At 45.7% G+C, this 57,671-nt stretch carries 46 protein-coding genes (2 of these 46 cut by a window edge); 27 read left to right on the plus strand and 19 right to left on the minus strand.

Annotated features, from left to right (window positions below; all coding sequences use genetic code 11):
- Positions 1-674, plus strand: partial view of an outer membrane protein assembly factor BamB family protein gene (locus DK846_RS12290; protein ID WP_181391759.1) — the 3' portion only. The gene continues 1,975 nt to the left of window position 1, outside the view; 674 of the gene's 2,649 nt are visible here — the last part of the coding sequence; its start codon lies off the left edge, out of view; the stop codon is at positions 672-674.
- A 68-nt stretch (positions 675-742) separates the two neighbouring features.
- Here the strand turns inward: DK846_RS12290 and DK846_RS12295 are convergent, their stop codons facing one another.
- Both DK846_RS12295 and DK846_RS12300 read right to left on the minus strand, forming a co-directional pair.
- On the minus strand, positions 743-2,326 hold the full coding sequence (locus DK846_RS12295) for a phosphoadenosine phosphosulfate reductase domain-containing protein (protein ID WP_109969247.1): 1,584 nt from the start codon (positions 2,324-2,326) through the stop codon (positions 743-745).
- 141 nt (positions 2,327-2,467) lie between these two features.
- Complete coding sequence (locus DK846_RS12300; RefSeq protein WP_245926541.1) at positions 2,468-4,375, minus strand: thiamine pyrophosphate-dependent enzyme; 1,908 nt, start codon at positions 4,373-4,375, stop codon at positions 2,468-2,470.
- Positions 4,376-4,462: 87 nt separating this feature from the next.
- Here DK846_RS12300 and DK846_RS17715 point away from each other — a divergent pair, with 87 nt between their 5' ends.
- Entirely contained in the window at positions 4,463-4,615 is a 153-nt protein-coding gene (locus tag DK846_RS17715; RefSeq protein WP_181391760.1) for a hypothetical protein, read from the plus strand.
- Positions 4,616-4,627: 12 nt separating this feature from the next.
- Here DK846_RS17715 and DK846_RS12305 read toward each other — a convergent pair whose 3' ends face one another.
- The 6 genes from DK846_RS12305 to DK846_RS12330 all read right to left on the minus strand — a co-directional run bounded on the left by DK846_RS12305 (position 4,628) and on the right by DK846_RS12330 (position 13,404).
- Positions 4,628-5,719, minus strand: coding sequence for an ATP-NAD kinase family protein (locus DK846_RS12305; protein ID WP_109969248.1), 1,092 nt, complete (start codon positions 5,717-5,719; stop codon positions 4,628-4,630).
- A complete protein-coding gene (locus tag DK846_RS12310) occupies positions 5,716-7,071 on the minus strand; it encodes a TrpB-like pyridoxal phosphate-dependent enzyme (RefSeq protein WP_109969351.1) in 1,356 nt (451 codons plus the stop codon). The genes DK846_RS12305 and DK846_RS12310 overlap by 4 nt, the downstream gene beginning before the upstream one ends.
- Positions 7,072-7,293: 222 nt before the next feature.
- On the minus strand, positions 7,294-8,265 hold the full coding sequence (pfkA, locus tag DK846_RS12315; RefSeq protein WP_109969352.1) for a 6-phosphofructokinase: 972 nt from the start codon (positions 8,263-8,265) through the stop codon (positions 7,294-7,296).
- A gap of 80 nt (positions 8,266-8,345) precedes the next feature.
- Positions 8,346-11,804 carry a LytS/YhcK type 5TM receptor domain-containing protein gene (locus DK846_RS12320; RefSeq protein ID WP_109969249.1) on the minus strand — a complete coding sequence of 1,153 codons (3,459 nt, stop codon included), beginning with the start codon at positions 11,802-11,804 and terminating at the stop codon, positions 8,346-8,348.
- Between the two features lie 145 nt (positions 11,805-11,949).
- Positions 11,950-12,468, minus strand: coding sequence for a DUF6790 family protein (locus tag DK846_RS12325; protein WP_109969250.1), 519 nt, complete (start codon positions 12,466-12,468; stop codon positions 11,950-11,952).
- A gap of 90 nt (positions 12,469-12,558) precedes the next feature.
- Positions 12,559-13,404 (minus strand): pirin family protein, encoded by an 846-nt coding sequence (locus DK846_RS12330; protein ID WP_109969251.1) that lies wholly within the window; start codon positions 13,402-13,404, stop codon positions 12,559-12,561.
- 52 nt (positions 13,405-13,456) lie between these two features.
- Between DK846_RS12330 and DK846_RS12335 the strand changes: the two genes are divergently transcribed.
- From DK846_RS12335 to DK846_RS12395, 13 genes are all read left to right on the plus strand, one after another.
- Positions 13,457-14,206 (plus strand): C39 family peptidase, encoded by a 750-nt coding sequence (locus DK846_RS12335; protein WP_109969252.1) that lies wholly within the window; start codon positions 13,457-13,459, stop codon positions 14,204-14,206.
- Between the two features lie 185 nt (positions 14,207-14,391).
- Positions 14,392-16,425, plus strand: a complete 2,034-nt coding sequence (locus DK846_RS12340; RefSeq protein WP_109969253.1) for a PocR ligand-binding domain-containing protein — start codon at positions 14,392-14,394, stop codon at positions 16,423-16,425.
- Complete coding sequence (locus tag DK846_RS12345; RefSeq protein WP_181391761.1) at positions 16,412-17,929, plus strand: response regulator; 1,518 nt, start codon at positions 16,412-16,414, stop codon at positions 17,927-17,929. The genes DK846_RS12340 and DK846_RS12345 overlap by 14 nt, the downstream gene beginning before the upstream one ends.
- A gap of 59 nt (positions 17,930-17,988) precedes the next feature.
- Positions 17,989-18,312 carry a hypothetical protein gene (locus tag DK846_RS12350; RefSeq protein ID WP_109969255.1) on the plus strand — a complete coding sequence of 108 codons (324 nt, stop codon included), beginning with the start codon at positions 17,989-17,991 and terminating at the stop codon, positions 18,310-18,312.
- Positions 18,313-18,610: 298 nt separating this feature from the next.
- Positions 18,611-20,389, plus strand: coding sequence for a PEGA domain-containing protein (locus DK846_RS12355; RefSeq protein WP_181391762.1), 1,779 nt, complete (start codon positions 18,611-18,613; stop codon positions 20,387-20,389).
- A gap of 145 nt (positions 20,390-20,534) precedes the next feature.
- Positions 20,535-20,912 carry a fluoride efflux transporter CrcB gene (crcB, locus tag DK846_RS12360; protein ID WP_109969257.1) on the plus strand — a complete coding sequence of 126 codons (378 nt, stop codon included), beginning with the start codon at positions 20,535-20,537 and terminating at the stop codon, positions 20,910-20,912.
- Positions 20,900-21,262, plus strand: a complete 363-nt coding sequence (locus DK846_RS12365; protein WP_109969258.1) for a fluoride efflux transporter FluC — start codon at positions 20,900-20,902, stop codon at positions 21,260-21,262. Before crcB ends, DK846_RS12365 begins: the two co-directional genes overlap by 13 nt.
- On the plus strand, positions 21,259-21,582 hold the full coding sequence (locus DK846_RS12370) for a DUF190 domain-containing protein (RefSeq protein ID WP_245926542.1): 324 nt from the start codon (positions 21,259-21,261) through the stop codon (positions 21,580-21,582). Before DK846_RS12365 ends, DK846_RS12370 begins: the two co-directional genes overlap by 4 nt.
- A gap of 102 nt (positions 21,583-21,684) precedes the next feature.
- Positions 21,685-24,795 (plus strand): DEAD/DEAH box helicase, encoded by a 3,111-nt coding sequence (locus tag DK846_RS12375; protein ID WP_109969259.1) that lies wholly within the window; start codon positions 21,685-21,687, stop codon positions 24,793-24,795.
- Complete coding sequence (locus DK846_RS12380) at positions 24,795-25,640, plus strand: SWIM zinc finger family protein (protein ID WP_109969260.1); 846 nt, start codon at positions 24,795-24,797, stop codon at positions 25,638-25,640. The genes DK846_RS12375 and DK846_RS12380 overlap by 1 nt, the downstream gene beginning before the upstream one ends.
- Before the next feature lie 100 nt (positions 25,641-25,740).
- Positions 25,741-26,736, plus strand: coding sequence for a hypothetical protein (locus tag DK846_RS12385; RefSeq protein ID WP_109969261.1), 996 nt, complete (start codon positions 25,741-25,743; stop codon positions 26,734-26,736).
- Entirely contained in the window at positions 26,733-27,965 is a 1,233-nt protein-coding gene (locus DK846_RS12390; protein ID WP_109969262.1) for an exonuclease SbcCD subunit D C-terminal domain-containing protein, read from the plus strand. The genes DK846_RS12385 and DK846_RS12390 overlap by 4 nt, the downstream gene beginning before the upstream one ends.
- A 27-nt stretch (positions 27,966-27,992) precedes the next feature.
- Complete coding sequence (locus DK846_RS12395) at positions 27,993-31,673, plus strand: AAA family ATPase (RefSeq protein ID WP_109969263.1); 3,681 nt, start codon at positions 27,993-27,995, stop codon at positions 31,671-31,673.
- Between the two features lie 12 nt (positions 31,674-31,685).
- On the opposite strand, the gene DK846_RS12400 is transcribed toward DK846_RS12395, so the two are convergent.
- The 4 genes from DK846_RS12400 to DK846_RS12410 all read right to left on the minus strand — a co-directional run bounded on the left by DK846_RS12400 (position 31,686) and on the right by DK846_RS12410 (position 34,362).
- Complete coding sequence (locus tag DK846_RS12400; protein WP_109969264.1) at positions 31,686-32,960, minus strand: magnesium transporter MgtE N-terminal domain-containing protein; 1,275 nt, start codon at positions 32,958-32,960, stop codon at positions 31,686-31,688.
- 83 nt (positions 32,961-33,043) lie between these two features.
- The gene (locus DK846_RS12405) at positions 33,044-33,376 is read right to left on the minus strand and encodes a P-II family nitrogen regulator (RefSeq protein WP_109969265.1); all 333 of its coding nucleotides are present in this window, start codon (positions 33,374-33,376) and stop codon (positions 33,044-33,046) included.
- 188 nt (positions 33,377-33,564) lie between these two features.
- A complete protein-coding gene (locus DK846_RS17720) occupies positions 33,565-33,720 on the minus strand; it encodes a hypothetical protein (RefSeq protein WP_181391763.1) in 156 nt (51 codons plus the stop codon).
- Between the two features lie 39 nt (positions 33,721-33,759).
- Positions 33,760-34,362 carry a TetR/AcrR family transcriptional regulator gene (locus DK846_RS12410; protein WP_109969266.1) on the minus strand — a complete coding sequence of 201 codons (603 nt, stop codon included), beginning with the start codon at positions 34,360-34,362 and terminating at the stop codon, positions 33,760-33,762.
- Between the two features lie 158 nt (positions 34,363-34,520).
- Here DK846_RS12410 and DK846_RS12415 point away from each other — a divergent pair, with 158 nt between their 5' ends.
- From DK846_RS12415 to DK846_RS12430, 4 genes are read left to right on the plus strand one after another with little or no spacing between them, the layout of a single operon-like run.
- On the plus strand, positions 34,521-35,996 hold the full coding sequence (locus DK846_RS12415) for an MDR family MFS transporter (RefSeq protein WP_109969267.1): 1,476 nt from the start codon (positions 34,521-34,523) through the stop codon (positions 35,994-35,996).
- Positions 35,993-36,442, plus strand: a complete 450-nt coding sequence (locus DK846_RS12420) for a hypothetical protein (protein WP_109969268.1) — start codon at positions 35,993-35,995, stop codon at positions 36,440-36,442. Before DK846_RS12415 ends, DK846_RS12420 begins: the two co-directional genes overlap by 4 nt.
- Positions 36,408-36,941 (plus strand): protein-tyrosine phosphatase family protein, encoded by a 534-nt coding sequence (locus DK846_RS12425; protein ID WP_146201216.1) that lies wholly within the window; start codon positions 36,408-36,410, stop codon positions 36,939-36,941. The genes DK846_RS12420 and DK846_RS12425 overlap by 35 nt, the downstream gene beginning before the upstream one ends.
- Positions 36,941-37,561: an NAD(P)H-dependent oxidoreductase gene (locus DK846_RS12430; protein WP_109969270.1), complete on the plus strand. Its 621-nt coding sequence runs from the start codon at positions 36,941-36,943 to the stop codon at positions 37,559-37,561. The genes DK846_RS12425 and DK846_RS12430 overlap by 1 nt, the downstream gene beginning before the upstream one ends.
- A 51-nt stretch (positions 37,562-37,612) precedes the next feature.
- On the opposite strand, the gene DK846_RS12435 is transcribed toward DK846_RS12430, so the two are convergent.
- Together DK846_RS12435 and DK846_RS12440 are read right to left on the minus strand one after the other, a co-directional pair.
- Positions 37,613-38,038, minus strand: a complete 426-nt coding sequence (locus DK846_RS12435; protein WP_109969271.1) for an NUDIX domain-containing protein — start codon at positions 38,036-38,038, stop codon at positions 37,613-37,615.
- A 101-nt stretch (positions 38,039-38,139) separates the two neighbouring features.
- Positions 38,140-38,709 carry a hypothetical protein gene (locus DK846_RS12440; protein ID WP_109969272.1) on the minus strand — a complete coding sequence of 190 codons (570 nt, stop codon included), beginning with the start codon at positions 38,707-38,709 and terminating at the stop codon, positions 38,140-38,142.
- 336 nt (positions 38,710-39,045) lie between these two features.
- On the opposite strand from DK846_RS12440, the gene DK846_RS12445 reads away from it, so the two are divergent.
- From DK846_RS12445 to DK846_RS12460, 4 genes are all read left to right on the plus strand, one after another.
- Complete coding sequence (locus DK846_RS12445) at positions 39,046-39,990, plus strand: hypothetical protein (protein WP_146201217.1); 945 nt, start codon at positions 39,046-39,048, stop codon at positions 39,988-39,990.
- Between the two features lie 97 nt (positions 39,991-40,087).
- Positions 40,088-41,572, plus strand: coding sequence for a flippase (locus tag DK846_RS12450; RefSeq protein WP_109969274.1), 1,485 nt, complete (start codon positions 40,088-40,090; stop codon positions 41,570-41,572).
- A 74-nt stretch (positions 41,573-41,646) separates the two neighbouring features.
- Positions 41,647-42,312: a hypothetical protein gene (locus DK846_RS12455; RefSeq protein WP_181391764.1), complete on the plus strand. Its 666-nt coding sequence runs from the start codon at positions 41,647-41,649 to the stop codon at positions 42,310-42,312.
- Positions 42,313-42,429: 117 nt separating this feature from the next.
- A complete protein-coding gene (locus DK846_RS12460; protein WP_109969276.1) occupies positions 42,430-42,936 on the plus strand; it encodes a HEPN domain-containing protein in 507 nt (168 codons plus the stop codon).
- On the opposite strand, the gene DK846_RS12465 is transcribed toward DK846_RS12460, so the two are convergent.
- The gene (locus DK846_RS12465) at positions 42,933-43,787 is read right to left on the minus strand and encodes a PAS domain-containing protein (RefSeq protein ID WP_181391765.1); all 855 of its coding nucleotides are present in this window, start codon (positions 43,785-43,787) and stop codon (positions 42,933-42,935) included. The genes DK846_RS12460 and DK846_RS12465 overlap by 4 nt on opposite strands.
- A complete protein-coding gene (gene ercA / locus DK846_RS12470) occupies positions 43,771-44,934 on the minus strand; it encodes an alcohol dehydrogenase-like regulatory protein ErcA (protein WP_109969278.1) in 1,164 nt (387 codons plus the stop codon). Before ercA ends, DK846_RS12465 begins: the two co-directional genes overlap by 17 nt.
- A gap of 173 nt (positions 44,935-45,107) precedes the next feature.
- Between ercA and DK846_RS17725 the strand changes: the two genes are divergently transcribed.
- The 4 genes from DK846_RS17725 (at position 45,108) to DK846_RS12505 (ending at position 52,242) form a co-directional block, all read left to right on the plus strand.
- Positions 45,108-48,455: a methyl-accepting chemotaxis protein gene (locus DK846_RS17725; RefSeq protein WP_181391766.1), complete on the plus strand. Its 3,348-nt coding sequence runs from the start codon at positions 45,108-45,110 to the stop codon at positions 48,453-48,455.
- Positions 48,456-48,533: 78 nt separating this feature from the next.
- Complete coding sequence (locus DK846_RS12495; protein WP_109969279.1) at positions 48,534-50,828, plus strand: S9 family peptidase; 2,295 nt, start codon at positions 48,534-48,536, stop codon at positions 50,826-50,828.
- A gap of 12 nt (positions 50,829-50,840) precedes the next feature.
- Entirely contained in the window at positions 50,841-51,296 is a 456-nt protein-coding gene (locus tag DK846_RS12500; RefSeq protein ID WP_109969280.1) for an META domain-containing protein, read from the plus strand.
- Between the two features lie 61 nt (positions 51,297-51,357).
- The gene (locus DK846_RS12505; protein WP_109969281.1) at positions 51,358-52,242 is read left to right on the plus strand and encodes a VOC family protein; all 885 of its coding nucleotides are present in this window, start codon (positions 51,358-51,360) and stop codon (positions 52,240-52,242) included.
- Here DK846_RS12505 and DK846_RS12510 read toward each other — a convergent pair.
- From DK846_RS12510 to acsC, 3 genes are all read right to left on the minus strand, one after another.
- The gene (locus DK846_RS12510) at positions 52,232-54,742 is read right to left on the minus strand and encodes a methyl-accepting chemotaxis protein (protein ID WP_109969282.1); all 2,511 of its coding nucleotides are present in this window, start codon (positions 54,740-54,742) and stop codon (positions 52,232-52,234) included. The genes DK846_RS12505 and DK846_RS12510 overlap by 11 nt on opposite strands.
- Positions 54,743-54,982: 240 nt before the next feature.
- Positions 54,983-56,830: an ASKHA domain-containing protein gene (locus DK846_RS12515; RefSeq protein ID WP_245926543.1), complete on the minus strand. Its 1,848-nt coding sequence runs from the start codon at positions 56,828-56,830 to the stop codon at positions 54,983-54,985.
- A 36-nt stretch (positions 56,831-56,866) separates the two neighbouring features.
- A protein-coding gene (gene acsC, locus DK846_RS12520) for an acetyl-CoA decarbonylase/synthase complex subunit gamma (protein ID WP_109969283.1) crosses the window boundary here: on the minus strand, positions 56,867-57,671 show its 3' portion. Its footprint extends 623 nt past the window's final position; only the last 805 of its 1,428 coding nucleotides appear in the window; its start codon lies off the right edge, out of view; it ends in the stop codon at positions 56,867-56,869.

Here is a 57,671-nt window from a genome sequence, read left to right on the forward strand (position 1 = left end):
TAGGAAGTGAGGACAACAATTTATACGCGTTTGATGCATTGGATGGTCAAGAAATCTGGAGACATGAAATTCAAGGTCCAACCAGTCCTGTTATAGCACACAATATGATTTATATCGGAAGTATAGATGGCAGGATTTATGCCCTCAATGCAACTGACGGCGAAGAGATCTGGCATATGCAGACCGGTGATCTGATTCGTTCCAGTCCGGCAATCGGGTACGGATTGGTGTACATAGGAAGTTTTGACAATAAGGTCCATGCAATCGATGCCATAACCGGTATTGAGAGATGGACATTTCACACCGGAAATAATATCTGGTCTAGTCCGGCTGTTGCAAATGGTCTGGTGTATATCGGGAGTGATGATACCTGGATATATGCGATTGATGCCATTTCCGGAACCCGAAAGTGGATGTTTGAGACTGGAAAGGAGGTCAGGTCCAGTCCGGTAGTTGCACAGGGAATAGTGTATGTCGGAGGGTATGACTCCTATATATACGCGATTAATGCATTAACCGGTGGCCGTGAAAAATGGATGAGTCCGACAGGGGGATCAATGCGTTCAAGCCCTGCTGTGGTGAATGGAATGTTGTACGTCGGAAATAATGATTCCAATGTATACGCATTTGGAAATTCCCGAACACTCCGTGTTCAGATCCCTAAATCCCGGTAATTGGTGGGCTTCTCAAGGGAAAAATAATAATTCTATGGGAAACTCAAAAATAACTACTTTTCTTAATTTTATGTTTTCTTTTCTTTTCTGGTGCGGTACCGGTCTGATGCCCTGTCATCTGTGTTATTTGAGGCCTGTTTCCGTGAACTCCAGGTTTTAAGTGGCGTCCGCTCCTCGGTGGATGGTTTCATCTTTCCTAACTGACCGGTTGATGTCCGTCGATCGCGTCTCTCAAATCCTGTTCCATCTCTCCGCTCCCTGCGTTCGGGTAGATGTTCTATCTCTGATACCCGGGGAAGAGGAATGCCCATCTCTTTTGCAAGTTCACGCATCTTTGGTGGTGGCGATTTCCAGCGCCACATCCCACACCGGTTATATTCAATAGGGAGCCCGTGGTCTAGAGCCCACTTGTCAAGGAATGCATCCCACCGGTCAGAGAGTTCGGGATGAGTCTCCCGCAATATTTCGTACTCAGCCTCCAGCATGGCAGGACAAAGCCAGCACCCAATCCGCTCGATTCCCATATCATAGAGCGGGTTGTATGGTATGTTTCTCCATTTCAGATAGAGAAAGACCTCAAATGCCCTCCAGGATCGTATCGGTGAGCAGTTTGTCTGGTTTGGGTTGTGCGGATTATTACTGAGCAGATCAAGTTCTGCCCTGTTGAATGACTCGTACCACCTGTTTCCCTGTATAGTCAGGACCGGACCGAGGGTATCCATCCATCGCCTTACTGGTGCCATCTTCACAACCTTACAGCACCATCTGTTGTCTTTTCCCGGTGGCCCAATCTTCTCAACACCGGTCCAGAAGTCTCCTCCGTCCAGTTTTATCTGAACCTGCTGCTGGTCGATGAATGCATAGGTCTCGGGGAATTCAAGGTGGGTGTCAACAAAGTAGGCCTCCTCTACACCTGCTTTTCTGGCCAGGGCGAGGGCTACCGTGCTGTCCTTTCCGCCAGAAAAAGAGACGTTGACATGCTTGAAGTTCTTCATCTCCGCCTTGATAGATCGGACAGCAGAGCGTTCAAGATCCTTGAGCCTGTCATAGTTACGCCTGATAACCTCCCCCCAGTCCGAATCAGTCACCTCACAGGGGTCCACTTTGACGAGCTCCTTGATCCTGACCGAGCCGTCAGTAAGAATGCCGGTACCGTACCTGTTCCCGTACCTGACGATAACTGATCCATCAGCCTCGGTTGTATTGACACTGACCTTCTTTCCGCCGATACGTCTGGACTTTCCGTCTTCATCGTCTCCGCTTCCCGGTGGGATCTCGATGATTCCCTTCTCTGCAAACGGAACGATGAAGGGCAGTGCTTCAGGAAGAAGGGTGAGTTCGTGTATGCGGGTGGCAGGATTAAAGGCTATCCAGCCAAAACGTCCACCATTTGCGATAAGCATTTCATAGCGATCAAGCCCTCCGGTTTTGTTGAGGAGGATGACGTTCGGGACCGGGATCTGGCCGAATCGTTCACGGAGGAGCCGGGTGATCAGTTCCTGATCTGCATGTAAAGCTGGTCGAAGGTCATATGGTTTATTGAGTGGTATGGCTTCGCCAGATGCACCACATCCGCAGGTTCTCCCGATAAGGGGAACATTGCAGGTTTTGCACCAGTATAATGTATTTTTAACAGCCGGCTCCTGTTGCACAGATATATATGCTGCCCGAAAGGAGATAATAGTCGAGGATACCTACCTAGCCCCTTAAACCCTGAAAATTATTCAAGAGTATCTGGATACCAAAAACAAGTATTTTCTCTATGAATTGTTGCAAAAAAATATAGCGACCTCTCAAACAGTCTCTTCATGTATCTCTTGTTTTTTCAAAGGTGAAAACCGGTTAGGATCTGTATTCACATCAATGATGACCGGTTTGTTCAGTTGCATTGCCCATCTGACTGCCCTTCCAAGGTCATCAGGCTCGAACACGTGCTTTCCTTCTCCGCCACATGCCTTGGCATACATGGCAAAGTCAGGATTTTTCAGATCAGTTGCAAAGTTTTCGTAATTCTCGACCTTCTGTTCGACCCTGATCATCCCGAGCTGATGGTTATTCAGGACGACGACAACCATTGGCAGGTTATACTTTACAGCAGTGACGAAATCTGCCATCGCCATTGCAAACCCGCCATCACCGGTGATACAGAAGACCTGGCTTTCAGGATACGCCAGTTTGGCTGCGATGGCTCCGGGAAGACCAAAGCCCATGGTTGCAAGGTATCCTGACATTGCAAACCGCTGTTTCTTCATCTTGAAATTCCTGCCAAACCACCAGGCATTCTCCCCGATATCAATCGAGATTAGGGCATCATCTGGAATAACCTCTGAAAGTACTTTCATGATGTAAGGTGGCCGGATTGGTTTTGCATTCGGGTCTGCCTCTTTCTCCAGTTGTGCATCCCAGGATTCTACAATCTCCTTCACTCTTCTCGGTGAGTTTGGCCTGCCACGCTGTCTGACTATCGGGATAAGCCGCGAAAGCACCTCACCCACATCACCGTAAACCGGTAATGTCTTATCGCCCTTTCCGAGCATGAGCGGTTCCCTGTCTATCTGCAGTATCTGTACCTGTTCAGGAACCATGGTCTTCTTTGAGAATCCTACGCCGAGAGTTATGAGAAGGTCTGCCTGTTCTACCAGTTCACGGGCCTGTGGTGAGCCGACTGATCCAAGTATACCAACATACTGCGGGTGTCCGTCAGGCAGGATACCTTTTGCCCTGAATGTTGAGAGGATGGGGGCATCAATTGCTTTTGAGAATGAAGAAAGGATATCTGCGTAGGAGAATGCCCCCCATCCGGCCAGGATCACCGGGTTTTCTGCCATATCGAGCATCGCTGCAGCCCGGGAGAGGGTGTCTGAGTCAGGTACAATTTTCAGGGATGGAATAGATCCCTGAAGTGAGTAGACCTTTCCATCTAGTTGCTGTTTCTGAACATCATTTGGGACAGATATCTGCGCGACTCCTGACCTGACGATGGCATGCTGAAGGGCGAGGATCAGGATCTTTTGTGTCATCTTCCGGTCATAGATGGTGTTATTATATACTGTAATTGGCCTGAAAAATGCATCCTGATCGATCTCCTGAAATCCTCCTGGTCCTGCATATTGCATAGATACCTGCCCGTTCAGGGATAGAACCGGAGTTTTGTCCTCTTTGGCATCGTACAGCCCGGTTGCAAGATTCGTAGCACCTGGTCCTGCGATAGTAACACAGACAGCTATCTTTCCCGTGAACTTGTGATATGCTGATGCCGCGAGTGCCGCGTTCTCTTCGTGGCGGAATAGTGTAAACCTTGCATCTTTGTTCTTCCTGATAGCCTCAATGATGCCGAGTGAACTGGTTCCCGGGATTCCAAAGAACTCGTGAATTCCGAACGATGTTAACTGACGTATCAGCACATCCGAAACTGTAGTCTTCTTATCACCTTTTGTTTCACTCACCTTTTCTTCCTCAATCCGGGCAAAAGAACTCTTTCCAGCATTGCATATCGGGCATTTCCAGTCCTCCGGAAGATCCTCAAACCGCGTTCCCGGGGCTGTGTGGGTTTGCTCTTCTCCTGTTTCTTCGCGGTAGATATATGAACAGATGGCACAGCGCCAGGAATGATACGGTTCTTTCTTTCGTGCCCGTGTAATAGGTTTCAGAGGGTCAGGAAGGTTTTGAGGCATTGTTATACAATTGATGCGATCTTTCATCTCAAAAAGAGCTCGACGAGTCAGCAGACCTGATTTGGATCCAGCTTGCTGGATACTCTGAAGTGTAATCAGGTAAAAATGAGAATCATGGCAGTCGATCCTTCAAGTGTCTTCTTCAAGGATAAAGTAGTCTGCTCTGAATGCAAAAGACCGCTTATGGGGGAGGTCCTGATTGCATTTGGTGACAAGACTCTGTGTCCTGAGTGTTTTCAAAAACTAAACGGTGGTGGTAGAGGCTAAAGAATTTCAGGGTTATGAAAGTTTGACCCGTTGTGCCATCTCCATCCCACAGATGACCAGCAGAGTCTCACCAAACTGCGTGTTCATTTCTGGATCTCCGGTGTCGATATACAGAACCGGAGTATGCTGTAATTTAGCAGGAGTAGCAACCACGATCAATGCACCTGTACCGGTTTTTTTAAGGACTCTCCTGCTAATCTGCTGGTTCCCCCGCCCTAAAACGAAACCTTGTGCTCCGATAGGGCTCAGAATTATTCTGACATTCTCATACTGATCGACAAGCCTGAGGATCGCCTCTTCATTGAGATCTTGTGCCACAAGGGTTCCCTGATATACGGCGTCAACGCCAAGCAGGGTTGAATTGAGACCGAGCCTGTTTGCGATAGCCCCGGTTGTTGAACCTGCACCAAGGAGGTAGAGTGTATCAGGTCGCATGATGCCTGTAATAAACCTGGCAATATCATCCTGCATACGGGTTTCATCGCCGAATGAGACCTCCTTGCAGGACTGACATAAACCAGAAATATATGGCATGGACGCAATCCCGAAAAGACGGGTGGTGAGAATACCAGCACGATACTGTTCTTCATCTACATCCATGACCTCGGCTTCAGTCAGACTTGCCTCGTCAAGTTTGTTGAGTACTTCTGCTCCTGTTTCTGGAGTTGTGGAAAAGACACCTGAGTAAATCTTTACTCCTGCCGGGATACCAAGGATTGGAATATCTTTTCCGGTTACTGAAAATACATCCCGTGCTGTCCCGTCACCGCCACAGAAGACAATCAATCTGACACCTTCTCTGACCATGAGTTCACATGCTGCTCTAGTATCTTCTGCCCCAGTTTCCGGAGATGACGGAGTAAATATAACCTGAGACGAGGAAATTCCTGCGTCCCGGAGCTCATTCTCTCCCATGTCTCCGGCAGCCGTCAGAAAATAGAATCCGTGTGGGTTAAGCCCGGAGAGGAACTTGACAGCCCGGGACGGGGAGAGTGGTTCTGCCCCGAGAGAGCGTGCTGCCTTTACACACCCGTCTGTACCTTTCAGTCCGACTGCCCCTCCCATCCCCGCATACGGGTTTACTACAAACCCGATTCTATTCATGCAACGTGTGGAAGATTCTTGAGCGATTCTGCGATGAGATCTGCCGGATATTCGTAATCCGGGAGTGTTCCTGCAAAGTATGCCTCATAACTGGAGAGATCAAAGTGCCCGTGTCCGGTGTTGTTGAAGAGGATTGTCTTCTCTTCTCCGGTCTGTTTGCACTCAAGAGCCTTGTCGATGACAACCCTAATGGCATGTGCTGCTTCTGGTGCCGGGATGATGCCTTCAGCTCTTGCAAAGGTAGCTGCTGCTTCAAAGACCCTGTTCTGGTGAACCGATGTTGCAGTGATCAGATTGTCTGCATGGAGCTTTGAGACAAGGGGTGCCATCCCGTGGTATCTGAGCCCACCTGCATGGATGGATGGTGGTATGAAATCATGACCGAGGGTGAACATCTTCAACATTGGCGTGAGACCGGCAACATCACCAAAGTCGTAGACATAGAGTCCTTTGGTAAGAGATGGACAGGCTGCCGGCTCAACTGCTATGATCTCGGTTTCTGTCTTTTTATCGATGTTGTCTTTTACGAATGGGAATGCAATGCCTGCAAAGTTGGATCCGCCTCCCGCTGATCCGATTACGATGTCAGCAGTGGCCTCGTCCATTGCAAGCTGCTTTTGTGCTTCCTGCCCAATGATGGTCTGGTGAAGACAGACATGATTGAGCACACTGCCGAGTGCGTAGTTCGTGTTGTCGTGGGTTGCTGCATCTTCAACAGCTTCTGATATTGCGATCCCAAGACTTCCCGGTGTGTTTGGATCTTTTGCAAGGATGGCCCGGCCTGAATTTGTGTCCGGTGATGGTGAAGGTACACATTCTGCACCCCAGACTTGCATCATCATCTTTCTGTATGGTTTCTGGTCATAACTGCCTCTGACCATGTAGACTTTGCATTCAAGGCCGAAGAGCTGGGTTGCAAATGCAAGTGATGAACCCCACTGACCTGCACCGGTCTCGGTTGCAATCCGTTCAATCCCTTCCTTCATATTGTAATAGGTCTGGGCTATTGCAGTGTTGGGCTTGTGAGATCCCGGCGGGCTGACACCCTCATACTTGTAGTAGATCTTTGCCGGTGTCTTCAGGACTCGTTCTAGATTGTGAGCACGAAAAAGCGGACTTGGTCTCCAGAGTGTCAGGATATCACGGACCTCTCCCGGAATGTCGACGTATCGATCCTGACACATCTCCTGTCTGATCAGTTCTTTTGGAAAGATTGGTTCAAGATCAGAAGGTCCGACCGGTTTGCCAGTCTGGGGGTGCATTGGGGGAGAAAGGGGGGTCTCAAAATCGGCTTGTATATTATACCATTTCTTGGGAATTTCGTTTTCATCAAGGATTATCTTTGTCTTCATGAACATTATTGTATTATGATGAACATATTTATACATATTTGAACACGCCCAATTTCAGGGCAACAGGTAATGTTCTCCATATAATAGAGACCTCGTCCTTTCAGGCTTAAATTTCCAGGTTCATCCTGATGTATTTATCAGGATAATATTTCTGAAAAAACCGGATATTTCCTTCGTAATGGGATTCTGGTGGTGGTCCGGGAAATAAAAAAATAAGAGAAATTAGAACCCCGTGAGAATCCGGGAGAGAGCATCCATTCGTGGATCTGTTTTTTGTTGTTTTCCGATTACATCGCTGAACGGCTGGAACACAATTTCTCTCTTTATCTCACCCACCATCACGCCTCCCTGACCATTCAGAAGGGCATTTACTGCAGATACACCGAGCTTTGCAGCAAGCACCCTATCACGAGATGTTGGGCTCCCACCTCGTTGAGTGTGACCGAGAACACAGACCCTCGATTCCATCTTAATCCTAGATGACACCTGCTTAGCGATACTGAAACTACATCCGGGGTGGTCTCCTTCTGCAACCACAACGATGGCATGGTGTTTTCCTTTTGTGAAGAGTGATTCGAGATGTGAGCAGAGTGCCTCAACCTCCTGATGACCGTTATGAAGAACCAGATATGCAGCTCCCCCTGCAATACCTGCCTCAAGAGCAATGAAACTGCTTGTGTGTCCCATCACCTCGACAAAGAAGAGACGACCGTGGGAGATTGCGGTGTCACGAATCCTGTCGATTGATTCAAGCGCAATATTAACAGCAGTGTCAAAACCGATAGAAAAGTCAGTTCCTGCAATATCGTTATCGATGGTTCCGGGAATTGCGATGATCGGGATCCCTGTCTCCTCAGAGAGATAATTACCTCCTTTGAATGATCCATCACCACCGATCAGTATCAGACCGTCGATCCCTTTCTCAAATAGTTGATCTGCAGCTTTCTGCCTACCTTCAGGTGTCTTAAACTCTTCGCTTCTGGAGGTTCCGAGAATTGTTCCTCCCTGGTGAATGATATTTCCCACGTCATGACGCTGAATCTTGTAGATATCACCGTCGATCATGCCGGTGTATCCACGTCGGATTCCGTATATTTCCACACCTGCATAAACACCTGCCCGGTATACTGCCCTGATACAGGCATTCATCCCGGGAGCGTCGCCTCCTGATGTAACAACGGCAATCCGCTGCATCTTCACTCCCATGGATATCCAGTTCTGTTAATCACCTATATAGTGATATTCTAGATCTGGTAGATTGGTCAGTGTCTGAATCAGCCCTGCCAGGGTGTCAGACTGATGTGGATCAGAAGATTACTCTCGTTATGGGTCTGGCTGATTTTTCCTCCACTGATTCGGCACTCTTCAAAGAAGGATACCAGACTTTCCTGGGCTGGTGGCCATCCCGGCCCTGATCCCCGGCAGTCAAGTGTGAGCAGGATATCTGTCTCTTGCTTTAGACATGATAGTCTGATACTCTCTGCTCCTGCTACTCCAAGGTGTTCAAGAAGAGATATGATAAAGTCCTCGAATCGATCCCTGGCTATGCAAACTTTTGGTATGTTTTCACCTTGATCAAACGAGATTGAAACAGTTTCAAATATGGGAATATGGGCAAGACGGGTTACGAGAAGTCTGATGTACTGTTCTGGATCATCGCTGGCTTCAAGAAACTCTTCGTCAGTGACCTGTTGACGCGTCAGATTGTCAAGAATGGACCTGATAAAACCTGATAGTTCAACATGGTCTTCTCTTGGGACCGGTTCCTCTCCTTCAAGCAGAGAGAGATAATCCTGGTACAGCCGGTCAGCACGTCTTATCAGTGATGGATGGATAATACGGTCCAGTCCTTCCTTTTTGATCATCCGGTCTAATTTTTTTGTTATCTGCCCTGCCTTGAGTGCAAGTTCAAGATCATCACGGGTCCCTTCCTTGTGAAGATTTGAGAACTGGCTAAAGTCTTCGAGGAGATCATCTATGAGATCGGTGCTGATAAGAGTTCGAACCTTTCGGGCAATCTCTTCTTCACCGATCTGGCTCATGATAAACTCAAGTGAGAGGAGTCTGCCCGATATAATGGTGAACAGGTTACTCAAGCGTTCCATCGTCTCACTCGAAAGGATGGCGAGTTTCTTTTCCTGAATACGATCCTCTGCAGCATTTCCTGTTCGATTAATTGTGAGGAATGATACTGTCTCTTCCCTGATGATAAACTGAAAGAGTATCAGTCCGAAGATTGGAAGCAGAACATTGAGAAGAAATGTTGCCAGAACTTTTCCATCATATACCTCACCGGTTGTATAGAGGAGAAGAAACCTAAGTGAACCGATAAGAAATCCGATAAAGATAACCCGCTGGTATGTAAGATTCCGACGCCATAAAAGAGCAAAAAGACCAGCGACCACACCTGAAAGGATGGTGATCAGAGCACTGGCAGCCATATCTGGCCCACCTGTAACGAGTGCATATCCACCACCCAGGACTCCTGCAGCTGCTCCGATGATGGGACCGCCCAGGATACCTGCGATAGCAGGACCAAGATCTGGGAACTGGATTGCGATTCCCCACCGGGATTTGAATTCCATGTACCCATATGCAGAGAAGAGACCGAAGATGACAGTCAACCAGACCCGTTCGGTCATGGTAGTCGCACTGATGAGGATATCCTGAAATGTTCGAGACCTTGTGAGAAGAAAAATGATGGCACCAAGAACTGCAATCCTGTTCAGGAGAGGAACGCCTGTCTCACTCATCCGGCCAGTTAAGAACACACTGATCAGGGCAAACCCGATGATCAGGATTACTACCACCTGTTTCAGGATTGGTGTTGATCCCAAGAACTGAGACAAAGATTGCCTGATGCCAGCCGGGAGAGGAAGTGAACCAGGCTCTGAATGCGTTTTTGTTCTCCTGGTCTTCTTCTCTTCTTCGATCAGGTAAAACACGATTACAAGACCAATCAGCAATGTTCCTAGTGTCGGGATAGTTATCTGGTGGAGTTCTTCTATAGCATCTCCGACTACAGCCGGTTTAACAGCCCAGAGTAGAATAACCTGAATAAGTCCTGTAAATACAGTGATTAATCCAAGAATAAGTGTCCTGCGAGATGCAAATGCATCCCTGTACCTGGATATTACACCAGCAAGACATCCGGCAACGAGTGGAGGGATAATTTCAGCGTACCAGGGAAGTGTTTCAAAACCAGGGGAACCATACCCTCCGATTCCTGAAACTGCTCCTACAATTATTCCTGCGACTGGACCGCCAAGGAAAGCTGCAATGATGGGGATAAGGGTGCCAAAACTGATCGGGAGAGTGTCAATCAAGATACTTGACCTGGTTCCGTATATCCCAAGGATAGAGAATATGCATATGAAAAGCAGGAGATCTCCCCTCCCGGGTTTATGGTCAAGTACCGGGGTAATTACTCCTGACCTGATGACAAGGTAGAGGAGTATGAGAAGTCCGAGCAGGTTTTGCACAAGTGGAAGGCCGACATCATAAAAAACCTCTTCTCTAAAGAGGGCCATGAGCAGGTAGGCAAAAGTGCCTGCCGTCATGATAACAAACCAGAGGCGTGATCCACGTGCATACCGGGGAAGATGGGCATCGAGGTAAAGCAACATGATCCCGGTGAATGCAAACATGAATGCACCAAACGCAGAAGTGTAACTGATAAGAGTTTTGGGATTACCTGACCAGACGATGAAGAGCATAAGTCCAATGAACCCGGTGATGATAATCTGATAGGTTAGTTTTTCATTCCATCCCGAAACACCTGTTGAACAGAGGATTGAAGCGACTGCACGTGCCCGTCCGTCTGCCCCGGTTATGAGCACACCAAAGAGGATGACATACCCGGTAAAGAAGAATATCACTGCCCCGTGCGGAAGTGTGTTGAGTCCGGCAACCGCACCAGCAAAGAGATCTTCTCCTCCTTTTGTGTAATACCCCATTGTGAAGAACGCAAGGGTCATTAGTCCAGTGATGAGAAATGCAATTCCCTGGGTAATCCTGACATTTCGTATCTGTTCTGCATAAAATGAAGCACCGTGGCGAAGACCGATCTTTTCCCTGAGCCATATTGAGAAGATGAGAAGGTTCAGACCCGAACCAACCGCACCCATAATCGGGATGATCTCGGTTACCTGCCCACGGGAAGCTGATGGGATGAGCCCGGCAGCCATGGCCTCGAATGGGATGGTGATTCCGAGGAATGTATAGATGACCCCGCCGATCATCACTGCTGCAAAGAAGAAGACCAGTTTTTCAAAAAGTGTGAAGTTCTTTTTGATTAAGAGTGGCAGGATAATAAACAGGGTTATTGTGGCGAGTATCTCTCTAGAACAACTAATCGGTATGAGTTCCTGAAGAAACTGTGCCGAGAAGAGGGCAAGACCGCCGTATCCGATCATCTCGAGCACGTAGATAAGGACCATGAAGAAGACTTCCCAGTTTTCAGGACCGGGAAAGCCATGCATACCATCAAAGATGTGTTCACCCTTGGCAAGTGTGTACCTGGCCAGTCCCTCGACAAGGACATACTTATAGATAAGAACCAGGATAGCAAGCCAGAGAAATGAAAAACCTGTAAGGGTGCCAGCATTTACTGCCTCAGGAAATCCTCTGCCGCTGATAGAAACGGCAAGCATGATACAGGGGCCGAGGAAGAAGATGAGGTCAGTAAGAATGGGAAGGGAGAATTGGGTGAGTGAGTGGAATTTTGTGGTCATAGGGGATTTTCGTTCCCGGTATGGTATTTGGAGCAGTAATAAGAGTCAATGTCTCCGGGTAAAAATTATGCCAGTCTGGTTTGTCCAGATAATATTTGCCTGACCTTTCTGGCATCCGGATGTGGTCCCGGGTTCTGTCTTCTCGTCATCTGCGCAAAGAGGGCTGTGTCTTGTGTTTTTGCAACCATTCGGAGAGCAGATAAAGACCAATGAGAATCATCGGCATGCAAAGGTCAAGCCAGAGTACCAGGCCTGCGTTGTTTTCCGAGAGGTTCTGATTTGATATGATCTGCCAGATATGGCCTATCCCTGCTCCCATCATGAATATGGCATATGCTATCAGGGGTGCTATCCTGAATGTTCCCGGGATTAAAAGAGCGAGGATTCCAAGTACTCCTATAGCCAGGTTGGCAAGGGCAACCTCCTGCTGGAATGGGTTTCCGACTGGCCATCCGATACTCTCTGCCACGAGGTCTGCAAAGAGGGTATGACCGATAAATGCCCAGATTCCTCCGATACCAATAATTAACAAAAAAGCCCAGTTCAAAAAAATTTCTGCTCTCCGGGCATTATCAGATCGTGGCCATTCCCTTAATATCTGAGCGAGAGCACCGATTATGGTGATGACGATAAAAATGATAGGAATGAACTCTGACACAGACATGAACAGGAGGTCGGCAGGATGATTAATAATGATGTCTGGTGGTTTACATGAAAATTCAAACTCAGTTCATGCCCAGCCTTAATGGACACCTTATGTTTTTATAAATGTACCTTCTTCGTACTCTCTGAATGCCTGCTGTAGTTCCTCCTGTGTGTTCATCACAATCGGACCTCCCCATGCAATTGGTTCTTTTATAGGTTTTCCAGAGAGAAGGAGCAGGCGGCATGGTCCGTTTACTGCCTTGAACTGTACGTGATCACCATCGCCAAACAGGACCAGATCCCTGTTTTTAAGTACCTGTCCACCTTGTCCACAGGTTCCTGTTCCCGCAAACATGTAACAGAAAACAGTGTAACCACGGGGAACCTGGTGCAGGAATGTTCTCCCTTCTTCGAGTGAGATATCAAGATAATCGGGATCTGCAACAATATCCTTTACTGGTCCCTTTATTCCACCATATGATCCTGCTATTACCTTTATAGAAACTCCCCGTTCAGGTGATATTGCCGGAATATCCTCTGCTACTATCTCCTGGTACCTGGGATGTATGAGTTTCTCTGACCTGGGGAGGTTTACCCAGAGTTGAAATCCTCCCATCTTCCCGTTTACGGGTTTTGGCATCTCCTGATGAATAATACCAGACCCAGCTGTCATCCATTGGACTGCACCTGCTCCTATTGTTCCGGAATTGCCCATACTGTCACCGTGTTCAACTTTTCCTTCAAGCATGTACGTGACGGTTTCAATCCCCCGGTGAGGATGCCAGGGAAACCCTCTGATATAGTCATCAGGGTTATCACCTCTGAAATCATCGAGCATCAGGAAGGGATCAAACATGGGAATCTGGTGATATCCAAAGGCCCGGTGAAGTCTGACTCCTGCCCCTTCTATCGTCTCTTGAGCATGCAAAATATGTTGAGCAGTACGGATCAGCATGAACTTAGACACCTCTGTATGATACCTTAATGGTTCTTATCCAGGTACCTGTATGATTATCTGCCAGGTGATCAATGGTAAATACATGCTAAAAACCCGGGCTCTTCTCTTTCTCATTTTATTAGGTGCTGGTGTGGCAACAGTTCAGGCGTATTCTCTGAATATCAGTGATCTTATGGGTGGGGCAGCTGCATACAAAGGACTTGGCGATCATCCTGATTCAGAATGGTATACTCCGTTTTCAATCAATGAATCATCTGATGAGAATCTTACGTTAATTAAGGTACCTTCAGTGCAGCAATCTACCGAGATTACATGTGGCTCAGCAGCTGCTTTAGATAATCTCCTCTATTACGGCAGTACCGGTGATGAGATGAGCATGGCTGAAGAGATGGGGACTGTCCCAGTGTACGGGGCCAATGTTGTCCAGATGGCAAAATTATTTACTGACCGGGGATGGACAGTCCATTCCAGTACAACTGATGGTGATGGTGATCTTGCCATGCTTCAGAATAATCTCAAAGTGGGTGTGCCAACACTTGTAGCCTGGGCTGACTGGGGAGGACACTGGATGGTGGTCACTGGGTATGACACTATGGGGACTGATACAGTTGTTGATGATGTGATCATCTTTGCAGATCCGTATGATGTTACTGACCACAATCAGGATGGATATTATCGATTCCCTGCAGCTCGGTTTTATTCACTCTGGTTTGTTCCTCACTGGTATCCTGACAAAGATGCAGTGAGGCCCTGGCTTACTGCAACTCCTTCTTCCCCTATTTCCCAAAATCGTGGGTAATCAGAATCTTTGTGACCGGAAGATGAGGCTTGAACACCCTCTCTTCGTTTATTCTGACATATTTACAATACCTTAAATAGCAGGATGCTCCTCTTTCTCTTCATTGACTCATATCCTGCCATCTGTGGATATGAATTAATCCCGGTCAAACGGTTAGCAGGAAAGTAAGGACCCGGTTTTATCAAATGGACTATCAACTCAGTGATCTGATCAACATTGACGAACTTCAGGGCTTGATGGATCTTCTCTACTCAATCAGCAGATTTGCAACAGGCGTCATAGACAACAACTCGGTTATTCTCACAGGAAATGGCTGGGTGGATCTCTGCACCAAGTTTCACCGTGTTCATCCAACGACCCTGAAACGATGCCTGGAGAGTGACATAAAGATTCTCGGGCACATGGAAGAGGCAAATCCTTCCTATATGTACAAATGTAACAACGGGCTCGTGGACGTTGCAACCCCAATTATCATTGATGGTAAACACCTAGCCAATATCTTTATCGGACAGTTTTTCTTAGAGCCCCCTGATATGGAGTTTTTCCGGGAACAGGCGCGGGAATTCGGTTTTCAAGAGGAAGATTACCTGAAGGCAGTTCAGGATGTTCCAATTCTGACAGCTGATCAGGTGAATCAGAATCTTGCATTTCTTCGAAAAGTAACAGAGATGCTCGGAGAGATGGGGCTGACTCAAAAGAAAATCCAGGATGCTGAACGTCTTTTAAAGGAAGCCCACGACTCACTTGAACAGAAAGTAATTGAGAGAACCGCTGAACTGGCAGTGGCAAAGGAGAGGGCAGAGGCTGCAAACAGGGCGAAGAGTGAGTTTCTTGCCAATATGAGTCATGAGCTCAGAACTCCGATGAACGCAATTCTAGGGTTTTCCCAGCTCATGCAACGGGATTCTTCACTCACCCCAGAACAGCGGGAGTACATTCAGATCATCAATCGGAGTGGAACCCATCTGCTTGCATTGATCGATGAGGTGCTTGAAATATCAAAGATAGAGGCACGGCGTGTTACTCTGGAAGAAACCTCGTTTGATCTTCATGAACTTGTCAGGGACATGGAGAACATGTTCAGGGTCAGAACTAATTCAAAAGGCCTGTATCTTCAGGTTATTGGTTTAGATACCATACCCCGGTACGTCCATTCTGATGAAAGTAAAATCAGGCAGGTTCTGATAAACCTCCTTGGTAATGCAGTGAAATTTACAGAACATGGTGGTGTCCTTCTCAGACTTGAAGTTAATAAAAAAGAAGATACTGCTGCAATGCTCAACATCGCTATTGAGGATACCGGAATAGGAATTTCGGAGGATGAGCATGAACTCCTGTTCAGGTATTTTGAGCAGACCACAAGCGGGAAAATGTCAAAGAGTGGAACTGGTTTGGGCCTGGCCATCAGCAGGGAATATATCAGGCTCATGGGTGGAGATATTTCTGTTGTCAGCCATCCGGATAAAGGAAGTATCTTTTCCTTTTCTTTACCTGTCAGGATTGCTCAAGCTCCTGCTCCCGATGACCAGGAGAAACCTGGCATCGTGCTCAGACTCAAGTCCGATGCTCTGTCTCCAAAAGTTTTGATCGTTGAGGACAATGAAGAAAACCGGACTTTTCTTGAGACACTGCTTAAACAGACTGGTTTTACTGTCCGGACTGCAATAAATGGAAGGCAAGCCATATGTGAAACAGAGAAGTGGCGTCCTGATTTTATCTGGATGGATATCCGAATGCCTGAAATGGATGGACTTGAGGCAACCAGGCAGATCCGGTTGCTTCCTGAGGGCAAAAATCTGGTCATTGTTGCGCTGACTGCCTCCGTCTTTGAAGAAGATCGGAAGAAGATCCTGGAGGCCGGATTTGATGATTTTGTCAGTAAACCCTTTCTTGAAGAGGAAATATTTGAGATAATGTCAACCCATCTCGGGGTTGAATATGATCTCTTCCCTGAGAGTTCTGATCAGATCCCGGGAGTTGGAGCACAGCTCAATGCTGAAAACCTTCTTGAGATTCCTCCTTCATTGCGTTCAGCACTTTCAAATGCAGTAATAAAACTTGATCGTGTCGAGATCGCCATGGTAGCTAGACAGATAAAAGATAAGTTTCCTGATGTTGGCAGGATCATAACGGGTCTTGCTGATCATCTTGATTTTGACCGGCTTATCCAATGGCTTGATGAAGCAGAAAAACTGGAGAGAGAAAATGAATCAGTCTGAACCTGGAGATCCAGCCCAGATCCTGGTTGTTGATGACTCCCCGGGCAGCCTGAAACTCCTGACTGATATCCTGTCAAAACCAGGATATCTTGTTCGGCCGGCTCCAAGTGGCAGACTCGCTCTTCGATCTGTTGATGTTGAGATTCCTGATCTCATCCTTCTTGATGTGATTATGCCTGATCTTGACGGGTATGAGGTCTGCAGACAACTGAAGGGAAACCCAAATACGGTTTCGATTCCGGTTATTTTTATCAGTTCACTTGAAGAGCCTGCTGATAGAGTAAAAGGGTTCGATGCTGGGGGTGTGGATTTTATAACAAAACCGTTTCAGTCTGAAGAAATTCTGGCCCGGATCCACACTCATTTATCCCTTTACCGGCTTCAGAAGCAGATGCAAGCACAAAATGTTCTGCTAGAAGAACAGATTCAGGAGCGAAAGAAGAATGAAGAGGAACTGAAACGGTATCATAAGAATCTTGAAGAGATGGTCAGAGAGCGGACTGATGAACTCGATCAATTCTTTTCCCTGACTCTTGATCTGCTCTGTATTCTTACAAGGGATGGAAAGTTTATCAGGCTAAACCCTGCATGGGAATCTGATCTCGGATACCCACTTCAGGATATCCTCTCTCATAAATATCTTGATTTTGTTCATCCTGATGATCTGGAGCAAACTCTTGAAATGGGAAAAAGAGCTGTTTCAGGAAGGATAACCAGCTTTGTTAACCGTTACAGGCACCGGGATGGATCATACCGATGGCTAGAATGGTCTTCCATCCCTTCCGGCAATCGAATATTTGCTTCAGCACGTGATATCACAGAACGGAAGAATGTTGAAAATTCGCTCCATTATGCACGAAAGAAATTAAACCTGCTGAACCATGTTGCTTTTAGCGATATTCAAAACTATGTCTTTTCCCTGACTGGTTTTCTGGATCTGCATCAAGAACTGGTTACTGATTCAAAGCAGGCATATTATCTGGAGAATGAACGAAAGGCAGTTGATAAGATCCTCCGGTCTCTGAACTTTGCGAAGATGTATCAGGACATGGGCATCAAACCCCCTGTCTGGCATGATGTATCCCAAACATTTCTCTATGCTATCTCTCACCTTGATTTTTTACAATACAATCGTGAGATTCAGGTGAACGGTCTTGAAATTTATACTGATCCTCTCCTAGAGATGGTTTTTTACATCCTCGCTGAGAATGTGGTGAAGTACGCCCATTCTGCAACTACTGTCAGACTGAGTTATGAGATCAGTCCTGAAGGGTGCATCTTGGTATTTGAAGATAACGGGGTAGGAATTGAGACTGATCTGAAAGAGAAGATCTTTGAACAGTGGTATGGTGAACAAAAGGGGATGGGTCTCTTTCTTTCACGTGAGATACTGGCTATCACCGGGCTTTCTATACGGGAGATAGGAAAACCCGGGTCTGGTGCACGGTTTGAGATTTTGGTTCCCCATATGATGTTCAGGCAGGTAATCTCAAATGATGAGTAACTATTCTCTGGACTTTTGTTTACATTACATTCATATTATCTGCGACTAATGAATTTGTGATGGATTCAATCCGCTACTTTCTGGTGTGTATCAGTATCCTCGTGATAGCAAGCATAGGTATCACAAACGGAAATGAAGTTGTCGGTTTAATTGAGAATGCCACAAATCACTCATCCCAGGTTTCATGGCTCAATACTATGAATGCTTCAAACAACACGTTTCAGGAATCTGATGGTCTTTATGTAAACAATACATCGAGTGAAACCCTGTTGGACAATAACACAATCGATAAGCGGGTGACGGGTCCCGGTCTTCCACCTCCTGGGTGGGAAAAGGATGCCAATCTTCCTAACCAAAGTGACAATTCTACGAAAATAATTTGAGCAGTGGGTTTCACAGGCTTTCTGATGAAGGATAGGCGAATATCGGGTAACTCATGATGACAATTGCCTAAATATTTATATTTCGTTAAACAATACAATTTCAATGAATAATCACTTCCCTTTTCTTTCCTGGTTGTCAGCCATAATTTTGATTAGTCTGGTTCTATTTAGTACCGGTGTATGTACAGTTTCTGCAGAAAACCAAAGTTATTTCATAGGTCAGATTTCTGATAACGGGAATCTTATTGATCAATACATAACAGGTCCTGGTTTGCCACCATCCGGGTGGGTTAAAGATATGAATGCAGTGAACGCTTCTGATCCCTCGATAACTGTATTAAAAACTGGCGAAGTCCCGGCACTTCGATGGTCATATGGGTGTTCAGCAACTTCTGCTTCAATGTATTTTGGATATTTTGATCGCAATGGGTATCCAAACCTCTATGTAGGTTCCACAGATGGTGGAGTCTTCCCTCTTACAAACAAAGTCTGGGGAAATTCCTCTGAAGGATATGGGGAGTGTCCTTTAAGCGCATCGCATAAAGGGATCGATAATCTGACCATTAAGGGTCATGTTGATGACTACTACTCGGCATATGACTCTGCAGTTGATCCATACTATGGTTCATGGGCTGAACATAGTGCAAAGAATTGTGTCGGGGATTATATGGGCACAAACCAGTATCAGAACTGGCTGAATACTGATGGAAGTACGGTATTCTTCTATTACACTAATGGCTCTCCTCTCTACGACTATTCAGGATCAGAGAGTGATAAATATCGTGATGGAACGCATGGAATGAGACTCTTTGCTGAGTCAAGGGGTTACTCGGTCGCAACCAATTACAACCAATATATCTTCGGATACAAAGGAAATACAAAAGGATTCACCTACAGCCAGTACAAATCAGAAATTGATTCCGGATATCCTGTTCTGATCCAGGTAGAGGGTCATACTATGATTGGTGTAGGGTATACAGGAACCGATCAGATAATTGTTCATGATACCTGGGATTATTCCAGTCATACCATGACATGGGGAGGAAAATACTCTGGTATGCAACATTTTGCTGTAAGTGTATTCCATATGAAGCCAGTTTCCCCCACTCCCACCCCAACAGCCACAAAAACTCCCACACCAACAGTATCACCAACCCCTACTACTACTGTAACACCCACGCCAACTGTTACGGTAACTCCAACCCCTGTTCCTGAAACCGGTAACCTTTCCATCTCTTCGAGTCCTTCAAAGGCTGCAGTCTGGCTCGATGAGACGAGTACCGGACATAATACGCCTGTTACCATAAACAAAATCTCTGCAGGCAATCATTCATTGAAACTCATAAAGAGTGGGTACGTGGATTATTATCAGAATATTACAATCAAATCCAATGAAACGAGTTCTGTTGCAGCTGTTTTAACTCAGGCAGGATCCCTTACTGTTTCCTCAAAACCAACCGGGGCATCCATCTGGGTTGATGGAACTGATATGGGTCGGGTTACCAAGGCAAATATTGATTCACTGAGCACGGGAAATCATGAACTCAAACTTGTATTGAGCGGATATGCCGATTACACCTCAATTGTTACGGTTAGAGGTGGACAGAGTTTCCCGGTGTATGCTATCCTCACCCAGACCGGAGGTAGTATTTCTATAACTTCAAACCCTTCAGGAGCCGGGATCTTTGTTGATAATACTGATACCGGGTATCAGAGTCCATATACTGTCTCTGGTCTCTCATCTGGATGGCACACTGTACTTTTGAAGAAAGATGGGTATAAAGACTGGTCAAAGACAGTGATGGTCAACTCGCATATGACTACCTCGATCTCTGCAAGCCTAATTCCGGGAGGAACAAACGGATCGATATTCATATATTCGAATCCGTCCGGAGCATCCATCTCTATTGATGGTGTCAGCACTGGATCAGTTACCTCCAAGACAATAACTGGAATTTCCTCAGGTGAACATACTGTCACCCTGTCTAAGGCCGGGTATGCTAACTGGTCCCAGGATGCCCTGGTAAAAGCAGGTGTCACTACAACTGTATTTGGCAAGTTATCTCCGGTTTCATAGATTTCAAGATTGAAGCAGTCATAAATCTCAATCAGACCGATCAAACTTTTTTTGTTACAGGCACCAGATGACCTTTATATATATGTCACTCGCCTCAGTACTGAAGGCATAATCACCTTTCAGGCTCACTCAGCCGGTGTATGATATGAACATTTCACTTTCTGATGAAGCACTGGTCTGTATCGGCGGATTCTGCGGAGCTGTCGGGCGATACCAGATTAATGACTGGATACCTTCACTCTCCGGGACATTGGTTGTGAATGTTCTCGGATGTATCGCCATAAGTATCCTGATGTATAGTTCTATCTTTTTTGGAGCATTTGACAGGAAATCACGCCTCTTCTTTGGTGTTGGCGTGATTGGATCTTTCACTACCTTTTCGGCTTTTGCTTATCAGAGTTTTTCAGCCGGACCGGTTATTGGCATTCTGAATATCCTGGCCAATATTCTGTTAGGACTTACCGGAGTATTTATTGGCCGCGTTATGGTTACAAATCCAAGAGGGTCTGCATGGATCACCTGATTCTAGTAGGGCTTGGCGGTGCGGCTGGCTCGTTATGCAGATTTGAGATCTCTAAAATAGCAACAATAAGGGGTATTCCTCTTGGAACTGCACTTGTAAACATTCTGGGTAGTCTACTCTTCTCACTGGTTGCGTTCTCCCGTTCACCCGGAGATCTCTACTATTTCATTGATGTGGGTGTGCTCGGGGGATTTACCACTTTTTCTACCTTCTCATTTGAGACATTCAGGATGTTTGAAGAGCAGAATTATCTGGTCATGACTGGTAATATCCTTATAAATCTCCTGGGAAGTCTGGGTGGAGTCTGCGCTGGATACCTGGTAATTACCGGTCTTGGGGGTGGTGTATGATGTTATCTGAAGGAATGCTATTGCGTGTGTATATTGCAGAGTCTGCACGAATCGGAAAAAAACCGGCATACAAACATCTTGTAGAACTTTTTCATGAGCGTGGTTTTCCCGGGTGCACAGTATTTCGTGGAATGGTAGGATATGGGCATGAACATACGATCCATTCCATTGATGTGCTAAATTTCTCATTTGATCTGCCGGTGGTTATTGATGTGGTTGATTCAAAGGAGCGGATTCTTGGTATAGCTGAAGAGATAGAAGGGCTGGTTGAGCATGGCCTTGTTGTCACCCAAGAAGTGATGATGGGCAGAAAGCGGTGAGATCTTTATTTGCTCTCCTATTCCATTCCCCAGATTAATAGTAACACGATGAGGGTGGGTATCCAAACACTCATCCTTTTCAACTCCGATGTATAAGCCCACATGATCATCCTGCATGGGCTTTACTCCCCGGTTGTTCCCGATCAATTCATTCTCTTTGCAGAGGATACCACAATAAACCTGGAGAAGAACCCTGCCCTCAGGCGGGGAAGGAAAGGTGAAAAGCCTGCATCACCTCTCCATCCCTTTAGTCTCTCTTCTGTAGATCTATCTCTCTGCCTTGAACGCTGGAAGATTCTTCCTTCCCGGTTTGATGAGACTGTGTGTAATCTCTCTCTTCCTTCCCGGGAAATGGGGAAAACCCTGGTCTGTTCACCAGAATATTATCTCAATAAAGGTCTTGAAGTTCCCCGCGCAGTTAGTTTCTCTGAATGGTCGGTACCTGCTCTCAGGTTCCCGCTTGAATACGTTCCTCAGGTGATATCGGGCATCAAAAACCTCACTGATGATTCATGTGTCATGGCAGAGTCACTACAGTACTGGGCATCGGTGACTCAAGGAGGTCTTAGTTTGATTGCATCCGGGCATTATCTTCCTGCATATCGGATGAACGGCAGATCGGGATTTCATGTACTCTGGGATCTTCATCCCGTTGAATATGAGCATGAAATGATCCGGACATTTCATGCTGCTATCCCTCCATTTTGTATACCTGCAACCGGGTTTGGAGTTCATGATCCTGGACTTCACGAGTATCAGGCCCAGGCAACAGTCTATACATTTCTCACTTCGCTCGTCAGGAGGACAATCTATGAAGCACTGGTCCGCCAGCCGGTTGACCTCCATCTGACACCGGCAGTCATGATTCAGCAGACAATTCCGCTCATCTTCTACCTGAGCCTTACCGGCCAGAGTTCACTTCTCGGACTTGACTCTCTGATCCCGGCTGAGCATGGGGATGGCAAGAGACTCATCTCCTGGATGCAAAAACCCGCAGATAATAAAATAATTGCAAAGATGGGTCTCGTACTCCGGGTTCATGAACCTGAAAGAGAGGGTGCATCATGGTTGATCACCTATGAGTTGAGACCCGTTGATGATCTGACCTGTCTCATTCCTGCCGCGGAGATTTGGTCTGGTGGTGATATTCTCTCAGAAACTCTCCCATCCCTGCGTATCCTCGAAGAGACCCTTCTGCAGGAACTGGGTCGGGGTTCAGCAGTCTCTAACTCAATTCTCGTCTCTCTGAGCAGCCCTGCTCCGGGAGGATTTACCCTGAGTACTCCTGACCTCTGGACGTTCCTGACCCACGATGTACCGTTGCTAAAAGAGATCGGTATCGAGACGATTGTCCCATCATGGTGGGCAGAGCGAAAATCAAAACCTGTAATCAGGATCAGGGTGAGTAGAGATCCAAGTGCAGTTACCTGTTTTGGACTTGAAACTGTTGTCAGGTTTGACTATGAGGTTGCTCTTGGCGATGAGATCCTGACTCCTGAAGAATTCCTTCAAAGAACTGATCTCAAAAATTCCATCATCAGAACCGGGGATGGATGGATGGTCTGTCAGGCAGGTGATCTCGAGAAAAACCTCAGGCGGCTTCAGGATGCATATGCAGGAGAGACACTCCCGGCAGTTGACCTGTTAAGGCTCACGGCCCTTGCAGATGATGAAGAATCGTTTATCGAAGTGATAGGGGATGATTCCTGGAGCCAGGATCTTGTTATGAGTGCAAAGGGCGGAGCAGCCCTGCATGAGCAGGAGATTCCCTCATCGTTTGTCGGGGTACTCAGACCCTACCAGGTGAGTGGGTTTTCATTCCTTCTTGCCGGGGCAGAACGAGGACTTGGTGTCTGCCTTGCTGATGATATGGGACTTGGAAAGACTCCCCAGACCATTGCTTACCTCCTTGCCCGCAAAGATGCCGGGTGTTCAGGTCCTTCACTCCTTGTTTGTCCAACCTCGGTTGCCGGAAACTGGGAACGGGAGTTGCACAGGTTTGCCCCTTCTCTCTCTGTATATATCCATCATGGAACCGGGAGGGAGAAGTCGGGTTTTTCAGATATGGCTTCTGCTCATGATCTTGTCATCACGACCTACCCCCTGGCGTCCCGTGATTCAGATCTTATCACTGCCATCAGGTGGAACAGTCTCATCCTTGATGAAGCCCAGAATGTAAAGAATCCCCGGACAAAACAGAGCAGGTCTATCTTTCTTATCCAGGCAGATCACCGGATTGCCCTGACCGGAACTCCGGTTGAGAACCGGCTGAGTGAACTCTGGTCTATCATGCAATTTTTAAATCCCGGGTACCTTGGTTCTGCACAACAGTTCAGGACCGGGTATGCTGTACCTATCGAAAAGGATGGCAGCCAGGAAAAAGCTGAGGAACTTCGCCGTCTGATCCGCCCATTCATGCTTCGTCGTCTGAAGACAGACAAAAATATCATCAGGGATCTTCCGGAAAAGATGGAGTCGCGGGTCTTTGTTACCCTCACCAGAGAACAGGTCACCTTGTATCAGGCGATTGTAAACGATGTGAAACAGGCTGCAGAAAAGCTCACCGGTATTGCCCGTCGGGGTATGATCCTTGCAGCACTTACAAAACTTAAGCAGATTGCAGATCATCCGTCTCTGTATACCCATGACGGGGTGACCGGATCATTCAGGTCTGGAAAGGTCAGACGTCTGATTGAGATGCTGGAGGAGGTGTCAGATGAGGGAGATGCAGCGATTATCTTCACCCAGTTTGCCTCATTTGCAACCCTTCTTCAGGGAGCTATTGAGGAGCATTTCCATTCACCTGTTCTTCTTCTCACAGGGCGGACACGCCGTCACACAAGAGAGGATATGATTGCACGTTTCATGAAACCTGAAGGACCGAGATTTTTCGTGATATCACTCAAAGCAGGTGGAACAGGCCTGAACCTTACCCGGGCAAACCATGTCTTTCATGTTGACAGATGGTGGAACCCGGCTGTCGAGGATCAGGCAACTGACCGGGCGTTCAGGATTGGTCAGATCCGTGATGTCCAGGTTCATCTCATGGTCGCTGCAGGTACACTCGAAGAACGGATTGATGATGTACTTGCCGGAAAACGTGGTCTTGCTACCGAGATACTTTCAAGTGGAGAGGACTGGCTAACCTCACTCTCTACCAAAGAATTGATGGATGTGATTACCCTGCGTGACGCTGTGTTTGAGGAGTACTAATGCCGCTCCATACAGCCCCGATTCCCCTGACTCCAATTCTCTCTTCGCAACGAGGATCTGTTGGAGATACCTGGTGGGGCCGAAAATTCCTTGAAGTGATGCTGAAATCCAACGACTACATCAGACTCAATGCCGGCAAATCCTATGCCCGCAACGGTCAGGTGCAGTGGATAGAGGCTTCGCCATGCTCTGTTGAGGCTAAGGTTTCAGGTTCGTACATTTATGCGGTCCGGATCAGGTTTCTCCCGATTTCTGATGAATCCTGGAAGAAGATGCGGGCTCTCATCTCTGACGAGGCATCGTTTGCGGCACGACTGATGGCAGGTTCGGTTCCAGAAGCGATGGAACGCCGGCTTGCTAAGGAACGACTCTCCCTTTTTCCCAAGGTGGATCCCAAGAGCAAAGGGTGTAACTGTCCTGACCGGGGCAGCCCATGCAAACATGAAGCGGCAATATATTTCCTTCTTGCGGAAAACATCGACAAGGATCCCTTCCTGCTCTTTCTGCTTTTTGGAAAGACAAAAGAGGAGGTCCTCTCCGGGCTGCGGGAAGCACGTTCTGTGCAGCCAGAGGTATCTGAAAAACCCGAAGTTTCAATTTTAAACTCAGGATCTTCTGACTCATATTACTGTATGGGAGCTTCGCTGCCTGATATATGCCCTGTTTCCAGCATTCCGGATGAACAGAGTATGAAAAAAGCCCTGTTTGATCAGCTTGGAAAATGTCCGGTTCCTCTGGGGGACGCCAGCCTGGGAGCTGTAATTGCAGAATTATATCCCAGGGCAGCGAAGGTTGCTTCCAGATGGGCCTTGCAGATGAAGTCTGAAGATCCTGATTCTTCATAATTCCTGCATGGTGAAGTAGCGAAGACATGTCCTTTTCTTCAACTTTTTTCTCTGGCTCCTTTCGGAGGAGTTATGCATGAAAAAGACAGATTGATGGTAAATGGTACTTGAGGAACGGATACCGGTGGAATCCGAGGATGTGGCAAAAGAGATCGTCCGTTACCTTAAAAAAGAGGGGATACCTGCCAGGATTACTACTGAACCAAGGATGACCGTCGCACTTATTCTTGCAGGACGGCATGAGGATCTCAAGGCATTCTTAACTGCCTGCCAGGAGAAGCACCAGGAACATGGGACTGGTGGTGAAGATACCGATAGATATCCAAAAGAGTTCGATTCATCAGTCTGGAATAATACACTTGAGGATTTGCATATCGAACAACATGCAGTCTCACAGATTCTGGATGAGCATAAGCCAGGTGATATCATCGGCTCACATATCTTTCAGAGTGTGTTTCTAAAGACCAAATCCGAAAATGACTGTACTCCTGAAGAGTTTGCTCGAGAATTAGCAACTGTCCGAACTCTCATCTCAAATCGTTTGTGTGAGATCACTCAGCAGGGTTTTGTTCTTATCTCCGTACCCGATCCCGGGAGTGTTACCCTGTATATCCCATTTGATTATCCATTCCCTCCTGAAAAAGAGGTGTGCGACCGGTACCATATTACCTGTATCAGACATTTCAGGGGTGAGATGGATCATGTGGTACTTATCGGCCCTGAAATTCTTCTTTTAGAGGATATTGAGGCATTTGTTATGTTTCTGTCCGAGAATGGTGTTACTCCGAGGTCACTTATCAGTATTACTGAACGATGCATGTCCCGCCTTCGTATCACCCAGGAACTTATCGACCAGCTCTTTGATGCGGGAGAATCTTCTCTTGAGGATTTAAGGCTCCATTTTGTAGATGAGATAGCAACACAGGATGGCCAGGGTTATGTACAGGACAGGTTTGGTCTCTCTCCTGAGTACGTCGATAGCCTGGTTAAAGATATGAGAAAACTTGGTCTCATTAAGGGTAAGGATTCTCGGATCAGGCCTGGTAATCCTTTTAAAATTAAACCTTCTTCTAGACAGAATGAACCGGTAGCATGAGAGTCCTCCATACTTCAGACTGGCACCTTGGGTCCTCTCTTGCCGGAAAAAAACGGTACGATGAAGAAGAAACATTCCTTAACTGGCTTATTAATATAATTAATCGCGAATACATTGAATCCCTCATCATTGCTGGAGATATCTTTGATTCGGGAACTCCATCAAACCGGGCGCTTGAACTCTATTACCGGTTTTTAGGCAGGGCTGGAAAAACATGCTGCCGTCATATCCTGGTTACTGCCGGGAACCATGATTCCCCGACCCTACTGACAGCCCCACAGGAATTACTTTCAGCTTTGGATATTCATGTTGTTGGTTCTATACCGTCATCTATAGAAGATGAGGTTTTCATCTTCACGAATACTGATAACGAACCTGATCTTGTCGTCTGTGCAGTTCCTTTCCTTCGTGATCGTGATATCAGGACAGCAGAAGCTGGTGAGAGCATTGAAGAGAAAAGATCTCGGCTTCTAGCAGGTATTGGGGATCATTACACGCAGGTCTGCGGGATTGCAGAGCTGTACCGGGAGCATCTTGGCAAAAAACTGCCTATCCTGGCGACCGGTCATTTGTTTGCGGCAGGAGGATGTACTGTTGCCGATGACGGGGTCCGTGATCTGGCTGTTGGAAATCTTCTACAGGTCAGTAATACTGCTTTTCCTGCCTGCATAGATTACCTGGCACTTGGTCATCTACACCAGCCCCAGATCGTAGGTGGTGAGCCCTCACGTCGATACTCGGGCTCTCCGTTCATGATGGGGTTTGGAGAATCTGATCGTGATAAGGAGGTTCTTATTGTTGATATCAGCCCTGACACGCCGGTGTGTGTGACACCAGTGATTGTCCCCCGTATTCGAAATCTGGTGCAGATTTATGGTGATGCTGATTATATACGGGATAAACTTGGTCAATTGATCTTTTCCGGCAGACCTGCCTGGATTGAGATCCTGCTTGAGGATACCGGAGCCGGACCATCTGTCAGGGATGAATTCTTCCGCATTGCCGATGGATCTGTGGTCGAGGTGCTGAAGGTAAAACTCATTGATCCAAATTCCGAGACAATCACGAGTTCTCATGATCAGGAATCTCTTGAAGAGCTAAGCCCGGATGAGGTGTTTATACGCTGTCTGGATATGGCAAATGAGCCTGAAGAGAATCGGAAAGAACTGATTGCTGCGTACCATGAAGTCCTTGCCGAAATTCTGGAAGGAGATCAGCATGCCCGGTGATTATCTGAGAGTTACTAGAGGGTTCTTGTGAGAATTCTTACGGTCAGGTTTAAAAATCTCAATTCTCTTGCAGGTGAGTGGGAAATAAACTTACAGGACCCTGTCTTCACCTCTTCTGGGATTTTTGCCATAACCGGCCCGACCGGCTCGGGTAAGACCACGATTTTGGATGCTATCTGCCTTGCTCTGTACGGCCAGACTCCAAGGCTTGCAAATATTTCTGCAACAACCAATGAGATCATGACCCGGCATACTGGTGAATGCCTGGCTGAAGTTACGTTTGAGTCCTCTCATGGAATATTCAGATGTTTCTGGCACCAGAATCGTGCCGGAAAAAAACCCGGAGGAAAACTTCAATCTCCTGATCACGAGATAGCAGATGCGAAAAGCGGCCTGGTTATTTCTACAAAGATAAAAGAGGTTGCCGCAAAGGTCAGAGAGGTGACCGGGATGGACTTTCACCAGTTCACCAGATCGATGCTTCTGGCACAGGGTGGATTTGCTGCATTTCTTGATGCAAAACCTGATGACCGTGCTCCAATTCTTGAGCAGATTACCGGGACCGGCATCTATAGTGATATCTCTATCCTGGTTCACGAGCGGACCAGTAAAGAGCGGGAGAGTCTTCAGCGTCTTAAGGATCAGGCCGGAGCAATAACTCTTCTGAGTCCGGAAGAGACTAAGGCATTAACTGTAGAAAAATCAGAGAAAGAGAATGCTCTATCCGGGATACAGACGAAGATTACATTCCTTCAGGCTCATCTTGATCTGCTTCAGCGAATAGCAGCATTACAGTCTGAAGTAAGGAAAATTGAAGATCAACAGAATGACCTCACAGTTAGAAGACAGGAGGCTGCCCCTGATATCCATCGTCTTGCTATGGGACAGAGAGCCGTAGTTCATGAGTCAGCATGGCGTTCCCTTTCTGATCTTCGATCACGGGAAAATCAGCAATCAAAAAAAATTGAAGATCTTCAGTCACGATGTGCAACTCTGCTTGAGGCCCGGCGAATTGCAGATGAATCTGTGAGGGATGCAGAACAGGCCTGTCAGAAGGCACAGGCTGTATTTGATGAGCAACGTCCGATCTTACAGCAGGTGCGTGAGCTTGATGCCAGAATAGAGAGTGCATCAGAATCCTACAAATCAGCGTCCGGTACTGTTGACGAAAAAAATCGCCGTCGCACTGTAGTTTTAACTGATCTAGAGAGACTTAAAACAGAAAGGCTGGATCTTGAGGCACAAAAAGAGAGAGCCACGTCGTACCTCACTGAACATGGTGGGGATGCACTGTTGATTAGTGCCTGTTCTGGTATTAGTGCAAGGCTTTCAGCCTGGCAGAAAAACTACAAAGATCTTAGTGATTTGACTGTTTCGTTTGAAAAAGCTACAAAATCTCCCTCTCAAGTCAGGGCTAGTTATGAAGAGGCTAAAAAGACCGTCCTTGCTAGTGAGAAAAACCTTGCTGATAAAAATGCAGAACTCTCTGATCTGCGAAAGCAGGCAGTTCTTCTCCTCCAGGGCTCTCCTATCGGTGATATTCGTAAACGTGAGATAGATCTCCGGAATCGAATAGAAATCCTGAAGAGAATGCAAGAGATACTCTTCTCAGAAGATGGACACCGGGCTGATCTGAAGATACTCACTACCGCTGCTGTCGAGTTGGAAACATCAAAGAAGGAGCATGAACGACTCAAAGCTGATCTTGTCCTCCACCAGATCAGACAGGAGGCTCTTGTTGAGTCTGAAGAGAAAGCCTTCCGAAGAGCCCTCATCATCAGGGATCTCACTGTTCACCGTGTCCACCTGAAAAATGGTGAACCCTGCCCTCTTTGTGGTTCACGAGATCATCCATATAATACAGGTGTTATTCCTGATATTGACAAAGATGAGTCCGGGCTTACTTTAGCCAGAAAACAGCTTACAGAGATTGTCAATACAGTTCGTGAACATGATCTTGCTATTGCTTCAATAACCAGTGAAATCTCCTCGAATCAACAGGAACAGATTCGGTTATCGAACCTTATCTCTGACGAGATGAAATCCTGGACCGAAGGTGTCCAGGAACTTGGTCTTGTGGGTGATCCCGAAGACCGGAATCAACTTGTGCAAAATGCCCGGTTAAATACAGAAGAAATACTTGCCAGAGTCCTGGAGCAGATATCCGGATATGATGAATGTGATAAAAAGATTCGAACTCTGGAGCTGGACTATAATTCTGCAAAAGATCATCATTCATCAGTCCTGAAATCTGAACAGGGTGCGCAATTTGCATGTAGCAGTGTTGAAGCGGAAATGGCTCGCCTGCAGTTTGCAAAGGATGAGAGTGAGCGTTCCCTTGCTGCTCTTCATGAAGATCTTAGGGATTCACTAACACCATTTCAGATATCAGACATCACCCCTGATTCTGTCAAAGAGATCACCGCTCTTCTTTCAAAAAGACGCGACGTATATCAGAAAAATGAAGAGCATATCAAGGCTGCAATTCTCCGGATTGCTGATCTTGACGGCAGGATAGCAGAGAAAGGAATTTCCATTTCTGTACTTGATGATGAGATAACCCTTGGGTTAGAAGAACTTCAGAAAAAGAAGGACTCTCTTTCTGTCATCCAGAATGAACGCCGTGCTCTCTTTGGCGACAAACGACCTCAAACTGAAGAAGAACATCTGATACAAGCGGTTCGTGCATGTGGGGAAGTTTTTGAATCTGCCCGTAAGGTGGCAGAGCAAAAACGAGGAGATTGTGATACAATCGCCGGGCAGATACAATCACTCTCTCTCTCTCTTGATGAGGTAAGAAGAGAAGTCAACACCCGGACTGACTCATTCGTTCAGGCGATACATGGTTCCGGCTTCTCTGATGAGGATTCGTTTGAGGCCTCACTTCTTTCTGCCTCTGATCTATCAGCGCTTGAAGTAATGATATCAGGGCTTGAAAAAGAAGAAACCAAGCTTACTGCCCTGAAGAATGATAGGAAAAAGGCTCTTTTTGAGGCAGAGGCTGAAGCAGCCGGATATCAAGATCCAGGAACTCAAGGTCCTGATGAGGCCTTTCAGGAGGCTGTCCATCTCCGTGATTCACTTCAGGAAGAGATTGCCATGATCGTTGTCCGGATTGATGAGGATCAAAGAAAACGCGATCAGATAGCAGGCAGTCTCTCTATGATAGAGGCACAGAAGCGGGAACTTCAAAAATGGGAGCGTCTACACACTCTTATCGGTTCTGCTGACGGGAAAAAGTTCAGAGTCTTTGCACAGGGGCTCACATTTCAGATTCTGATAACTCAGGCAAATCGGCATCTTCAGATGATGACTGACAGATACTTGCTTAAACCAGATCCAGACATGGCTCTCAATCTTGCAGTCATCGATACCTGGCAGGCAGGAGATCACAGGAGTACAAAGAACCTCTCCGGTGGTGAGAGTTTTCTCGTAAGTCTCTCTCTGGCACTTGGCCTATCGGGAATGGTAAGTAAAAATGTCCGGGTTGATTCGCTCTTTCTTGATGAAGGGTTTGGCACCCTTGATGACGAGGCTCTTGATATTGCATTAGGGGTTCTATCAGGACTCCACCAGGAAGGGAAACTGATAGGAATCATCTCGCATGTTCCAGCGATCAAGGAACGCATTTCTGCCAGAATAACTGTTGAAAAACGAAGTCATGGGAGGAGTGTGATAGTCGCTCCCGGATGCAGGAAAATATCTTGATCTCTTGGTTTTTTATTCAACCGGATGATGTCTGAGTTTCATGATATCGCGATATGGGACCACTCCGATGATCTTTCCGTCCGGGTCTATTACCGGTAGAGCACGGAAATCATACCTTGTAAATTCCTCTGCTGCGTCTTTTAGTGTGTTTTCGGTGGTAAGAGTGATCATCTCATATACCATGATGTCAATGAGAGTAGCATCGTCCTCTGCCTGAAGGAGTTCCTTGATATCGACAATTCCCCGTAGGATGTCTGAATCGTCCACGATATAGAGATACATGATAACATCTTTATCCCGTGCCAGGTGTGCGTATTCATCCCTGACTTTTCCTACTTCTGCGTCAGGTGGAAGCATGATGAATTTTGTTGTGGTATAATCGAGGATGTTCTCTTCAGATTTTTCAAGGATGGATCTAACCTTCTTAGCCTTGTCGGGAGTCATTGTGTTCAGGATATCCCTGGCATCGGTAAATGGAATCCCTTCAAGTATGTCAGCAGCCTGACCCGGTGTCATCTCATCTATTACAGCAACGGCCTTCTCACGGCTGAGTACTGAAACGATCTCACGCTGAATGGGTGGAGCAATTTCTTCGAGAGCATCAGATGCCGTGCTGGTGTCAAGTTCAGAAAAGACCACTGCACGCTGTTCCTGATCCATGTCCTCAATGATCTCGGCAATATCAACCGGATGCATCCGGGAAAGCTTATCTTTCAGTGACTTGATATTGAACCGCCGCTTTTCTTCTCCTGTTGAAGGTGGAAGGAGCTGGATATCGGTCCAGGGAACCAGTGTTCGCTCTTCATTCCTACCTCCCTGTATAAACTCAGCCAGCCATCTGAGCCTGTACCTGCGAAGATATCCCATCTTGCTGAAATCAACCTCAAAAACAAGGAGTTTGTTGAACATGTTGATGATAAGGTTGATGTCATTTACAAGCCTGATCTCGTGATCTTCGAGATCTATTACCTTCTTATTCAGAATGAACAGTTGCAGTGGGATCTTATCTGTATCAGGTTCCTGTTCATATTCATTTAATGAGTCAGGGGCAATCTCGATCGTTGAATTATGGATTGAGATGACCTTCTCCCAAGGAACAAAGAAAGGTCGTTTTCCTGCTCGTTGAACGATAAAGTGGGTTACTTCCGGACATCGCAGTGTTTCGATTATGAGTAGATCCTGGAGTCTTCCTATTCTTTTTCCATTGGTTGTAACCTTTTTGGAAAGTAGTTCTGTATAATATATTGAAACATTAATTGGTCGTGCGAATAGATCTCCCTCGATCATAAGCGGTCCGGTCCCTGTATATCTGGTTGGTGACCTGATGTCATAAGGGATAGCACTAGAATTTTTGAAAAGGGTAGAGGAGTTCAGAGGATCATATCCCCATTTTCTCTGGTTTGAATCCTGATGGCTTCTTCAACCGGGATGATGAATATTTTCCCGTCTCCAATATTTCCAGTAAATGCACTCTCACAGAGTATGTTTACAATCTCTTCCACGATATGATCGTCGACTACCATCTCAATCTTAACTTTTGGCATGAAATCATAGAGTGACTCAACATTATACTGGTTGATCTCTTTTGACGTTCCGCGGTACCATATGTCGTAGTTGATCATTGAACCATGACCCATGGCTTTCATGGCATTTCTGACATCAGTAATTTTCTCAGCTCTGACGAAGGCTTCCACCTTTTTCATGGAAGCGAGATCTCTTCGGATTGACAATATAGGTTTTGACAGTAATCTCTATAGGGGAATTGGGGATATGAGAGGTGTACGTCGAGAAATTTTTATAAATAAAAATTTTCTGAAAAATACTTTGAAATACGTTTTCTTTTTATGATGCCCGGCATCATATCAAAAAAAGTCACTTGTTCACCAGTGTTTCATCTCCCGATCTGGGCCACACACTGGCTAGTCAGAATGGTAATATGGTTACTAATCCCAATCAGGGGGAGGTGTGCTTGCGAAGAAGAGTTCAGGATAGTCGGAAACGATGCCACGGACAAACGAGTCGGCGGGCATACGCCTTTCTCTGTCATCCGATTATATTGTGGTTGTGGTTTGAGAATATTGAATACTCACTGATCTCTATTGATGTCTGATATACCCAGAATAATGTTACCGGTTTCATAGAAACGTTGTCTTATCTCTTCCGGTTCAATACCCTTCAGAGCCAGACTACTCAGTCCGCTCATGAGCGAAACCAAAGCAAGAGCCATTGTGCGTGGATCAGCATTTGTTCGTGCTTCACCTCTTTTCTGAAGACACATAATCCCTAATGCGGCTTTTTCGATGATCTTGTTCATATGCTCCTGATGAATCGTCCTGATTGTTGGATTTCGTGCTGAAAGAGCCAGGATATCATGGGTGAAACCAATCCTGTTTAAATCCTTGCCCATGAGGAGATCCAAAACATGAATATATGCATCAAGGACTGGTTCTGTTTTAAAAAATTCAATAGCCTGGTTCTCGATATCAGCATGGACGCTCCTGATGATTTCAATGACCAGGTCTTCCTTGTTTGAAAAGTACAGGTATAATGTTGTCTTGCTTACACCTACATGACCGGCGATATCATCCAGGGTAGTTGCGCAATACCCTTTTTGTGACATCATCTCGAACCCGGCTGAAATGATCTTCTTTTTTGCTTCTTCTCTATACTCGGGGATAACCTTTGGCATATTTCAGATATCAGATTGTATTTTGTATTGCTTAATAGTTCGTCTTAAAACTTACTCATTGGTAATTATTAATAATAATAAGACCTTATTCATACTCATGAGTTCAAAACCACGATCTGATAAGATTCACTTGAATATTTCACTTCGGGGGCTAGGCGATGCCTGAAGCATTTCCTGAAAACACAATACCTACGCGGATTCCAGCTCTGATGGCAGGAGTGATGCTTGGGCTTTTATTAGCTGCTCTCGATGGGACTATTGTAAGCACTGTGATGCCAACAATCGGACATCAACTCAATGGAATGGATCTCTACGTCTGGCCATTTACCGTGTACCTTCTAGCGTCAACACTGGCGATTGTAATTTTTGGAAAATTATCTGACATTTTTGGCAGAAAACCGGTATTCATTACTGGTATCCTGATATTTATAGCCGGGTCGATTGGTTCCGGCCTTTCATCTGACATGATTACTCTTATTCTTTTCAGGACTATCCAGGGAATTGGAGGTGGAATACTCATGACTGTATCATTCATCATGGTGGCAGAACTTTTCCCAATTTGGCAGAGAGGAAAGTACATGGGTATTTTAGCGTCTGTATATGGAATTGCCAGCATCATCGGCCCTGCACTTGGAGGCATTATCACTGAAACAGTTGGGTGGCAATGGGTATTCTTTCTGAATATACCACTTGGTACAGCATCCCTTATCATGATAAAGGGGTGGTTTCCGGATCTCCCGCCGGTAGCTCATTCTCGTCCAATTGATTATGCAGGGATTGTTACATTTACATCAGCAATAATTCCGCTCTTCCTTGCTCTTTCCCTTGCAGGTTCATTCTATAGTTGGACTTCCTATGAGATCATGGGAATGTTCATTGCTGCTCTGACTATTTCCGTTATCTTTATCCGTACGCAACTTAAGGCATCAGAGCCCATCATAGCAATCCGGATGTTTAAAAATCGTGTTTATTCTATTAGCATGGCTGCGGCATTTTTCTCGAATGCCATATTTTATGTTGCGATTATCTACCTGCCTCTTTTTATGCAGGATGTTCAAAAAACCAGTGCAAGTACCGCCGGACTTGTAATCACTCCAATGGTACTTTCGATGATTCTTGCAGCGGTTGTCACCGGTCAGATGATCTCACGGACCCGGCGATACCGGAGTCTGGCCTTGTCTGGTTTTATTCTCATTGGAATAGCAACTGTGATCTTTGCCCTGCTGAAACCTGATACGTCCTTTGAGGTGATTGTCCTGGGTTCCATTCTTCTTGGGTATGGGTCTGGAATTATGCACCCACTTTTATCAATTGCTGCACAAAATGCCTTTACTCAAAAAGAGATTGGGGTAATTACATCCTCACTACAATTCTCCCGGAATATGGGGGCTACAATAATAACTCCACTTCTGGGGATTATCATGTATGGTGCTATTCAAAGTTCGAATGGTTCGATTGACATAACCACTGTTTCACCTGAAGTTTTAGCACATGCAATTGCTCTTGTGTTTGGCGTTTGTCTAATTCTTGTAGCAATTGCTTTTATTGCAACATGGCTTCTCGAAGATGTAAGGCTGACTCCACAGATCACCATCAAATCCGATGGGAACTCTATGAAAGAGGCGACTTCATGACGGGAAAATTTTCCCTTTCATTGATAAAGCCTCTTTTTCTGGCTCTCCTCATTTTAAACGGGTTGATATTTGTTGCAAGCTTACCAGCACTTTTCGATCCTGACCTCGCACTTCGTATTCACAGTGATCTGTATCCTGAAAGTGGAATGCTGATGATCTTTTTGAAATCGGGAATCTGTTTCTTTTCAGGTATAACATACCTGATTGCAGCGTACGGATACTATCGCAGGTCGTTACATGTTTTTGCCGGAGTGCAGGGTTCAGTTCCGCTCTTCCTGTTATATCTTGTTGAACTTGCAGCCTGGGGGACTTTTTATCTGCCTGTTTGGATAGGTTTCACGACATTCGGATTGGCAAGCCTTATCATCATGACTGGCTCATGGTTCTCACTGAGAACGACTATTTCAGAGCGTGATAGACATATTTCGCAGAGTTCCCCTTCCTGAAGATATACCTGGCAGACTATATCTGACTGCCATGCCGGGGAGATATGAGTCGATAACTGAATTTGATGCACGGATCTTGAGACTTTCGATTCGTCATGTGGTCTGCCTGACTCCAATAAAGGAGGTAATTGACAAATCACCTGATTATTACTCGTCTATATCAACTGGAAAACATCCGTGGTTGTTTCATCATTTTCCAATTTCCGATTATGGAGTTCCGGATGATCGGGATACATTTCTCTTTCTTTCCGAACTTATGGCGAAGAGTATCTTTGCCGGAGATGCAGTACTCGTTCATTGTGGGGCTGGTATTGGAAGAACCGGAACCTTTGCCATAGTTCTTGTTATGGCCCTTGGGATGAGTCGCCAGGACGGGGCTGCTGCTGTGCGAATGGCAGATGCTGAGCCGGAAGGGATGGGCCAGAGGGTCCTCATTGACTGGTGTGCAGATGAACTTCGGAAGAAGAGCGAAATAGAAGAGACCTGTAAATCTGAGTAATGCGAATTCTTCTCATCCTTGCCCATCCGGATATCTCAAGTTTTAATTATTCCATAGCCCAGGCGATAAGACAGGCATTAACAAAGAAGGGACATGATGTCATCTTTCATGATCTGTACTCTGAAGCCTTTGATCCGATCCTTCCTGCATATGAGATTCCCCGTGATGTTCCTCTTGATCCGGTGATAGCCAGACATTGTTCTGAACTTGCTCAAGCAGAAGGAATTGTTGTTGTTCATCCGAACTGGTGGGGCCAGCCTCCTGCTATCCTCACCGGATGGATTGATAGAATTATCAGGCCTGGTGTTGCTTACCGCTTTATCAAAAACGATAATGGCGAAGGTGTGCCTGAAGGCCTGCTGAAAGCTCGAGCAGCCCTTGTAATCAATACCTCAAATACCAGAGAAGAAAGGGAGAATCTGGTCTTTGGTGATCCACTTGAACGTATCTGGCGTGATTGCGTCTTTGGCCTGTGTGGTGTTACAGAATTTCATCGCCGGATTCTCCGCATTGTTGTGACTAGTACAGTAGAACAACGCCAGTCATGGATTCAGGAGATGAGCAATCTGGCAGTTGATATATTTTCAAACTTACAGGATCATGGAGGGCAAGACCTCTGAAGAATAAAGAGTAAGGGTCCTGGTTTTTAAGGCCCGGATACATTAATCTTCTTATTTCTCGGGTGCAGCAGGGATTGCCTGGAGATACATTTTATAATACTCATCAAACCAGTCAGCCTTATCCAGTCCTCCAAGTTCAAGAGGGGATGCCCAACGGTATTCTTCATGTTCACTGCTTATGGCCAGCCCTCCGCTTATCATTGATCCAATCATTACCAGGTGAACAACCCTCCATTCATCAGTCTCCTGCATAGCAGTTCCTGCAGCAGTATGAATTACGACCTGAAACCCGGTTTCTTCAAGAACTTCACGCTGCAAAGCTGCATCAAAGGATTCTGATTCGTTAATTTTTCCTCCCGGAAGTTCCCACTTCCCTGGATTGGTCTTTGATGATTGTGAGCGTTTCAGTACGAGGATGTGCCCTTGTTGATCAAAAAGAACGATCCTGACTGAAAGGGCGAATGTTTTTGGTGCCATACTACAAGGTCACCTCCGGTCAGGGATAATCATTGTGTTCGCGTAGGTGATGTGCAAAATGGTAAAAAAAAGGATTCAGTCTATGTATAAGACTAATACAGTTACCAAAGTCCTGAACGAGCACCCTTATTGGTTGAGCCATGGGTGTAGGGGTCATAGGATCCCGTATCTGCTATTACAGTTGTCGGTTTAGGCATAGTATAGATCGTTGCTCCCGGATATCTTGACTTTATCCGGTCCCAGGTGGTTTTTGATGCTTCATAGTACTCGTTAGCATCATCATACAAGGAACTGTCAGAGGTAACAGGTGAATAGAAACTATCTCCAAGACTTGAGGCATCTTCATACTCATCTCCTGCCTTCCATGTATAGTAAATAAATGCATTGATGTCGGTTGCATTGCTATAAAGGGCAGGGCTGATATTCATTTTTGACATCTTTCCCTGGGCATTCCTGAGATCTGTCAGAGCTGTTCCGGTTGGCAGTGTCTTGTTTGAGAGACCATATATGGTTGTATTAGCCTGTTCGAGAAATTCCTTATCCTGGTAGGGTCCGGAGGCTGGCGATGGTTTGAGAGAAAATCCAACCATCGGGAGGGCTGATGCCTGCAGTGAAAGTAAGCAGACTGCACAGAGACCGATGATGAGAACCAATGCGGTACGGTTGATCATATTATCCGGTCAGGTTAACCGGGAATGGAGATAAGGTTTCTTGACATAAATTTGACTTCCACGTTCTATCATTTTGCACGGTCAAAACCTTCATATGCCCTGATAAATATCAAACATGTTTAGAAAAATTTAATAAAAGTCCAACTTTGAAATTGGCGTGATAGATTATAATATTGGAATTCTTTATCCTCTTCTCGGATAGAAATCCTATGTTAAATTTGTGAATTCATTTTTGTAAGAGAAAGAAAGGAAATATTACGAATGATATTTAAATCTTGACAGGATGATATGCCATTTCATGTCGAGAGTATGGGCATATCATGTAGGAAGATATACATGAAGTTTGGATCTGTGGTTCTTTTAGCGATACTTGTCCCTGTAGCACTAATCGGGTTTGCTAAAGCTGACCGGTTGCCAAACCAGACACCTGAAAACCAGGTTTTCACTCTTGACACAGTCATTGACGTCACTGGTGCTGTCGATGCCGGAACCAAGATGGACTGGTTTATCACCACTCCTGGAGTTATTGAGACTGGTACTCTTGCCCATCATGATTCTGATTCATATTTTTATCCTCTGGGAAAGGTAATTGCTGATACCCAATATCGTGATTCTATCCTTTCAAATGGTGGAAAATTAGCTGAAAATAAGAATTTTGGTTTTTCATCAAAGGATCAGTTAAATGGTCTGAACAACATTGATTCGTCAAAAGTTCTGACCTATGGCAGTACAGAAGGTTCACACCTGGTTGGAGAAGAGGAGTACACCCTTGATGTTGCAGGGGAGGCAAAGAGGGCTGATGACAATATCCGGTGTGTCTTTTCAATGATAAATGGCAGGTGGCTTCCACCATTCTGTAACATTGTCTCTGCAAAGAGCTCCCTTATCAATGTAAATAGTGCACAGGTTTCAAGCAAGGGCACTGTTCGGGCTGTAGCGACAACCGATGATATTCCTGCAGAAGTGAATTACCAGATCGCAGTTACTCCTGATGCGAACTCAGGTAGTGGCTTTGCAGAAGGTACTGTAAAGACGACTTATGCAGGTAGCGTGATGGAAGGTCGCGATATTGGGTTATATTCTACCGGAAATTATGCAAAATACCCGTTGACAGATCCTGAAGGTACTCCTCGAACCTTTGATATCTATTCTGGGTGGTACACTGATGGATCTGCGTACAAAACCTCTGTAATTAATACCTGGAAAGACTCTACTACAGTAACCGGTGGCATCAAAAACCTCCAGAAGGCCTTTGCCTACAAGTCCGGTTTCAGAATCTGAAACTAAATGAGGATGGAGAACATCTCTCTTTCAGTTCTTTTTGTCTGTTTGATAACCCGTTCTCTTATCCCCACAAAACTCAATCAGTACGTACAATATGTTCTCGTTCCTGTCAGATTTTACCGCAAGGTTAATGCGGGTTGGCGATGTTCAGCGCCAGAGTTTTCTCCACTTTGGGACGAGCGTAACAGTTATGGTCCTCGGATTTCTCTCAACGATGGCCATCACCCATCTTACCGGGTCGCCCTCTGTTCCCGGAGGTCTCTTTCTCTTCCTCTCGTATCTTGGAATATTTAGCCTAATTAGCAGCGGTGGGCTTGGTGGAGCGGCGATTGCTTATATGAATCCTGTAAAACAGCGTGAAGAGTACTTTTCTGCATACCTTGCCCTCCGTATTCTCCTGCTTGCAGTCTCACTTTTCGTGCTGGTTCTTTTTGCACCACTCTTGTATGATCTTTCAGCAACCGGACTCTTTCCCTGGCTACTTGGGGCGGTAGTTGTCACATCGCTCTCTGATATTGCAGGAACATGGGTGTATGGGACAGGCAGGGCTGGTTTTTTGCAGATCAGCACCCTGGTAAACAACCTTATCAGGATTATCGTCCAGACCCTGGCAGTGGTGGCAGGGTACGGGGTTGCCGGTCTTGCCGGAGGGGTTGTGGCCGGTCTTATTGCCGGTTTTGTCTACCTTGTTCCACTCTGCAGGTTCAGACCAGTTTTATTCAATGCAAAGTCTGCAGAGAATTTAATCCGGTTCTCGTTCTGGTCTCTCCTGGCGTCTGGTGGAATGGTTCTGTACGGAAACATTGATACTATCCTGCTCGGGTATTTTTCTTCTACAAGTGAAGTAGGGCTGTATCGCATTCCTCTCCAGCTGGCTTCTTTCTCACTATTTTCTGCCCTGGCACTTCAGACAATACTCTATCCCAAGTTTGTTGCCTGGAATAATGAAGGCAGAAGAGATCTAATCTCTGCATCTCTTGCAAGTGCCCTTTCGTATTCACTTCTTCTGGCTCTCCCAGTATGCATTGGTGGTTCTTTTCTGGGAGGCCGGCTTCTTTACTTCCTCTATGGATCACCTTATGAAGCAGCCTGGCCTGCATTGATCCTCCTCCTGGTTACCCAGGTTTCATATGTTTTTGTCTACCTCTGGTCCATGACCCTGGGAGCTCTTGGAATACCCCGGGCTGGGGCAATGGCTGCTCTGATAGCATCTATGGTAAACATACCTCTGAACCTAATTCTCATTCCTGTGTTTGGCATAACCGGTGCTGCCGCTGCAATTCTTATCACCGTTATTGTTCATGCCTGCTGTGCATATATATTCTTAAAACCTCATATCCGGTTGATTCCTGATTTCAGAGCACTTCGATCAATTTCACTCGCAACCGGAATCATGGCAGTATGTGTGATTTGTTTTGTCACGTTGATCCCTCCTGCAACTGTGGAAGTGGTTGCTGCCACAGTAGTAATCGGCGGTGGAATCTATCTCCTGACACTGATTAGACTTGAACATGGTATTGATTCGGCACTTCGCAGGATGATACAGGAGATGGGAATCGTCCTCCCCGAATGGCTGTAGTTTTTTTATCTCCTGCCTGCTGTTTTTCCTATGAAGCGGCATTCATATCTTCCATTGAAATAAGACAATAGAACATGACTCCGAAGGTGCTGTATAGTGTCGTCATCCTTATATGGATGATTTTCGTGGCAGGATGTACGTCACAGCCTTCATCAATCTCGCCATCTTCTGATTCATCTGAGGTACTAGTATCAACCATAATCCCAATGCAACCTCAAGTGAACATAACAGCAACTCCAGTCCCAATGTCTTCACCTGGCACGCTTCCGGATAATAAGACACCTTCTCCCGTGATATCAATATCCCCTGTTCGAACGATTGTGCCGGACCGAACCCAGGATCCCCTTGTTGGGTTTCGGGATTCTATCATTCTCTCTTTGGACAACCTCCAGTCAGGTAAAGAGGGTCTCATCCTGACCTATCGGTCCGGCGATATTAACAGGGTACAGCAGAAAGCAAATGAGTATGCTCTCATGGTCCGGCGGAACAGTGAACTTTCAGATGTTCCCACGAAGATGGACTTTGTCAGGCTGAATTATTATGACTATATTGATCAAACTGAACAGGTTGCCAAAAACTTCAAGGAAGGAGCAGCCCGGTATTTATCATCAGACAAAGCATCAGCAACCTCATTCTTTGAAGCTGGTATCATGTCTGCAGATCGTGCCGATATTTCTGATAAAAGGATCAGGACTTTTCTAAGAGAACATGTCAGGCAGGTCCAGATAAATCAGACCTGAATACGAAACCCTGCCACATATTTTTTCTCACCTTTTTAGTATTTTATTCATTTTACTAGTATTACGGGGTTTTATTCTTGCGAAGATCCCCTGGGGAACAGATCGAATTACTTATTGATGGATAAGATAAATTGGATCTATCAGCTGCATCCCTCCCTCTGCAGTTCCATATCCGGATATGATACCATGAGAGAACGGTTTGAAAATTGTCTTTTAAACGGCAGGATTGTCCCGATGATGCCAGACTGGGATTACATCCTTCTTGAGTTGTCTGAAGCAGACAGGGATCTTGCTGCCTCTCAAAGGGCAGATGCACATCATGACTGTAAATGGGCAATTATCACTGCTTATTCCTCTATGTATCATTCCTATCGTTCACTCATCATGGTGAAAGGATACCAGGAGAAAAGCGAATCCTGCCTTCGCGACGCTCTTGATGCTCTCTATGTAGAGGAAGGAGCCTTGGATCCTGCCCTTCTTGCCGGGTTTCGAGAAGCCAAGCATTTGTATAACCAGGCACTTTATGATGGTGTTTACAGTGAACCGTCATCAAAATGGATCCTGGAATCTGCAAAAGCTATACGTGAAGCAGTCAGAGGGTTGATCCCTGTGGACCCGTTTTAAGATTCATAGAGATCATGATGTCGTCTCAAAAAGTTTCTCACCTTTTCTGATTCAATCCATCCTTTATCCAGTTCATCAATTATTTTGTCTATTGCCAGAACCTGTTCGTATATCTGTTCTCTCCTCTGGGGCTCAATCTCTTCAGTCAGGATATCAATAATCGTCAGGGGATTGCGGATCTTATCATTGAGTGTGGCAAGAGTTCCCATATTCATATCGATCTGATCGATCGCCTCCCGCATTTTTTGTTCATTTTTCTTGCGGTCAGAGATGTCCCGGGCAATAGAGAGGAGTAACTTTCTTCCCCTGAATGTAAAGAGATGTGAACTTACCTCCATGGGTATTTCCTCGCCTGTTCTTGTTACATGGATCACATCGTACATCGCATGACCATTTTTGTAAACTTCAATTGCCTGTTCTCTGTATTTATTCCAGCAGCTTTCAGCAAGAATATCCCAGGGTGTCAGACAGAGCATTTCATCGTAGGTGTATCCAAGGAGTTTGTATGCTCTTCTGTTTACGTTGAGGAAAGGAACCGGAAACATATCTGGGTTAAAATCATACACATAAATGGCATCGTTTGCATTTTCAAAGACTGCACGAAACCTCTCTTCACTCTCTCTGAGAGCTTCTTCGACAGATCTTCGCTCCTGGACTTCTGCGAGCAGTTCTGCGTTTAGAGATTCAAGGTCCCGTGTTCGATCCTGAAGAGCCTGGTTTACGTTCTCAAGTTCGATTAGTCTTTCCTGCAACTCCGGAAAGTAGTTCTTCCTGACTGATGACTCGCCGAGCCCGATGATCTTCTGTCGTTGGTGTTTCCAATCTGGAACTTTTTCAAAGTGCTCTGGCATAAATCTGTTCAATATCCCTGATATCCGGTTCTCTTGGGTTTGTTGCCAGACAAGGATCCCGGATGGCATTTCTGGCTAGGTCGGGGATACAATCCATAGAGATTCCAATCTGTCTGAACCGCTGAACAATCCCAACAGACTCCCTCAGTTTTGTTAGAGCCTGGATCAATTCTCCTTTACATTGCTCAGCATCTGAACATTGGTAATCAACTCCGAGAGCTCTTCCAATACTCAGGTACCGGTCCGGACAGGTTGAAAAGTTGAACTCTATTGCACTTTCTAACAAGAGAGCGTTACATTCTCCATGGGTGAGATCGTATTCTCCTCCAAGACTATGGGCCATGGCATGAATAATACCAAGACTTGCGTTGGAAAATGCCAGGCCAGCAAGTAGACTGCCGAGAAGGGTCTGATATCGGTAATGCAGGTTTTCAGGATTCTGGTATGCAAGTGGGAGGTATTTACTCAAAATTCTGATAGATTCAAGGGCATGGATATCGGTCACTGGTGAACTGGCATTTGAGACATACGCTTCAATACTATGGACGATAGCATCCATCCCGGTATGGGCAGTAAGTCCCTTTGGGAGGGTTGTGAGTGGAATCGGATCGATTAACGATATGTCTGGGACAATTTTCTTGCTTATTATTGTTATTTTTACTTTTCTTCTGCTGTCATTGATGACCGCAAACTGTGAAACATCTGCTGCTGATCCTGCAGTTGTCGGAATACAAATGAGGGGTGGAGATGATACTGAAATATTGTCTACCCCCTCAAAATCGAGAATGTGGGAATGGTTGGTGACTACTATACCTATCCCTTTTGCACAATCGATCGGACTTCCTCCCCCAATAGCAACGAGAGCATCACACCTGGATTCACGATAGAGGTCAGCCCCTTTCATCACCTCAAAGTCCCTGGGGTTGGGATTCACATCTGAAAATATTGTATACTGGATCCCTTCGGCAGTAAGACTTTCAAGAATCGAGGAGATCCATCCGGTTTTGAGCATCTGTTCATCGGTGACTACCATCACGTGGGATACGCTGTAATTTTTTGCGTATCTCCCCGCGAGTAATCTGGCATCTTCACCGATAATAAACTCAGGGGCTACAAACTTTCTCAGTTCATGCCTGATGTCGGTCATCCGGTATCCCCCTGTTATTTACCCACACATTAGAAGATATGGTTGACTCACGACCTTATAAGTGCAACTCTTTAATCTGACATTTATACGGTATCCTTGGTTTTTTTTCAATGAAATTATTAAATCATCGTACATCAAAACAAACTCTTTCGGAACATTCTCAGGTGGAAAGGATGGATTATCAAAGTGACTCAAAAACAGCACTAATAGAAGATGGGCTATTAGTATCTGAATTCTCTCAGTTTCATGATCTGGTAAAAGCAGGAAAAGTAACCTCTGCTTCAGCAATTCCTCATTTTTCTGCTCTTGATCCTGATCAGGATGCTGCTCTCCATGCTCTTTTTACTGAACTTGTTGAACAAACAAACACACTAGAGCATCAGGTCGCAGAATATCGTTCGATTCTGGATGCGGTTCCATATCCTATCCATGTCACAGACAATGACATGAAATGGACGTACATGAATAAGTCGTTTGAGAAACTTCTTATCGAGAACAAGGTTATTAAAAACCGCGAATCCGCGTATGGTATGCCCTGCCGTACTGCGAATGCAAATATCTGTGGTTCTGAAGAATGTGGTATACACCAGCTCCAGACATCTGGTAAGAACGAAACCTACTTTGACTGGCTGGGGGCATCCTGCAAGCAAACAACTGCTCCTGTCCTTGATGCAGATGGAAACAAGGTTGGGTATGTTGAAGTTGTCCACGATCTGACAGAGCAGATGAATCAGATTGCATACTACCAGTCAATTCTGGATGCAGTTCCGTATCCGATTCATGTCACTGACATTGACATGAAGTGGACGTATCTGAATAAGTCGTTTGAAAAACTTCTTATTGAGAATAAGGTCATTAAAAACCGTGAATCCGCGTATGGTATGCCTTGCCGTACTGCAAATGCAAATATCTGCGGTTCTGAAGAATGTGGTATACACCAGCTCCAAACATCTGGTAAGAACGAAACGTATTTTGACTGGCTTGGAGCATCCTGTAAGCAGACTTCAGCCCCGGTTCTTGATGCCAAGGGGAAGACTGTCGGGTATGTCGAGGTGGTTCACGATCTCACAGAACAGATGAACCAGATTGCCTACTATCAGTCAATTCTGGATGCAGTTCCTTATCCGATTCATGTCACTGACACAGATATGAAGTGGACGTATCTCAACAAGGCATTTGAAAAACTTCTTATTGAGAATAAGGTCATCAAAAATCGTGAATCCGCATATGGTATGCCTTGCCGTACTGCAAATGCAAATATCTGCGGTTCTGAAGAATGTGGCATTCACCAGCTCCAGACAACCGGTAAAAACGAGACGTATTTTGACTGGCTGGGGGCATCCTGCAAGCAGACTACAGCGCCGGTGCTTGATGCCAAAGGTCAGACTGTCGGGTATGTTGAGGTGGTCCATGATCTGACAGAGCAGATAAATCAGATAGCATATTATCAGTCTATCCTTGATGCAGTCCCATATCCGATTCATGTCACTGATAATGATATGAAATGGACGTATCTGAATAAGTCGTTTGAAAAACTTCTTATCGAGAACAAAGTCATCAAAAACCGTGAATCTGCATATGGCATGCCTTGTCGCACTGCAAATGCCAACATCTGTGGCACAAATGAATGTGGCATCAATCAGCTTTTGACGACAGGTAAGAATGAGACCTACTTTGACTGGCTTGGAGCGTCCTGTAAGCAGACAACGGCTCCGGTGCTTGATGCCAAAGGAAACCGCGTCGGGTTTGTTGAGACTGTTCAGGATCTCACTGAACAGATGAACCAGATAGCATATTATCAGTCGATTCTTGATGCTGTCCCGTATCCTGTTCATGTCACTGATAATGACATGAAATGGAAGTATATGAACAGAGCATTTGAGAAGCTTCTCGTTGATAACAAGGAAATTAAAGACCGCGAATCTGCATATGGCCTGCCCTGTCGTACTGCGAATGCAAACATCTGTGGTACAAATGATTGTGGTATCCATAAACTTCGCACAACCGGCAACGATGAGACATATTTTGACTGGCATGGTGCCTCCTGTAAGCAGACAACTGCCCCTGTTCTCGATGCAAAAGGTGAAACTGTCGGCTATGTCGAGACTGTTCAGGATCTCAGTGAACAGGTCAGCTTAATCGCGTTCCTCAAAACTGAAGTCTCCCGGGTTACCAAAAATCTGCAACATCTCTCTGCCGGAGAACTTAATCTGAATATGGAGATAACGAAAGCAGATGCCTATACAGTCGAAGCTCACGAATCTTTTGTTACTATCGATGAAAATCTGTTGAATCTAAAAAATACTCTTGAAATGCTTGTATCTGACATCCAGGCCCTTTCAGATGCTGCAGTTGCAGGGAAACTGGAGGTTCGTGCAGATACAGGTAAACATCTTGGGAACTTCAGGAAGATTGTTGAAGGTGTCAACTCTACTCTTGACAGTGTTATTGTTCCGGTGAAAGAGGCACTGCGGGTTTCAAAAGAGTACTCTGAATATAATTTCAAAGCCCGGATGGATCCAAAACTCAATGTCGAAGGTGAATGGATCGAATTCAGGGATTCACTCAATAATATCGGATCCCAGATTGCCGGTGCAGTTGGGATGATTAATAATCAACTCCTTGACCTGGCTTCAAATGCAGAAGAGGCAACGGCAAGTATTGAAGAGGTATCAGAGGGTGCCCAGCAGATTGCCAGGAATGCAGGGAGTGTCAGTTCAAACTCGGCTTCAGGTGAGGATGGGATTGTTCAGGTTCTCAAGGCAATGGAAGATCTCAACATTACAGTAGGGGAGGTCTCACGCCGGGCAGAACAGGTTTCAACCACGGCAACGCTTGCAAACGATTTCTCTAAAAAAGGAGTTGAACTTGCTGAGCAGTCAGAAGGCGCAATGCAGGAGATAAAGCGTTCTTCAGAAGAGGTCGGTCAGATTGTTACGGAAATTAACAGACAGATGGAAGAGATCGGAAAGATTGTACGGTTGATATCAGATATTGCAAACCAGACCAATCTCCTTGCCTTGAATGCGGCAATCGAGGCTGCACGGGCTGGAGAAGCAGGTCGCGGGTTCGCTGTTGTAGCAGCGGAAGTCAAGTCACTAGCCCAGGATTCACGCCAGTCTGCAGAAAATATTGCTGATATGATCTCAACACTCCAGGATAAGGCCCGCAAAGCTAACGATGCTATGGGCAAGGCAGGGAGTGCTGTTGAGCAGGGAAGTGCTTCACTAGCTCAGACACTTGGTTCATTTAATCAGATCGTCGTATCTATAGACGAGATTACCAGAAATGCAACAGATGTAGCCTCAGCTTCAGAGGAACAGGCCGCTTCAGTTGAAGAAGTTACAGCAAGTATTCATGAGGTATCAGGGCTTATCCAGAGTACGACTAAAGATGCAGGGGACGCTGCCGCTGCAACAGAGGAGGCTTCAGCATCGATTGAACAGATCAGTAAAATTGTCAGCAATGTAAGTGGCATTGCAGATTCTGTATCGCATGAAATGTCAAAGTTCAAGGTTTGATCACTCTCCCGAATAGGGACAGACGATTCGGATGTCCTAAATCACTACATTTTTCTCCTGATAATTCCTTTTTACTCTATGTTCTGTCGTTTAACCTGGTTTCATCTCCTGATCTTCATCACTACGGCTTTACTCCTCTTGACACCTGTACAGGCACGTGATACAAATCACCCGACTTCTGAAGATATCAGCATGGCAGAATTTTTTTATCCCGATAACGCTGTTTCACATATTTATCATGCTAATCTCAACCCGACCTGGGTTCGAAACGATTCTTTCTGGTATATGGATCCCGGAAAGCAGACCACCATGTTTTTTCTTGTAAATGTCTCACAGAATTTCAGAACCCGACTACTGGATACTGACCGGCTGGTTGCATCCCTGTCTAATGTGAGTGGAAAAGAGATTGATCCCGCTCATCTTCCGATAACAAATATTGTTGTTCCACCAGATCTTAATTCCATCAGGTTTGATGCATTTGGAAAGACATGGTCATGCGATCTCTCGGTATATCACCTCTCTGACATGACGCTCCCTGCTGCTGTTCGTACTGGGCTTCCCTCACCTGATCAGCATTACATCGCTTATGTAAATGGCAGCAATCTCAATGTCTATGATACTACTGCGGGTGTCTCATCACAGCTTACAACAGATGGTACATCTGACTATTTTTATGGAAAGCGATCTGATACCGTGAGATATCCGGTCACTGAGGCGAGGTTGAACTCTTCTCCAACTCCGTATCTTGTCTGGTCGCCTGATTCAACAAAAATCCGCACCTTTAAAATCGACCAGCAAAATGTCAGCCAGTATTATCTTGTGCAGAATGCTCCTGAGAATGGTTCAATTAAACCAATTCTGTATTCATACCGGTTTGCAACTCCCGGAGATGCAGTTGTTCCTGAATATGAACCAATTACCATTGACGTCAGAACGCAGCAGATTATTTCGATGAACTGGTCTAGTCAGCCTGAAACTACCATGATGGATACAGACCAGGACGAATTATCCAAATGGAGCAGCAGTGGTGATATCTATACTCTGTATCTTGAACGTGGTGAGAAAACTCTCAAGCTGCTCAAAGAAGATTCCATAACCGGTGATGTTCACGATATTCTGAATGAAACCGGAGAAACATACCGGGAAGCTAATCTCCAGTATGCATCCACACCTAACTTTGCTGTTCTAAAAAATTCAGATATCATCTGGTTTTCTGAGCGTGACGGATGGGGGCATCTCTACCTGTATGATTCAAACGGTACTCTGAAAAATCAGATTACATCAGGACCCTGGGTAGTTCGTGATCTGCTTGCAGTTGATGAGAACTCTTCTACTGTTTACTTTACTGCCAGTGGAAAGGAGCAGGGAAACCCATATTACAAATACCTCTACCGGATTGGTCTTGATGGATCAGGCCTGACACTTCTCACTCCGGGAAATGCAGATCATGAGGTAACACTTTCACCTGATTTTACCAGTTTTATTGAATCATATTCCCGGACAGATCTTCCAACTGTTACTGATCTTAAATCGATAGACGGGACACTTCTGATGCATCTGGGAGCTGCCGATGATTCAGATATTACAGGCAGGGGATGGGTTTCGCCAGAGCGGGTAACATTCAAAGCACGTGATGGATCAACCGATCTGTATGGTCTCGTGTTCAAACCAACGAACTTTGATGAAACAAAAAAATATCCGGTCGTAGATATTGTATATCCCGGCCCATATACAATTGTGACTGCAACCCAGTATCCTTCAGATTCAGGCTGGAACTCAAAAATATTCTGGACTTGCCAGATGCTTTCAGAACTTGGGTATGTTGTTGTCACCATGGACGGACTTGGAACTGCGTACCGGTCAAAGGCATTTCATGATGTAAGTTATGCAAACCTGAGTGACTGTGGAATTGCTGACCACATTTCCGGGCTAAAGGAACTTGCATCCCGGTATTCCTGGATGGATATAAGCAGAGTAGGAATGTATGGAAAATCTGCAGGAGGATTTATGACTGCCCAGGCAATGCTTACGTATCCGGATTTCTTCAAGGTGGGTGTTGCTGCCTCTGGCGATCAGGATTGCCGTCTCTATGGCTCGTTCTGGGGAGAGAAATACGAAGGATATCCTGTCAGTGACCGGTACCTTGAGCAGGTCACTGCCAAAAAAGCTGCAAATCTATCAGGGAAACTTCTCCTCCTGACAGGGGATATGGATGATAATGTTCATCCTGCAATGACCATGCAACTTGCCGATGCTCTGCAAAAGGCCAACAAAACCTTTGACATGTTCGTGTTTACTAATAAGAATCATGATCTGAATTATGATCCATACTACTTACGAAAAATGATGAAATATTTTGTGGATAATCTGTAAAATCGGAGAAAAATGAATAATTATTTAAAGTGCCCTCATATCCTGGTATGTTCAGTTCTGGGATTTATCCTTTTATTTGTCATTACACCGGTTGCCGGAGAGATAGAGTACATTTCATCACCTGATGGAAAATGGATTGTAGAACAGTACAGGAATGGGAGTGGAGAGTTGATCTCACCTCTTTCTGATGCTCAAATTACTGCATCATTCCTGCAGGAGAATCTCATCGGCACAATGGGATGCAACGAATACGCAACTCAGTACACTGCAGCTGGTGGTGCAATGCTCATTCCCAGTTCCACTGTTACACAAAATTCCTGTTCTCCTTCCATAAAGGCCCAGGAAACTGAATATCTTGATAATCTCAAACATGTAGCATTATACCAGGTCAATGAATCCCGGCTCCAACTGTTTGATGATGATGAGGAACTTCTGGTTTCCTATTTTGCACAAAAATCAGGAAATTAAGGAACTTTAAGACCTACATTTTTTCGTGAGATATATGTAATTTTACGACCCTCATCTATTGATGATTCGCAAAGATAATTCTCGTCAGTTTTTATTTCTATTCTGTTTCACGATTCTCCTGATATTACCCTCTGCATCAGCTCAAGGTATTAACCTCACACCGGCTGGACAACTGGACTGGAGGATTGATCATGCTGTTGTTGTGGTTGATGATCTCAACAAATCTATAGATGAATTCAGAAATGCAGGTTATAGTGTTACATCAGGCGGTGAGTTTCCCGGAGCAGACACTCACAATGCACTGATCCCATTCGCTGATGGCAGTTATATTGAGTTATTTGCCCCGATGGATTTGTCCTTAAGTTATCAGATGAAACAGCTCATCGCCAGTGGCGAATTTGATAAAGCAATGAATGACCTGAATCCATTGGATAAGAGGTTTATGCTCCATCTGGCAGAAGGTCCTGGTCTCAGGGATTTTGCTCTCTCTGCTCCCGGAATCAATCTCACTGATGAGTCAACCAGTGCTACATTGAGTGGCTTGAATTTTTCCAGCCCTGTTGCCATGTCCCGGACAGGAGCGAGAGGAAATGTCTCCTATCACGTTATAGTTTCAGAATTTGAAAATCAGATGGCTTTTCCATTCCTCATCACTGACGACACTCCCCGGTCGTACCGGGTGCAAGAAGTCAATGCCAGTTATCATCCAAATGGAGCTACAGGAATCGGATCAATCTCCGTAGCAGCAGCCGATCCCTCATCAGTCCTGCCGTTTTATGACTCGCTTCTTTCAGGTGTTTCAAAAAATCAGACACAAAATGAGACCGTGTATGCACTCAATGGTTCATCTCTTTCAATACTTCAGAATTCAGACAAGTCATTAAAGGATGGTCCGGCCAGCATTATGATTAAGGATAGTGATGGAAAGATGATTATTATACCTTGAATCTTCCCATCTCCAGATTAATCCGGTCTGTTGCCTGTGCTACAATTGAGACTGACCTCGCAATCTGATCAAGTGCAGCAGAGGTCTCTTCTGTTGCAGCAGCCGAAGAAACTGCTTCTTCAGCGGTTTTTTTAACCTGATCTTCCACCTCATTTATATTGGCTGTAATCTCCTGGACTACAGCGGCCTGTTCTTCAGCAGCTGCTGCAACTGTAGACACGTGTTCTGATATCTGACCCACATGGGTTATGATCTGAGAAAATACATCAAGCGTTTCATTGACAGCCTTGTTTCCTGATACTACTTCGGTTGAGGATCTAAGCATTGCATTTGAGGCATCAGATGACTGACGCTGCAATGTTGTAATCATCGCTGTTATTTTCTCTGCTGATTGTTGTGATTCTATAGCAAGAGATTTTACCTCGTCAGCCACGACTGAAAAGCCTCTTCCTGCATCACCAGCTCGTGCTGCTTCTATTGCTGCATTCAGGGCAAGAAGATTTGTCTGGTCTGCAATGTCACTAATAAGTCGCACGATCTGACCAATCTGTTCCATCTGCCCTGACATCTCACTCATCGTTCTGTTACTTTCTTCAATTGATGAGGTTATGTTTCTCATCTTCTCTTCTGCCTGGTGTGCCAGCGTTGATCCCTGTGTTGATAAATCATCGGTTGTTCGGGTGATTGAAGCGACCGTGTCTGTCATTTCGGCAACGTTTGTGATGTTTACAGACAGATCATCCATTGCATGAAGAACCTGGCTTACACCTTCCAGGCTTGAATCCGCTAGTGCACTAACTTCACCTGAACTGGATGCCAATCTTGCAGAACTCGCAGATACTTCTTCGAGTGAAGCGTTTGTCTCTTCAATACTTCCTACCACCGACTCTATCTGTTCTTTTACTCCGCTGACTGCGCCCGAACTCTGCTCTCCGATCTGGTTCATTGCATCGCGAAGAGTTATGAATGACCCTGATACCGGAATTGCAGGATCAAACCGGGCAGTATAATCACCCGAGGCGTAGATTTTCGCAAGTGCCATTGTTCCATTTACAGGCTTGATGACAGCATCAAGAGTTTCATTAATTCCAGAGACGATCTTCTGGTATTCTCCCTGGAATTGCATGTGATCTCCTCTCACCTGCAAATTTCCTTCTGTGGCCTGATGTGCAAGATTGGTTACAATATCAACCATTTTTTTAATGGTATCACGCATCTGGATCATCGATTTTCCGAGAAGATCATGATCAGAAGAAACCGGGATATCTACAGACAGATCACCAGCTGCAATTCCATCAGCAGCGAGAGCTTTTCCCTGTAAACTTGAAAGCATACGTCTGAATGCATCTGCAAGTCTTCCAATCTCATCACTGCGTTCGATGATGATTTCATCTCCCAGTTCTCCCTCTGCAATAATATTGGCATGTGAAGTGATCTGCTCAATAGGCCGTGCAATCCCCTTTGCTGCAAAAAATAAAAGGAGAAGGCCGATAACAGTAAAAAAACCACCTATGAGCAGTAAAATCAGCGTATTCATTCTTGCTTCTGCAGTTGCGATATCAACCGGCACCGTAAGAATAACTGACCATGGTTTTTCTGAATTTCCTATCTGCACCGGTGTATATGCAGTAATAGCACCCTGTTTTTCTGAAACATCATTTCTCCCTTTTTGTATATCCGAAAGGATCGATTGAGCCTGTCCTGAAAAGGGGAGTGAAGCGTTACCCAGGGCTTTTCCCACTGTATCTGGATACCCAGTAGCGCCGGTTACAATCCCATCGTTTGAGATGAAATAAATTTTTGCTGTATTTTCGTAGGCATGCACACTATCTGCAAGCCCCTGAATATTTTCAAGCGGCACATCAACCCCGGTAATTCCCACAAATTTTCCATCCACGAGAATAGGCACTACTACAGATGACAGCAGGATCTTCCTACCCTGAATCTCCCATGGGTAGGGCTCGGTGACATATTCTTTTAGAGATTTTTTAGGAATCTGGTAGAACTCACTCCCTTCTTCTCCTTCATGAAAACTATACACTTTGTCAAGTTTTGGCTTTCCTGCAGTATCCCTTGAGTAATATGCCATGAACTGCCCGGTTTCATCAGTTCCTTCTTTTCCCTTATAGTTTGAATCCTGCCCATCCCAGACATTAGGTTCAAGGACAATGTAAATCCCGTTATACTGGACATACTGATTCATCAGCCCATAGATCATGGCCTGGATATCTTCACGTGAAGGTTTTTTCCCGGTTTCAAAAGATCCTTTTATTGATCCTGCAAGAGTTCTATCTACCTCAAATGCACGGTTAATTTCATCTTTGAGAATGATTGCCTGATCAGATGAGAGAGATTTTACCTGAGTAAATGAGCCCTGTACAGAAATCGTATACTGGGACATACTTGCATACCCGATAATCGCACAGGATACGATGACAAGGGCTATTGCCCCAAAGAAAAGAATCTCATGTCTGATTGATTTGAAGTGTAGTTGTCTCATTTTTTTATCCTTTTTCTGATGGTTTTCAGAGTGTGTGGTTCAGGACTATCCACACAGGATGAAAACCAAAGATTAAACACCGAATATCAAGTCAATACTCTGTCCAATGCGAACATATCCCTTTGGGGTCACCTATGAATGCGGCAGTTCCCATTGTAAGCATTCAGAAGATCATCCATCGTTTGGTTATTTAAAATAGATGTTAATAACAAAAAGTTCGTGACATTAAAATAATAATGATCAGTTATTCTTTCTGAAAAAAGATGGAAATAATTCTCTTTTTCCCGGAATCCTGAGTGCAGCCCAGTATTCATCGATAAAATCCGTGTCAACCAGAAGATCGATGTATCCCATTTTTTCTGCAATACTGATTGCCCGGTCCCGGTTATCTATTGAAATAAGTGATTGATAAGCACCAGACAGTGATCCGTTACCGATCCTGTGATACTCTGCATGTGGAAACTCTGGAATGATTCCAAATTCGGTCAGTTTTTCTATTGAACCATATGTACCAAAGGCTCCGGCAAGATATACGTGTTTGATATCTGTGATCTTGATCCGGTATTTCATCATTAGAACGCTGATTGCTCCACAGACAGCAGCCTTTGTATCCATAAGATATGCCATATCCTGCTTTGTGATCACGATATCTCGCCCGGTTCCTGATTTCTCTGCAGGAACAAGCACATATCCGGGACCATCTTCAGTGTTTCTTACCCCTGGAGCACCTTCAACAAACTTTCCGGTAAAGTCAAGAATCCCGGCAGCAGCCATGGCTGGTGCTGCATCGATGATACCTGATCCGCATATACCTTTAGGCAGTGTGTCACCAATCACCCTGATTACTGCCTCACCGGTTTCACGTTCTATCGATGCATGTTCTATTGCCCCGAGCATCGCCCTCATTCCGCATCGAAGCCCTGCACCTTCAAATGCCGGTCCTGAAGCACATGATGTTGAGACAAGCCAGTCCCGGTTTCCAAGCACGATCTCGCCATTTGTTCCAAGATCGATGAGGAGTGAGAGGTCTTCTGACTGATCGATCCCTGCAGTGATCAGATCTCCCACTGCATCTCCCCCGACAAATCTGCTCACTGCAGGCAAACACCAGATCCATCCTTTCTTATGAATCACGAGACCAGATTCCTGAACTCGCATTAGGATTGGCGTTGTGGAAATTTCAACATCAACATAGTCAAGAGGACTTGGATCAATCCCAGCAAAAAGCCAGCACATGACGGTATTTCCCCCGATACAACAGTCAACTACTGCATTCTGATCGATCCCGGCATCAGAGATCAGTCTGCCGATCGCTTCGTTGATACTACCAATAGCTGCAGACCTGAGAGATGCCAGACCTGAAGGAGTGCGACCAATTACAATCCGGGTTACGAGTTCCTCCCCATACGTGATCTGTTTGTTTAATGCGGATGCCCGGGCCAGGATCTTTCCTGTGCTGAGATCCACGAGAAGGGCTGCGACGGTTGTCGTCCCGAGATCGATAGCAACTCCATATGCTTTTGGAATACTCTCTGAATTATTGATCTCAATAACTTCGGGCGACCCTCCGGTAGTCGTGATAAGAGCCGATACTGGCTCAGATGATGCCAGGATTCTGGTGATAATTTCAGTGCTGATCTGCGGTTTAACACCTGTATACCCAGGCAGACGAATCGATGGTCCGAGTATGGCAGATGGTCCGTCTTTTACCACCTGAACCTGAAACCATCTTCCAGCTGGCTTAAACTCCCCTTCATTTACTTCTGATGTGAGCAGAATCTGCGGTTGATCAATCCGTGATTCTACCGGTATGGTAAACTCAGCATCTGACCAGACTTTTGTCAGACAGGCTAGTTTATATCCGTGTCTTCTCTCTCCTGGACTGAGGCACTGCGAGCAGATATCCTTATCCTCTGAACAGTCCCCCCTGATTCGGATGATCCTGCATTTACCACACTGTGCTTTTCCACCACAGATAGCCTCAAACTGGATCCCTGCCCCCCTGATGGCATCAAGCACGGTCTTTCCGGCAGGCACGGTTACCATCCGGCTCATCGGGTTGAAGAGGATCGTTACAGTCTTTTCCACGTATCGATCTCCCTGCGGTACACTCACGAAAAAAAGTTAATTCCCTTCTTGAGGAGGCCAGTGTTCACGGATCATCTTGCCAATTCCTGAAGAGTCACGGGGACCGACCAGGATCTGCCAACCGCTCGCCTCTTCAGTCTCTCCTGAAAGTCGTGCAGCGAGCCCGGGCAGGATGAGATATCGGTGAGTAACCTTTTCTTGGACGCCAGAATTTCGTAGTGCATCACCAATCTTCTCAGCGTTCAGATACCGGCCTGCAACCGCTGCTTCGACAGAAAGACCACCGGTTTCTGTGACAATGAGGTAACAGTCAATCTTTGCAGCCTTGATATCTGATTCAACAGTAAAGAAGGTCAGGGCATAGTTTGAAGTTATAAACACTGGTGCATCAGGCCCTGGATTGCCAAATATCCTCAATCCCGGTTCAACAGATACTGGCTTTCGTGGATCAGTATAGAGGCCAAATCTCCAGATGAGCTGAGGAAGCACGGCCCATCCGTCAAGACTATGCATGATGAGCAGATCTGCATATCTGGTCATCAGGATTGAAGCTGTGTATACCTCTTGCCACCGGTTTACCTCATCACTCAGTTCCTGCCCGGTCCAGACAGAAATGGGTGTTCCAAGAATTGGAAGACCGAAGAGTGAATCCCCATCCCTGCATGCTGCCTTCCTGATCGCAGTGAAAGAGAAGACAGTTCCGGCAAGTCCTTCATCTCCGAATGTTCCGGGATCAAGCACAATATCTGTAATCCCACATGCCTGGAGAGTTTTGACCAGAGATCGGAGGAGTGAAAGATCTCCTGGGGCAGAGGCAACCAGCGGGCATCCATGACTTACC

The organism is Methanospirillum lacunae (genome assembly GCF_003173355.1).
Lineage (GTDB): Archaea > Halobacteriota > Methanomicrobia > Methanomicrobiales > Methanospirillaceae > Methanospirillum > Methanospirillum lacunae.

Coding starts and splice junctions, on each gene's coding strand:
- DK846_RS12380 (WP_109969260.1), top strand. CDS start 24,795: ATGCCGCTCCATACAGCCCCGATTCCCCTGACTCCAATTCTCTCTTCG.
- DK846_RS12410 (WP_109969266.1), bottom strand. CDS start 34,362: ATGCCAAAGGTTATCCCCGAGTATAGAGAAGAAGCAAAAAAGAAGATC.
- DK846_RS17720 (WP_181391763.1), bottom strand. CDS start 33,720: ATGACAGAGAAAGGCGTATGCCCGCCGACTCGTTTGTCCGTGGCATCG.
- DK846_RS12340 (WP_109969253.1), top strand. CDS start 14,392: ATGGACTATCAACTCAGTGATCTGATCAACATTGACGAACTTCAGGGC.
- DK846_RS12435 (WP_109969271.1), bottom strand. CDS start 38,038: ATGGCACCAAAAACATTCGCCCTTTCAGTCAGGATCGTTCTTTTTGAT.
- DK846_RS12390 (WP_109969262.1), top strand. CDS start 26,733: ATGAGAGTCCTCCATACTTCAGACTGGCACCTTGGGTCCTCTCTTGCC.
- ercA (WP_109969278.1), bottom strand. CDS start 44,934: ATGACCGACATCAGGCATGAACTGAGAAAGTTTGTAGCCCCTGAGTTT.
- DK846_RS12300 (WP_245926541.1), bottom strand. CDS start 4,375: ATGAAAGATCGCATCAATTGTATAACAATGCCTCAAAACCTTCCTGAC.
- DK846_RS12460 (WP_109969276.1), top strand. CDS start 42,430: ATGGATAAGATAAATTGGATCTATCAGCTGCATCCCTCCCTCTGCAGT.
- DK846_RS12455 (WP_181391764.1), top strand. CDS start 41,647: ATGACTCCGAAGGTGCTGTATAGTGTCGTCATCCTTATATGGATGATT.
- DK846_RS12325 (WP_109969250.1), bottom strand. CDS start 12,468: ATGTCTGTGTCAGAGTTCATTCCTATCATTTTTATCGTCATCACCATA.
- DK846_RS12355 (WP_181391762.1), top strand. CDS start 18,611: ATGAATGCAGTGAACGCTTCTGATCCCTCGATAACTGTATTAAAAACT.
- DK846_RS12365 (WP_109969258.1), top strand. CDS start 20,900: ATGGATCACCTGATTCTAGTAGGGCTTGGCGGTGCGGCTGGCTCGTTA.
- DK846_RS12500 (WP_109969280.1), top strand. CDS start 50,841: ATGAATAATTATTTAAAGTGCCCTCATATCCTGGTATGTTCAGTTCTG.
- DK846_RS12420 (WP_109969268.1), top strand. CDS start 35,993: ATGACGGGAAAATTTTCCCTTTCATTGATAAAGCCTCTTTTTCTGGCT.
- pfkA (WP_109969352.1), bottom strand. CDS start 8,265: ATGCAGCGGATTGCCGTTGTTACATCAGGAGGCGACGCTCCCGGGATG.
- DK846_RS12320 (WP_109969249.1), bottom strand. CDS start 11,804: ATGACCACAAAATTCCACTCACTCACCCAATTCTCCCTTCCCATTCTT.
- DK846_RS12405 (WP_109969265.1), bottom strand. CDS start 33,376: ATGAAAAAGGTGGAAGCCTTCGTCAGAGCTGAGAAAATTACTGATGTC.
- DK846_RS12370 (WP_245926542.1), top strand. CDS start 21,259: ATGATGTTATCTGAAGGAATGCTATTGCGTGTGTATATTGCAGAGTCT.
- DK846_RS12330 (WP_109969251.1), bottom strand. CDS start 13,404: ATGCTGATCCGTACTGCTCAACATATTTTGCATGCTCAAGAGACGATA.
- DK846_RS12385 (WP_109969261.1), top strand. CDS start 25,741: ATGGTACTTGAGGAACGGATACCGGTGGAATCCGAGGATGTGGCAAAA.
- DK846_RS17725 (WP_181391766.1), top strand. CDS start 45,108: ATGGATTATCAAAGTGACTCAAAAACAGCACTAATAGAAGATGGGCTA.
- DK846_RS12465 (WP_181391765.1), bottom strand. CDS start 43,787: ATGCCAGAGCACTTTGAAAAAGTTCCAGATTGGAAACACCAACGACAG.
- DK846_RS12350 (WP_109969255.1), top strand. CDS start 17,989: ATGGATTCAATCCGCTACTTTCTGGTGTGTATCAGTATCCTCGTGATA.
- DK846_RS12375 (WP_109969259.1), top strand. CDS start 21,685: ATGATCATCCTGCATGGGCTTTACTCCCCGGTTGTTCCCGATCAATTC.
- DK846_RS12450 (WP_109969274.1), top strand. CDS start 40,088: ATGTTCTCGTTCCTGTCAGATTTTACCGCAAGGTTAATGCGGGTTGGC.
- crcB (WP_109969257.1), top strand. CDS start 20,535: ATGAACATTTCACTTTCTGATGAAGCACTGGTCTGTATCGGCGGATTC.
- DK846_RS12400 (WP_109969264.1), bottom strand. CDS start 32,960: ATGATCGAGGGAGATCTATTCGCACGACCAATTAATGTTTCAATATAT.
- DK846_RS12505 (WP_109969281.1), top strand. CDS start 51,358: ATGATTCGCAAAGATAATTCTCGTCAGTTTTTATTTCTATTCTGTTTC.
- DK846_RS17715 (WP_181391760.1), top strand. CDS start 4,463: ATGGCAGTCGATCCTTCAAGTGTCTTCTTCAAGGATAAAGTAGTCTGC.
- DK846_RS12345 (WP_181391761.1), top strand. CDS start 16,412: ATGAATCAGTCTGAACCTGGAGATCCAGCCCAGATCCTGGTTGTTGAT.
- DK846_RS12430 (WP_109969270.1), top strand. CDS start 36,941: ATGCGAATTCTTCTCATCCTTGCCCATCCGGATATCTCAAGTTTTAAT.
- DK846_RS12415 (WP_109969267.1), top strand. CDS start 34,521: ATGCCTGAAGCATTTCCTGAAAACACAATACCTACGCGGATTCCAGCT.
- DK846_RS12305 (WP_109969248.1), bottom strand. CDS start 5,719: ATGAATAGAATCGGGTTTGTAGTAAACCCGTATGCGGGGATGGGAGGG.
- DK846_RS12510 (WP_109969282.1), bottom strand. CDS start 54,742: ATGAGACAACTACACTTCAAATCAATCAGACATGAGATTCTTTTCTTT.
- DK846_RS12495 (WP_109969279.1), top strand. CDS start 48,534: ATGTTCTGTCGTTTAACCTGGTTTCATCTCCTGATCTTCATCACTACG.
- DK846_RS12445 (WP_146201217.1), top strand. CDS start 39,046: ATGAAGTTTGGATCTGTGGTTCTTTTAGCGATACTTGTCCCTGTAGCA.
- DK846_RS12335 (WP_109969252.1), top strand. CDS start 13,457: ATGATTATCTGCCAGGTGATCAATGGTAAATACATGCTAAAAACCCGG.
- DK846_RS12310 (WP_109969351.1), bottom strand. CDS start 7,071: ATGAAGACAAAGATAATCCTTGATGAAAACGAAATTCCCAAGAAATGG.
- DK846_RS12440 (WP_109969272.1), bottom strand. CDS start 38,709: ATGATCAACCGTACCGCATTGGTTCTCATCATCGGTCTCTGTGCAGTC.